Annotated in this window: 48 protein-coding genes (2 of these 48 cut by a window edge); 34 read left to right on the plus strand and 14 right to left on the minus strand. The window is 60.2% G+C overall.

The window, feature by feature from the left end; genetic code table 11:
- From HX792_RS09030 to HX792_RS09055, 6 genes are all read right to left on the minus strand, one after another.
- Positions 1 to 166, minus strand: the start of a protein-coding gene (locus tag HX792_RS09030; RefSeq protein ID WP_176995740.1) for an extracellular solute-binding protein. 1,697 nt of this gene lie to the left of the window's left edge; only the first 166 of its 1,863 coding nucleotides appear in the window; its start codon is at positions 164 to 166; its stop codon lies off the left edge, out of view.
- Between the two features lie 130 nt (positions 167 to 296).
- Positions 297 to 578: a peptidylprolyl isomerase gene (locus tag HX792_RS09035; protein ID WP_010210937.1), complete on the minus strand. Its 282-nt coding sequence runs from the start codon at positions 576 to 578 to the stop codon at positions 297 to 299.
- Between the two features lie 442 nt (positions 579 to 1,020).
- Positions 1,021 to 1,869: a response regulator transcription factor gene (locus tag HX792_RS09040; RefSeq protein ID WP_176995741.1), complete on the minus strand. Its 849-nt coding sequence runs from the start codon at positions 1,867 to 1,869 to the stop codon at positions 1,021 to 1,023.
- A 65-nt stretch (positions 1,870 to 1,934) separates the two neighbouring features.
- A complete protein-coding gene (locus tag HX792_RS09045; RefSeq protein WP_176995742.1) occupies positions 1,935 to 3,353 on the minus strand; it encodes an aminotransferase in 1,419 nt (472 codons plus the stop codon).
- A 25-nt stretch (positions 3,354 to 3,378) separates the two neighbouring features.
- The gene (locus HX792_RS09050) at positions 3,379 to 4,479 is read right to left on the minus strand and encodes a polyamine ABC transporter substrate-binding protein (RefSeq protein ID WP_176995743.1); all 1,101 of its coding nucleotides are present in this window, start codon (positions 4,477 to 4,479) and stop codon (positions 3,379 to 3,381) included.
- 104 nt (positions 4,480 to 4,583) lie between these two features.
- Complete coding sequence (locus HX792_RS09055; protein ID WP_176995744.1) at positions 4,584 to 5,078, minus strand: DUF1543 domain-containing protein; 495 nt, start codon at positions 5,076 to 5,078, stop codon at positions 4,584 to 4,586.
- 106 nt (positions 5,079 to 5,184) lie between these two features.
- On the opposite strand from HX792_RS09055, the gene HX792_RS09060 reads away from it, so the two are divergent.
- Positions 5,185 to 6,006, plus strand: a complete 822-nt coding sequence (locus tag HX792_RS09060) for an aldo/keto reductase (protein WP_176995745.1) — start codon at positions 5,185 to 5,187, stop codon at positions 6,004 to 6,006.
- 52 nt (positions 6,007 to 6,058) lie between these two features.
- Here HX792_RS09060 and HX792_RS09065 read toward each other — a convergent pair whose 3' ends face one another.
- Entirely contained in the window at positions 6,059 to 6,574 is a 516-nt protein-coding gene (locus HX792_RS09065; protein ID WP_176995746.1) for an Hcp family type VI secretion system effector, read from the minus strand.
- Between the two features lie 477 nt (positions 6,575 to 7,051).
- On the opposite strand from HX792_RS09065, the gene tssA reads away from it, so the two are divergent.
- Genes tssA through HX792_RS09145 form a run of 16 tightly spaced genes read left to right on the plus strand, consistent with a single transcriptional unit; the run spans position 7,052 to position 26,860 of the window.
- Complete coding sequence (gene tssA, locus HX792_RS09070) at positions 7,052 to 8,599, plus strand: type VI secretion system protein TssA (protein ID WP_176995747.1); 1,548 nt, start codon at positions 7,052 to 7,054, stop codon at positions 8,597 to 8,599.
- 32 nt (positions 8,600 to 8,631) lie between these two features.
- Complete coding sequence (tssB, locus tag HX792_RS09075; RefSeq protein WP_176995748.1) at positions 8,632 to 9,129, plus strand: type VI secretion system contractile sheath small subunit; 498 nt, start codon at positions 8,632 to 8,634, stop codon at positions 9,127 to 9,129.
- A 27-nt stretch (positions 9,130 to 9,156) separates the two neighbouring features.
- Positions 9,157 to 10,632 (plus strand): type VI secretion system contractile sheath large subunit, encoded by a 1,476-nt coding sequence (tssC, locus tag HX792_RS09080; RefSeq protein WP_176995749.1) that lies wholly within the window; start codon positions 9,157 to 9,159, stop codon positions 10,630 to 10,632.
- On the plus strand, positions 10,629 to 11,048 hold the full coding sequence (gene tssE, locus HX792_RS09085) for a type VI secretion system baseplate subunit TssE (RefSeq protein WP_371319337.1): 420 nt from the start codon (positions 10,629 to 10,631) through the stop codon (positions 11,046 to 11,048). Before tssC ends, tssE begins: the two co-directional genes overlap by 4 nt.
- Positions 11,038 to 12,825: a type VI secretion system baseplate subunit TssF gene (gene tssF, locus HX792_RS09090; protein WP_176995750.1), complete on the plus strand. Its 1,788-nt coding sequence runs from the start codon at positions 11,038 to 11,040 to the stop codon at positions 12,823 to 12,825. Before tssE ends, tssF begins: the two co-directional genes overlap by 11 nt.
- Positions 12,789 to 13,796, plus strand: a complete 1,008-nt coding sequence (gene tssG / locus HX792_RS09095; RefSeq protein WP_176995751.1) for a type VI secretion system baseplate subunit TssG — start codon at positions 12,789 to 12,791, stop codon at positions 13,794 to 13,796. The genes tssF and tssG overlap by 37 nt, the downstream gene beginning before the upstream one ends.
- 12 nt (positions 13,797 to 13,808) lie before the next feature.
- Positions 13,809 to 16,337: a type VI secretion system ATPase TssH gene (gene tssH, locus HX792_RS09100; protein ID WP_176995752.1), complete on the plus strand. Its 2,529-nt coding sequence runs from the start codon at positions 13,809 to 13,811 to the stop codon at positions 16,335 to 16,337.
- Positions 16,334 to 17,854, plus strand: coding sequence for a sigma-54-dependent Fis family transcriptional regulator (locus tag HX792_RS09105; RefSeq protein ID WP_176995753.1), 1,521 nt, complete (start codon positions 16,334 to 16,336; stop codon positions 17,852 to 17,854). The genes tssH and HX792_RS09105 overlap by 4 nt, the downstream gene beginning before the upstream one ends.
- 51 nt (positions 17,855 to 17,905) lie before the next feature.
- A complete protein-coding gene (locus HX792_RS09110) occupies positions 17,906 to 18,037 on the plus strand; it encodes a type VI secretion protein (RefSeq protein WP_176995754.1) in 132 nt (43 codons plus the stop codon).
- A 15-nt stretch (positions 18,038 to 18,052) separates the two neighbouring features.
- Entirely contained in the window at positions 18,053 to 19,237 is a 1,185-nt protein-coding gene (tagH, locus tag HX792_RS09115; protein ID WP_176995755.1) for a type VI secretion system-associated FHA domain protein TagH, read from the plus strand.
- Positions 19,234 to 19,728: a type VI secretion system lipoprotein TssJ gene (tssJ, locus tag HX792_RS09120; RefSeq protein WP_176995756.1), complete on the plus strand. Its 495-nt coding sequence runs from the start codon at positions 19,234 to 19,236 to the stop codon at positions 19,726 to 19,728. The genes tagH and tssJ overlap by 4 nt, the downstream gene beginning before the upstream one ends.
- A gap of 1 nt (position 19,729) precedes the next feature.
- Complete coding sequence (tssK, locus tag HX792_RS09125) at positions 19,730 to 21,058, plus strand: type VI secretion system baseplate subunit TssK (RefSeq protein ID WP_176995757.1); 1,329 nt, start codon at positions 19,730 to 19,732, stop codon at positions 21,056 to 21,058.
- Between the two features lie 5 nt (positions 21,059 to 21,063).
- A complete protein-coding gene (gene icmH / locus HX792_RS09130) occupies positions 21,064 to 21,927 on the plus strand; it encodes a type IVB secretion system protein IcmH/DotU (protein ID WP_176995758.1) in 864 nt (287 codons plus the stop codon).
- A gap of 15 nt (positions 21,928 to 21,942) precedes the next feature.
- Positions 21,943 to 25,323, plus strand: coding sequence for a type VI secretion system membrane subunit TssM (tssM, locus tag HX792_RS09135; RefSeq protein ID WP_176995759.1), 3,381 nt, complete (start codon positions 21,943 to 21,945; stop codon positions 25,321 to 25,323).
- Positions 25,320 to 26,033, plus strand: coding sequence for a PP2C family serine/threonine-protein phosphatase (locus HX792_RS09140; protein WP_176995760.1), 714 nt, complete (start codon positions 25,320 to 25,322; stop codon positions 26,031 to 26,033). Before tssM ends, HX792_RS09140 begins: the two co-directional genes overlap by 4 nt.
- A complete protein-coding gene (locus tag HX792_RS09145; RefSeq protein ID WP_176995761.1) occupies positions 26,030 to 26,860 on the plus strand; it encodes a serine/threonine-protein kinase in 831 nt (276 codons plus the stop codon). The genes HX792_RS09140 and HX792_RS09145 overlap by 4 nt, the downstream gene beginning before the upstream one ends.
- On the opposite strand, the gene HX792_RS09150 is transcribed toward HX792_RS09145, so the two are convergent.
- Complete coding sequence (locus tag HX792_RS09150) at positions 26,853 to 27,185, minus strand: DUF6388 family protein (protein ID WP_176995762.1); 333 nt, start codon at positions 27,183 to 27,185, stop codon at positions 26,853 to 26,855. The two genes, HX792_RS09145 and HX792_RS09150, sit on opposite strands and share 8 nt — an antisense overlap.
- 268 nt (positions 27,186 to 27,453) lie before the next feature.
- On the opposite strand from HX792_RS09150, the gene HX792_RS09155 reads away from it, so the two are divergent.
- Positions 27,454 to 29,526 (plus strand): PTS sugar transporter subunit IIC/EAL domain-containing protein, encoded by a 2,073-nt coding sequence (locus HX792_RS09155; RefSeq protein WP_176995763.1) that lies wholly within the window; start codon positions 27,454 to 27,456, stop codon positions 29,524 to 29,526.
- Here HX792_RS09155 and HX792_RS09160 read toward each other — a convergent pair.
- From HX792_RS09160 to HX792_RS09170, 3 genes are read right to left on the minus strand one after another with little or no spacing between them, the layout of a single operon-like run.
- Complete coding sequence (locus HX792_RS09160; protein ID WP_176995764.1) at positions 29,523 to 30,371, minus strand: metal-dependent hydrolase; 849 nt, start codon at positions 30,369 to 30,371, stop codon at positions 29,523 to 29,525. The two genes, HX792_RS09155 and HX792_RS09160, sit on opposite strands and share 4 nt — an antisense overlap.
- A 15-nt stretch (positions 30,372 to 30,386) precedes the next feature.
- Positions 30,387 to 31,277, minus strand: a complete 891-nt coding sequence (locus tag HX792_RS09165) for an SDR family oxidoreductase (protein ID WP_176995765.1) — start codon at positions 31,275 to 31,277, stop codon at positions 30,387 to 30,389.
- The gene (locus HX792_RS09170) at positions 31,274 to 32,812 is read right to left on the minus strand and encodes an NAD(P)/FAD-dependent oxidoreductase (protein WP_176995766.1); all 1,539 of its coding nucleotides are present in this window, start codon (positions 32,810 to 32,812) and stop codon (positions 31,274 to 31,276) included. The genes HX792_RS09165 and HX792_RS09170 overlap by 4 nt, the downstream gene beginning before the upstream one ends.
- A gap of 277 nt (positions 32,813 to 33,089) precedes the next feature.
- Here HX792_RS09170 and HX792_RS09175 point away from each other — a divergent pair, with 277 nt between their 5' ends.
- The 11 genes from HX792_RS09175 to HX792_RS09225 all read left to right on the plus strand — a co-directional run bounded on the left by HX792_RS09175 (position 33,090) and on the right by HX792_RS09225 (position 47,403).
- Positions 33,090 to 34,088, plus strand: a complete 999-nt coding sequence (locus HX792_RS09175) for an alpha/beta fold hydrolase (RefSeq protein WP_176995767.1) — start codon at positions 33,090 to 33,092, stop codon at positions 34,086 to 34,088.
- Positions 34,089 to 34,405: 317 nt separating this feature from the next.
- Positions 34,406 to 35,686 carry an alkane 1-monooxygenase gene (locus HX792_RS09180; RefSeq protein WP_176995768.1) on the plus strand — a complete coding sequence of 427 codons (1,281 nt, stop codon included), beginning with the start codon at positions 34,406 to 34,408 and terminating at the stop codon, positions 35,684 to 35,686.
- Positions 35,687 to 35,819: 133 nt separating this feature from the next.
- Complete coding sequence (gene praA / locus HX792_RS09185) at positions 35,820 to 36,314, plus strand: alkane oxidation protein activator PraA (protein WP_176995769.1); 495 nt, start codon at positions 35,820 to 35,822, stop codon at positions 36,312 to 36,314.
- Positions 36,315 to 36,450: 136 nt separating this feature from the next.
- Positions 36,451 to 36,975 (plus strand): alkane oxidation protein activator PraB, encoded by a 525-nt coding sequence (gene praB, locus HX792_RS09190; protein ID WP_176995770.1) that lies wholly within the window; start codon positions 36,451 to 36,453, stop codon positions 36,973 to 36,975.
- Positions 36,976 to 37,103: 128 nt separating this feature from the next.
- Entirely contained in the window at positions 37,104 to 37,619 is a 516-nt protein-coding gene (praB, locus tag HX792_RS09195; protein WP_176995771.1) for an alkane oxidation protein activator PraB, read from the plus strand.
- Between the two features lie 115 nt (positions 37,620 to 37,734).
- Entirely contained in the window at positions 37,735 to 39,177 is a 1,443-nt protein-coding gene (locus tag HX792_RS09200) for an outer membrane protein transport protein (RefSeq protein ID WP_176995772.1), read from the plus strand.
- A 259-nt stretch (positions 39,178 to 39,436) separates the two neighbouring features.
- Positions 39,437 to 41,962, plus strand: coding sequence for an acyl-CoA dehydrogenase (locus HX792_RS09205; RefSeq protein WP_176995773.1), 2,526 nt, complete (start codon positions 39,437 to 39,439; stop codon positions 41,960 to 41,962).
- 173 nt (positions 41,963 to 42,135) lie between these two features.
- The gene (locus HX792_RS09210; RefSeq protein ID WP_176995774.1) at positions 42,136 to 43,479 is read left to right on the plus strand and encodes a 3-oxoacyl-ACP reductase; all 1,344 of its coding nucleotides are present in this window, start codon (positions 42,136 to 42,138) and stop codon (positions 43,477 to 43,479) included.
- Between the two features lie 3 nt (positions 43,480 to 43,482).
- Positions 43,483 to 44,373 (plus strand): MaoC/PaaZ C-terminal domain-containing protein, encoded by an 891-nt coding sequence (locus tag HX792_RS09215; RefSeq protein WP_176995775.1) that lies wholly within the window; start codon positions 43,483 to 43,485, stop codon positions 44,371 to 44,373.
- Positions 44,370 to 45,668, plus strand: a complete 1,299-nt coding sequence (locus HX792_RS09220; protein ID WP_176995776.1) for an acetyl-CoA C-acetyltransferase — start codon at positions 44,370 to 44,372, stop codon at positions 45,666 to 45,668. Before HX792_RS09215 ends, HX792_RS09220 begins: the two co-directional genes overlap by 4 nt.
- A 31-nt stretch (positions 45,669 to 45,699) precedes the next feature.
- Positions 45,700 to 47,403 (plus strand): AMP-binding protein, encoded by a 1,704-nt coding sequence (locus tag HX792_RS09225; protein WP_176995777.1) that lies wholly within the window; start codon positions 45,700 to 45,702, stop codon positions 47,401 to 47,403.
- Positions 47,404 to 47,515: 112 nt separating this feature from the next.
- Here HX792_RS09225 and HX792_RS09230 read toward each other — a convergent pair whose 3' ends face one another.
- A complete protein-coding gene (locus HX792_RS09230; RefSeq protein ID WP_176995778.1) occupies positions 47,516 to 48,631 on the minus strand; it encodes a Gfo/Idh/MocA family protein in 1,116 nt (371 codons plus the stop codon).
- Positions 48,632 to 48,937: 306 nt separating this feature from the next.
- On the opposite strand from HX792_RS09230, the gene HX792_RS09235 reads away from it, so the two are divergent.
- The 5 genes from HX792_RS09235 (at position 48,938) to HX792_RS09255 (ending at position 54,243) form a co-directional block, all read left to right on the plus strand.
- Complete coding sequence (locus HX792_RS09235; protein WP_176996172.1) at positions 48,938 to 49,978, plus strand: YCF48-related protein; 1,041 nt, start codon at positions 48,938 to 48,940, stop codon at positions 49,976 to 49,978.
- Between the two features lie 15 nt (positions 49,979 to 49,993).
- Positions 49,994 to 52,369: an RND family transporter gene (locus HX792_RS09240; protein ID WP_176995779.1), complete on the plus strand. Its 2,376-nt coding sequence runs from the start codon at positions 49,994 to 49,996 to the stop codon at positions 52,367 to 52,369.
- A 79-nt stretch (positions 52,370 to 52,448) separates the two neighbouring features.
- Positions 52,449 to 52,745 carry a DUF5629 family protein gene (locus HX792_RS09245; protein ID WP_176995780.1) on the plus strand — a complete coding sequence of 99 codons (297 nt, stop codon included), beginning with the start codon at positions 52,449 to 52,451 and terminating at the stop codon, positions 52,743 to 52,745.
- Entirely contained in the window at positions 52,732 to 53,907 is a 1,176-nt protein-coding gene (locus HX792_RS09250) for a lactonase family protein (RefSeq protein ID WP_176995781.1), read from the plus strand. Before HX792_RS09245 ends, HX792_RS09250 begins: the two co-directional genes overlap by 14 nt.
- 156 nt (positions 53,908 to 54,063) lie before the next feature.
- Positions 54,064 to 54,243, plus strand: a complete 180-nt coding sequence (locus HX792_RS09255; protein ID WP_010210027.1) for a hypothetical protein — start codon at positions 54,064 to 54,066, stop codon at positions 54,241 to 54,243.
- Positions 54,244 to 54,369: 126 nt separating this feature from the next.
- Here HX792_RS09255 and HX792_RS09260 read toward each other — a convergent pair whose 3' ends face one another.
- Positions 54,370 to 54,963: a glutathione S-transferase gene (locus HX792_RS09260; RefSeq protein ID WP_176995782.1), complete on the minus strand. Its 594-nt coding sequence runs from the start codon at positions 54,961 to 54,963 to the stop codon at positions 54,370 to 54,372.
- A protein-coding gene (locus HX792_RS09265; protein WP_176995783.1) for an AAA family ATPase crosses the window boundary here: on the minus strand, positions 54,960 to 57,671 show its 3' portion. Its footprint extends 927 nt past the window's final position; the window shows 2,712 of its 3,639 coding nt (coding positions 928-3,639); the start codon falls outside the window, past its right edge — the gene reads right to left on this strand; it ends in the stop codon at positions 54,960 to 54,962. The genes HX792_RS09260 and HX792_RS09265 overlap by 4 nt, the downstream gene beginning before the upstream one ends.

The following is a 57,671-nucleotide window of genomic DNA, read 5'->3' on the forward strand; positions in this document are numbered from 1 at the left end:
TGGGGGCGTTGGGGTTGGCATAGTCGAAATGGGTGAAACCGGCGGGGTACTTGGCCGGTTCGCCGTATACCGTGAGGTAAGTCTGCGGGGCCGCGATCACGGCCGAACTGGCCAACAGCAGGGCCAGGGCAGAGCTGAGCAGGGGGATGGAAAAAGCCAATCGCATTATCAGCCTTGAGCGCCGGGTGAACAGGAATAAGGATTTGTACGCTAACGGCGTGAGCGTCGCCAGTCATCACATGCACAACGGCCCACCAGAGGGCGGGCCGTTGTTTATAGCATCAATGCAGACAGGATCAGTCCTGGCGGCTGGTGACTTCCAGCAGGTGGTAACCGAACTGGGTTTTCACCGGGCCTTGCACGGTGTTGACCGGGGCGCTGAACACGACGGTGTCGAATTCCTTGACCATCTGGCCTGGACCGAACGAACCCAGGTTGCCGCCGTCGCGGCTGGAAGGGCAGCTGGAGTTGGCTTTGGCGATCTCTGCGAAATCGGCGCCGCCTTCGATTTGGGCCTTGAGTTCGTTGCACTTGTCTTCAGTGGAAACGAGGATGTGACGGGCGGTGGCTTTGGCCATGGGGAGTAACTCCTTGAGTAAAAAGGGTGAGCCTACCGGATTCAGGCGGTTATTTCCTGGCAAAGTTCCCATGGATTGTTTGAGCGGCCTTTGGCTTGCCTACAACGTTGGAGGGTGTACCGAACCTGTGGGAGGGGGCTTGCTCCCGAAGGCGATAGCATTGCCTCATCAGGATCTGGCTGGTAGGAGCCGGCTTGCCGGCGATGGCTATGTGTAGGGCGCTGGAGCTTTTTGGTCGGAGTACATATCCGTTTCTTCGGTAATGACAGCTTATGGTTCCGCCCTTACGGCGGCTCACTTTGGAAAAGCCGGAATGCCGGCCCAGCCCAAAGTAAGCAAAGGGCTCTTGCCCCAACACTCGGNNCTCGGTGTGCCCGTAATCCGACCAGCGTGTTTGACGGGGCGCTTGAGATCAAAAGCAAAGCAGAGCCGCTTTAGCGGCTCACGCCCGGGCCATGGCGCCGCTGCGGGTCAGCCATTCGATGAACAGCGCGAACAGCTCGGCCTGGGAATTGATTGCCAGCTTGGTGTACAGGTTCTTACGGTGCATGCGCACGGTTTCTGGGGAAATGCCGAGCACTTGGGCGGTGGATTTTACCGAGTGCCCGCGCAGGATCAGGTGGGCGATTTCACGCTCGCGTACGGTGAGCACACCGCTGCCAAAGCCCATGAACGCCGCTTCGATCTGCTGGTGCGCCTGGGTCTGGGTGTACGCCTCGTCACTGATCACCTTGGCCAGCCCGCCGGTGGTGCCAAACCGCCGCAGCAACTCCCGGACGATAGCCTGGGTCGATTGCTGCACCGCCAGTTGTTCCTCGGTGAACTGCCCGGCACTCAGGCCCTGGAACATGCACAGCGAAATCTTGCTCTGGGGGCACAGGTCGACGATGTAGTAACTTTCCTGGGCGCCGCCGCTGCGCAGGTAGTAGGTCTTGTAGTACTCGCTGTTGAAAAAGTCATCCGGGGCAATTTGGGCCAGGTGGTAAAAACCTTCCGCCAAACCCTTGTCTACCGCCAGGCAAAACGGGTCCAGCAGGTAGCCGCGGGAAAAATAGCGGTGGATGATTTCATCCTGATACGCCCGAGGGATGCCTTGCTGATACAGCAGGTGCGGTGGCTGGCCCTGGCGTTCCAGGCTGATCATCATCGATTCGATGGGGGTGAGGGTGCACAGCGCGGCGGCCAGGTGTTCGAGGAATGAGGCTTCATCCACATGGATCAACGCCTGGGCCAGGGCGTGGTGCCAGGTTTGCAGTTGCTGCAGGGTCGGGGCAGGGCTGGCTGTGGTCATGGCAGCCAGTCTACCCGGCTGCCAACGCCCAGGCAAAAACGCCGAGACAGGCTCGGCGTTATGACTCATCGGCCTTGATACTCGCCGCTTTCGCGCAGTTCAGCGGCCGTATCGAGGATGCACTGGCGCAAGGTCTCCACGATTTCGTCGACTTGGGCGCGAGTGATGATCAGCGGCGGCGACATCACGTTCAGGTGGCCGATGGGGCGTACCAGCAAGCCTTTGGCCTGGGCGCGCAGGTGGATTTTTTCACCGATGTTGACCGCATCCGGCAGCAAGGCCTTGGTGCGCTTGTCCGCGACGAACTCGATGCACGCCATCAGGCGCTGGCAGCGTATATCCCCCACCAGCGGCAAGTCGGCCAAGGTCTGCAGGCGCTGCTCCAGGTACACGCCAACGTCTTCCACATGGGCCAGCAGTTGTTCGCGCTCGATGATCTCGATGTTTTTCAACGCAGCCACACAACTGACCGGGTGCCCGCTGTAGGTGAACCCGTGGGTAAAGCAGCGGCCTTTGCCCGGCTCGCCAATGACCTGCCAGATGCGCTCGGAGAAAATACACGCACCCAGCGGCAGGTAGCCGGAGGTGAGGCCTTTGGCGGTGGTGATGATATCGGGCTGCATGCCGAACACGTCTTCGGAAGCAAAGAACGCCCCGAGGCGCCCGAACGAAGTGACCACCTCATCGGCGACGTACAGCAAGTCGTAGCGCTGGCAGATTTCCCACATGCGTCGGTGGTAGCCCTTGGGCGGGATGATCACGCCACCGGAACCCATGATCGGTTCGGCGAAAAACGCCGCCACATTGTCCGCACCAAGGGTCAGGATCTTGTCTTCGAATTCATTCACCAGGAAGTCAAGGAACTCCGCCTCGCTCATCCCCTCCGGCGCCCGGTAGTAGTTGGGGCAGGAGATGTGGTGGAACAGGTCGCTCATGAAGTCGAACTCGGGCGCGCGGTCGGCGGCCTTGTTGCCGATGGACATGGTCAGGAACGTGGAGCCGTGATACGCACTGAAGCGCGAGATGATGTGCTTCTTGGCCGTTTTGCCACGGCTGTTCTGGTAGAACTGCACCAACCGGTAGGCGGTGTCCACGGCGGTGGAACCTCCGGTAGTGAGGAACACGTGGTCCAAGTCACCGGGTGCCAGGCTGGCGAGCTTGGCGCACAGTTCGATGGCCGTGGTGTTGGCCATGTCGCAGAACGGATTGGAGTAGGCCAGTTGGCGCACCTGGTTGGCGATGGCCTCGGCCATTTCCTCGCGGCCCAGGCCGATATTCGTACACCACATGCCGCCCACTGCGTCCAGGTAGCGGTTGCCATGGATGTCGTAGATGTAGGCGCCGTTACCCACTGCGATATTCAGCGAGCCTTGCTCACGGTGTTCGTCGAACATGTGGAAGCCGTGCATGTAGTGGGCTTTGTCGGCGGCGTCCAGCTTGTTATGGTCAAACTGGGCGAAAAAAGCAGGATTTGGCAGAGTCATGGCATTTACCTTTAAAGGCTGGGGTTCACTTGCCGGTCTTCACGGCATTCCAGGTACGGGTGATCAGGCGCACGGCGGCTTGGGGTTGGCTTTTTTGCGTGAACAAACGCTGCATCGTCGCCGGATCGGGGTAGATGGCCGGGTTATCGCGGATATCGGCGTTGACCAGCGGCTTGGACGCCAGGTTGCTGTTGGCGTAATGGATGGTGTTGCTGACGCCGGCCATGGTGCTCGGTTGCAACAGAAACTCGATGAACTTATGGGCATTGGCCACATGGGGCGCGTCGGCCGGGATGTAGAAGTTATCGAACCAGATCAGCGAACCTTCCTTGGGTATGAAGTAGTCCAGCTTGACCTTGGCCCCGGCTTCGGTAGCGCGAGCCTGGGAGGTGGCGTAATCGCCCGACCAGGTGGTTGCCAGGCACAGGTCGCCGTTAGCCAGGCCGTTGATGAAACCGCTGGAATCAAATTTGCGAATGTAGGGGCGCACCGCCATCAGTACGTCCTGGGCGGCCTTCAGGTCTTTGGGCGCGACACTGTTGGGGTCCAGGCCTAGGTAAGTGAGGGCCAATGGAATCATGTCGGTGGGTGAATCCATGAAGGTAATGCCGCAGTCGGCAAACCGGGCGATGACCTTGGGGTCGAAGATCATCGCCAGGGACCCGATGGGGGCGTCCGGCATGCGCGCCTTGATCATGTCGACGTTATACGTCACGCCGTTGCTGCCCCAGGTGTAGGGCGCCGAGTAGGTGACGCCCGGGTCGTGTGCCTCCAGGCTCTTGAGCACCACGGGGTCGAGGTTTTTCCAGTCGGGCAGTTGGGTTTTGTCCAAAGGCTGGAACACCTTGCCCTTGATCAGCAGCGGCACCAGGGAGGCGTTGAGCAGCGCGAGGTCATAGCCAGAGCGCCCGGAGAGCAATTTGCCCTGCACGGTTTCGTAGGAATCGTAGGTGTCGTAGATCACCTTGATGCCCGTGGCCTTTTCGAAGTCGGCCAGGGTGGTGTCGCCGATGTAGTCCGCCCAGTTGTAGATGCGCAAGGTGTTGCCCGGGTCATCCGCGGCGTGGCTCAGGGTTGAAGTGGCCAACAGTGCGGCGCTGAACAGGGCGATAAAGGCTTTATGCATGGGGACCCACCTTGTGTTGTGCTTGTTATCAGGCTGAGGGACTGATTGCACTGTCAGGCAGGTGGGGGGTGTGCGCCATACCCCGTTCGGGTAGGGGAGGCGGTTCAGGGCAGGACGATGTAGTCGTTCTGCTGGATGATCGGCCGGTGCGGGCCTTGCACCAGGTGCAGGTAACGGCCGTCCACCAGGTCGATGGGCAGGCAGTCATCGATATCCATGACGGCGTCAGTGTGCGCCTGGGACCAATGGCGCAGCATTTGTTGCTTGCCCTTGCTCGTTGCCTCCTGTTTGTTGCGAGCCACCACCAGCAGGTAGTGATGAGCCTCGCCAAAGCTGTTCGTCTCGTAGCCTCCAAGGTTGATGAAATACAGGTGATGCGCGCCGGCCTGCGGCGCAAGGTGGCTGAGTTCGACTTTCCAGCCGTCGACGCCATCAACGGCCATCCACGAATCGATATGCACGCCCTTGGGGCTGCCGAACCAGCCATCGCGCAGTTGCGAGTAAGTGCCCTCCAGCGTATCCGCTACGGCGAATACCACATCATGGACTTCGATTCTGGCCCGTGGGTGCTTGCCCCCGAGCATCACGACAAACAGCATGGCAGATTCTTCCTGGCGACTTGGCAGGGGGCAACCATACTGCGATTGAACCCTTTTGTCCGGCCAATGCCACAGTGTTAATCCGCGAACGCATCAGGAGGTTGTCATGCGAACCATTGATCTGGCGGGCTCGCCCGTCCCTGTCATCGGCCAGGGCACCTGGCGCATGGGCGAAAACCCCAGCCAGCAGCGTGCTGAAGTCGCTGCGTTGCAACTGGGCATCGACGAGGGCATGACCCTGATTGATACCGCTGAAATGTATGGTGAAGGCGGTGCTGAAACGGTGGTCGGTGAAGCCATTCGCGGTCGCCGCGACCAGGTGTTCCTGGTCAGTAAAATCTACCCGCACAATGCCAGCCACAAGGGCGTGCCCCGTGCCTGCGAGGCGAGTCTCCATCGTTTGGGCACCGATTATATTGATCTCTATCTGTTGCATTGGCGGGGTCAATACCCGCTGGAAGAAACGGTCGACGCGTTCGAGCGCTTGCGTGAGGCCGGCAAGATTGGCCGCTGGGGTGTTTCCAATTTTGATGTGGCCGACCTGCAGGAACTCGCCTCCCCAGCCTGCGCGACCAACCAGGTGCTCTACAACATCGAAGAGCGCGGGATCGAATATGACTTGCTGCCTTGGTGGCAACAACATCACTTGCCATTGATGGCGTACTGCCCGATTGCCCAAGGCGGTGAGTTACTGTCCAGTCCAACACTCAAGCAAATTGCCCGTCGCCATGAAGTGACACCCGCCCAGGTTTCCCTGGCCTGGGTATTGCGTCAGGACGGGGTGATCGCCATCCCCAAGGCCGTAACCCCAGAGCATGTGCGGCTTAACGCAGCTGCCGCCAAGTTAGTGCTTGATGAACACGATCTCGACGCCATTGATCGCGTGTTTGGTGCGCCCAAGCGCAAACACCCACTGGCAATGGTGTAGCCGATAGGCAGGAACGGTGCCGTCCGTGGCGCCGTCCCTGCGTTGTTGCAGCTTAGCCGGCTACAGGGTTACGCCAATCGTCCGAGCCGGAAGTACCGGAGACTTCGTGGGTCCACACGATCTTGCGGTAGGTGAAATACACATCCTCCAGATGGGTGAAATGAGCGTTCTCCGGGTCCTGGCAGTTGGGCATGCGAGACTGGATATCCACGATGGTCGCGCCTTCCAGCTCGATCGTGAAGTAGTGCTCCTGGGTACCCGCCGATGAAGTGCGCAGCCACTCCAGTCGGCATTTGACCTCTTCGCCACTGGTCAGCGCGCTGAACAGCAGTGGCGATGATTTATCAAACACCTTACTGATCATCAGCGGCTTGTGGACCCGCTGACCGGTTGGCTGTCCCGATTGCGGGTCGCGGGGGATGATCACCTGGTGGGAATACGCCTGGACCAGGATCTGGTCCTCATGACCCTCCTGGTAAATATTGCCTACCGAGTCCTGGGTGAATGTGCCTGCCGTAATCAAACCCTGTTTTACACCGGTGATTGAAAGGTACGCGGGTGTTGGCATGAGTGGTTTCCTTGCCTGATTGATGAGGTAGTCCCGAACGACGATTGTGCCGGTCGGGTAGTTGGCTATAACAAGAAGCGTGCCTGAAAGTGTGTTGGTCAATAAAATAAGGGGTGTGGCGTTAAAATGTTTTTTATTTGTATGGGTGTTATGTTGATTTTGGGGTTTTAGAGGTTTTTATTTGCGCATGAGTGTGCATTTAGTTGCTCGGTAGTCTATTTGGCCTGGTGTTGAGTGTGTGTCGGTGAATAAAGTGTGTTTTGATTTTTAAGGTGCGCAAAATGCTGCGCATGCCTTGATTTTGTTGATTTGTAGGAAATTACTTAAGTGCGCTTCCGTCGCTTGATGAATGCCGAGTGCGTGGCTAAAGTTTGCGAACTTCGTTATGGGTTTGCGAGGTTTAGAGGGTGAGCTGATTTGCACTATGGGTGCGGTTAGTTGGCCTTGACTGCCTCGAATGGTTATGTGTGATCTTAAATGGTCTATTCAAGTAAGCTTTGTGATTATTATGTTGAGCTCGCACGTCTTCCGTGCTCGCAAATAAGTTTTGTGGGCAGTGATATGCGTTTTTCAACTGAATACGAAGTGCTGGAATTCGAGTTGGATAAAACCCAGTCGATTCATGGTGCCTCTCTGCCCGATTGGATCAAGGTGCTGGAAGTCTGCGAGTGCCTGTTGCGTCAGCACTCCAAAGACCTTCGGGTAGCGGCGTGGCTGACATGGGCATTGCACCAGCGTGAATCCTTTCCAGGCCTGCTGGCTGGTCTGGGGTTGATGCGCTACCTCTGCGAGCATCACTGGGCGCAGGTTTTTCCGAAAAAGCCGCGTACCCGCGGCGCTGTTCTCGGCTGGTTGGTATTGCGCCTGGAACCATTGTTTGCGCAAAGCCTGCCACTTCAGGATCAGCAACCGCTGTTTCAAAGCGTGTTGGAGCATCTCGCGTGCCTTGATGATCTCTGGACCCGGCAGTTGGGGGATGAAGCCCCATCATTGCTGCCCATGCGCCGACAGTTGGCGCAGAAACTGGAGCATGCAGAGCGGCAGGGCGACACCCCGTCGACCGTTCCTGTTGCCCCGGCCAAGCAGGCTGTGACTCAGCCGTTCAGTATCGAACCTGTGATAGATAACGAAAAAGATGCTCACAAATGGCTGCGCGCATTGCAGGAGCAGGCGCGGCCGCTGAGCGCGTGGTGGCAGCGTCAAAATGCGGGTGACCTGCGTGCACAGCGCCTCAATCGAACATTGGTCTGGCTGGCGCTTACGCGTTGCCCGGACGCTGACAGCGAGCGGATTACCGCGCTCCGAGGTCCGGCACCCGACAAGCTTACGCATTACCAGGAGCGCTTTGTCCAAGGGCATTACGCGGATCTGTTGATTGAACTGGAGACGAGCCTGGCCGGGTCCATGTTCTGGTTCGATGGCGTGCGAATCGCCTGGGAGTGCCTGCAAGCCTTGCACGCCGATCTGGCGATGACCGAACTGGAGGTCAGCTTCGCCTTGTTGCTGCAGCGGTTGCCAACCCTGCCTGAGTTTCGGTTTCACGACGGCACGCCGTTTGCGGATGCCGCCACTCGCGACTGGATCTCGCTCCAGGTCAATCGACATCTTCAAGCTCCCGAGCTTCCGGGCGTGCAGGTTGAAGCGAGGGCCGAACCCTGGGAGTCGGCCCTGCAGGCAGTCATGCCCAGGCTACGCAAGGACGGGCTTAAAGTCGCCGTGAGTGAACTCAAGCAAGGCTTGCATGCAGCTCGTAGCGAGCGTGCGCGATTTCATTGGCGGCTGGCCATGGCACGCCTGTGTGTGTTGGCCGGCAAACAGGAGCTGGCGAAGGTCCAGCTGGAACAGCTGGATGATGAATTGCAGCAAGCGGGTATAGACCGCTGGGAGCCCGAACTGGCCCTCCAGGTGGCGCAACTCTTGTATCGCTGTTGTGAACAGTTGCCACAAAGCCACGCTGTGCGTGAACGCAAGGAAGACACTCATCGAAAACTATGCCGCTTCGATCTCGAAGCGGTACTTGAATAGGTTTTCGACTCACTCGAAAAAGGAGAACGACCGTGGCCAAAGAAGGTTCGGTAGCACCCAAGGAACGTATCAATATTACTTTCAAACCCGCAGTGGGAGGTGCGCAGGAAGAAGTCGAACTGCCACTGAAACTGTTGGTGCTGGGTGACTTCACCCAGCGTGAGGACCTGCGCAAGCTCGAAGACCGCAAGCCCATCGGCATCGACAAGAACACCCTCGACGACGTACTGGCCAAGCAGGCGTTGGCACTGACCCTGAGCGTACCCAATCGGCTCCAGGAGTCGGCTGAGGTTGAGGAGCTGGCCATTCAGGTGCGGATCAATTCCATGAAGGACTTCAACCCCGCAAGCCTGGTGGAGCAGATCCCCGAATTGCAAAAGCTGATGGCGCTACGCGATGCGTTGATGGCGTTGAAAGGGCCCCTGGGTAATACACCGAGTTTCCGTAGAGCCATTGAGCAGGCGCTGGCCAATGACGAATCCCGCGCCCGGGTACTGGCAGAACTGGGCTTGAACAACCCCACCGCCTGACATTTTCAGTAAAAGGACACTGATGCCATGACTACCCAGCAAGCCCCATTACCGACTCAAACCGCAGGCGAGCACAGCATTCTCGATAACATCATCGCCCAGACCCTGCTGAGTGCCGACGACGAGGCGTATAGCATCGCCAAACGAGGTATCTCGGCCTTTATCGAGGAGTTGGTCAAGCCACAGAACAAGGACGAACCGGTCAAGAAGCGCCTGGTTGACCGCATGATCGCCGAGATCGACACCAAGCTCAGCCTGCAAATGGATGAAATTCTTCACCACCCAGATTTCCAGGCCCTCGAAGCATCATGGCGGGGGCTGCAATTGCTGGTCGACCGCACCGACTTTCGTGAAAACATCAAGATCGAGCTCCTGAATGTCTCGCGCCAAGACCTTCTTGACGACTTCGAAGACTCGCCAGAAGTCAGTCAATCCGGGCTCTACAAACATATCTACAGCGCAGAATACGGTCAGTTTGGTGGCCAGCCCGTCGGAGCCATTATTTCTAACTACTTCCTCTCGCCGAGTGCGCCGGATGTGAAGCTGATGCAGTACGCCGCCAGTGTTGCCTGTATGGCTCACGCGCCTTTCATCGCTTCGGCCGGGCCTGGCTTCTTCGGCTTGGAAAGCTTCAACGGACTGCCTGATCTGAAGGATCTCAAGGATCACTTCGAAGGCCCGCAATTTGCCAAATGGCAAAGTTTTCGCCAAAGCGAGGATTCCCGCTACATAGGGCTGACTGTGCCCCGGTTCTTGCTGAGGACGCCTTACGATCCGCTGGAGTGTCCGGTCAAGACCTTCACCTATCAGGAAAACGTGGTCAACAGCCACGAACATTACCTGTGGGGAAATACTGCCTACGCGTTTGCCACCCGACTCACTGACAGCTTCGCCAAATTCCGCTGGTGTCCAAATATCATCGGCCCGCAAAGCGGTGGAACGGTGGAGGACCTGCCGCTGCATCACTTCCATAGCATGGGTGAAATCGAAACCAAGATACCGACGGAAGTGCTGGTCTCTGATCGCCGAGAATATGAGCTGGCTCAAGAGGGGTTTATCGCCCTGACCATGCGCAAGGGCAGTGACAACGCCGCCTTTTTTTCTGCCAGTTCCGTACAGAAACCGAAGAATTTCGGCATCAGTGCCGAGGGCAAGGCGGCTGAGCTGAACTACCGCCTGGGCACGCAGTTGCCCTACATGATGGTGGTTAATCGCCTGGCGCATTACCTAAAGGTCTTGCAGCGCGAGCAGCTAGGTTCATGGAAAGAGCGCACCGACCTGGAGCTGGAACTCAACAAGTGGATCCGTCAATACGTTGCGGATCAAGAGAACCCCAGCGCCGAAGTTCGTGGGCGACGCCCGTTGAGGGCTGCGCGGATTGTCGTGAGTGATGTCGAGGGCGAGCCGGGTTGGTACCGCGTCAACCTCAGTGTGCGCCCGCACTTCAAGTACATGGGGGCTGACTTCACGCTGTCCCTGGTCGGCAAGCTCGACAAAGAATGAGCAGGGGTCAGGGACTGTCCGAGCATCGCAGCCTCTTCGAGCGGCTTGAAGGGCAAACGTCAAGTCGGACCAGCAGCGCGGCGTCTGTTGCCGCCCATTTGGGGAAGATGCTCAGTACCCGCGCGGGCAGCGTTCTTACGTTGCCCGATTATGGGCTGCCCGACCTCAACGACATGCGCTTGAGCCTGCATGAATCGTTGACCCAGTCGCGCCTGTCGATCGAGCGATTTATCCAGGCGTATGAACCGCGCCTGGTGAATGTGCGTGTCAGGGGATTGCCCGGTGAAAGTGATCCTTTGTCCCTGGCATTTTGTATTGATGCCGCGTTGCTTGTTGCGGGTGTCATGCAGCCGGTTGCATTCAGTGCGCGCTTGATGGGTGCAGGACAGGTCGAGGTATTGCCTGATGTCCTTTAATCGTTTTTACCAAAGTGAGCTGAGCGCCTTACGGCAGCTCGGGCGGCGTTTTTCGGAGCGCAATCCCGCCTTGGCGCCGTTTCTCGCCGAGGCGGGCCAAGACCCCGATGTCGAGCGGCTGCTGGAAGGCTTTGCGTTCCTGACCGGGCGCTTGCGGCAGAAGCTTGCCGACGAGCTTCCCGAGTTGACCCACTCGATGATGCATCTGTTGTGGCCCAACTACATGCGGCCATTACCGTCTTTCAGCATCCTGCAGTTTGCACCGTTGCAGCACGCGAGCACTCCTGTGCTTGTTGAGCGGGACACATCGGTGGAAAGCGTGGCAATCAATGGTGAACGTTGCCGCTTTCGCACGTGCTATGCAACCCAGGTCCTGCCACTGCAACTGAGCGACCTGGAATATCGCGCCATGGAAGGCCGGGCATTGCTGAACCTGCGCCTGGAAATGAGCGCCGAGGGCAATTTCAGCGAATGGACCTTCAGCCAGTTGCGCTTGCACCTGGCGGGCGATCGGTATGTCGGCCAAGGGTTATACCTGAGTTTGTTGCGCTATCTGGAGGGTATCGAGGTGTTGCTTTTCGATCAGGAAGGACGCCCGGTTAACGGGCCTGACGGGCAGTTGCCATCGTTGCGGCTGGGCGCTAGCCAGGTTCAGCCGGCAGGGTTTGATGACGATCAAGCGTTGATTCCGTACCCGATGAATACCTTCAAAGGGTATCGCCATTTGCAGGAGTACTTTGCGTTTCCGGAGAAGTACCTGTTTGTCGATGTGTGTGGGCTTGATGTATTGCAGACACTGCCCAGCACTGTGCTCAAACAAGCGCGCCACATGGAGCTGCGTTTCGAACTCCGCACGCGGGAGCATGAGCCATCCCCCCCGAACCTGGACAACGTGAAGCTGTATTGCACACCCATCGTCAACCTGTTCAAACATGATGCGGTGCCGATTCGGCTGGACGGCAAAAGGGACGAATACCTGCTGGTGCCGGCAGAGTTCGAAAGGGGCAATGCGGCGGTATTTTCCATCGACAGCGTCACCGGCTGGTGCCCTGGCGGGCTGGGTCATCGGACCTACGTCCCGTTTGAAACCTTTGAACATGACGGGGATGGCGGTGCCAACTCAAAAGCGCCCAGCTACAGCATTCGTCAACGCTCATCGGTACAGCACGGCGGGTTGGACACCTGGCTGAGTTTCGGCGCTGGACTGGCCCAGGACCAGGAGACGCTTTCGGTTGAATTGACGTGCACGAACAACAATCTGCCGCGGCAATTGCAGGTAGGGGATATCAACCAGCCGTGCGAAGAGACGCCGGAGTTTCTGTCGTTTCGCAATATCTGTGTGCCAACACCCAGTTTCAGCCCCCCTCTGGACCAGGACTTTCTCTGGAAACTGATTAGCAACCTGTCGCTCAACTACCTGTCGTTGACCGATATCAGTGCCTTGAAAGTCACCCTGGAAAACTACGACATACCCCGATACCACGACAGACAAGCGCAGGTCATCAGCCAACGAAGGCTGGGGGCGTTGCGATCCATTCGTCATGAAACGGTCGACCGGTTGTACCGCGGGTTGCCAGTGCGTGGTTTGCGGATCGACTTGAGCATTGACCCCCAGGGCTTCACTGGTCAAGGCGATCTGTTTGTATTCGCCTCTGCGCTCAATGAGTTTTTTGCCCTCTATTCTAGCCTGAATTCGTACCACGAAATGCGGGTCATCAGCACACAAGGAGACGTGTACCTATGGCCACCCCGGAAGGGCCAGCAGCCCCTGCTTTAAACGAGTTATCCCGCGTCATCCGTGAGCACTCGCTATTTCAAGCAGTTCTGCAGGTGATTGAGCACCTGCGCCATGCTCATCCGCAGCTGGATGACGACGCACTGTATGACCTTGTTGAGTTTCAGGCGAACCCGGGTTTTGGGTTTCCGGGGCATGACATCGACCGAGCGGAGTTTTTTGTAGAGCGCGGTCAATTGCGAGCGCGCCTTCGCCTCAATGTACTCGGCTTGCACGGCGCCGGTTCGCCATTACCGGCGTTTTATGCCGAGCAGGCTGCAACTGAACATGTAGGAGGAAACACTGCCCGGGACTTCCTGGATGTTTTTCACCATCGCCTGCAGCGGTTGATGTTGCTGATCTGGCGCAAGTACCGCTATCACATGTGCTTTCGCGCCGGGGCCAGCGATGCCTTTTCCGAGCAGATGTTTTCACTTGTCGGTCTGGGAGGGCGGCAGGTTCGCGAAGCCGCGCGGCTGGATTGCACTCGGCTGCTGCCTTATCTGGGGCTGCTGAGTTTGCGGGCGCATTCAGCCTCACTGGTCGAGACCGTGCTTCGGTACTACTTCAAGTACCGCCTTGTGTTTATCGAGCAATGGGTAGAGCGCTCGGTGGTCATCACCCATCAGCAACGTAATCGGCTGGGTGCAGACAACAGCAGGCTGGGGGAGGACCTCGTACTGGGGCATCGAGTCATCGATCGCAGCGGCAAGTTCAGGGTGCATCTGCAGGCGCTGTCCTGGCAGCGTTTTCATGACTTCTTGACGACGGGCAGCAGTTATCAGCCGCTGTGCGCACTGGTTCGCCTCAGCGTTCGAGCCCCCCTGGAATATGACCTGCGCCTGGAATTGGCAGCAGGGGAAGCAAAGCCACTGCACATCGGTGAACGCAATGTCTGTGGCCTGGGCTGGACCAGTTGGCTGGGACATGAACGCGCTGATGGCGTGCTCACGCTTGGCAGCAACTCTCATTAGGGACTGATGATTATGATGAATGTAGATCTACAGCAATTGATCCAAACGCTGACCACCGACACTCGCCGCGACCTTGAACGTGCTGCCGAGCGCTGCGTGGCGCGGGGCGGCAAAGAAGTATTGGTAGAAGATGTATTGATGACGCTGCTGGAATATCCCGACGGTTTGTTGGCAAAGGCGCTGAAGGATGCGGATATCGAAGTCGGCACGCTGCAGGCAACGTTGCAACTCAAGGCAGAGCACAGCGCGGCGCACAACCCCGTGTTCGCCCAGGCGCTCGTCCATTGGTTGCAGCAAGCGTTGATGGTCGCGCACCTTGAACTGGGGCAGGTCGAGGTGGATCACGCGGCACTGATACTGGCTCTCCTGCATCACCCGCTGCAGCATGCGGGCAGTGGGTATCAACAGATTTTGAGTCGACTGGATGCTCACCGTGTGCGCGAGTTTGTGCAAAGCCAGGCAGCACAACGTATTCCTCGACGCTCCGAGGCGTCGTTGCTGGAACGCTTTACCCATGACCTCACACGCCAGGCCCGCGAAGGGCGCATTGACCCTGTGCTGTGCCGGGACAGTGAAATCCGCCAGTTGATCGACATCCTCGTGCGTCGTCGCAAGAACAACCCGATCCTCGTAGGTGAGGCCGGGGTTGGCAAGACGGCCGTTGTCGAAGGCCTGGCCCTGCAAGTGGTTGCCTCACAAGTCCCCGAGCCGCTCAAGGATGTGCGCATCCTGACGCTGGACATGGGCCTGCTGCAGGCCGGTGCCAGCATCAGGGGCGAGTTCGAACGTCGACTCAAAGGCGTGCTCGACGAGGTGAGTGCCAGCGCTCAACCCGTGATCCTGTTTATCGATGAGGCACATACCCTGGTGGGGGCAGGGGCCCAAGTGGGGGGGAGCGATGCGGCCAACCTGCTCAAGCCGGCGCTGGCCCGCGGGCAACTGCGCACCATCGCGGCGACCACTTGGTCAGAGTACAAGAAGTACATAGAAAAAGACCCGGCGCTGGCGCGGCGTTTCCAACCGGTGGTGGTGGGGGAGCCGAGTGTGGAAGCCGCTGTGTCGATCTTGCGTGGGCTGGTTCCGGTTTATGAGGCCAGCCATGGGGTGTATGTGCGTGATGACGCGGTCGTGGCGGCGGCGCAGCTGAGTGCTCGCTACCTCGCTGGGCGGCAGTTGCCGGACAAAGCCGTCGATGTGCTGGACACCGCGTGTGCCCGGGTGCGTGTCAGCCTGGCAGCGGCCCCCGAGGCGTTGCAACGTCTGCGATCCGAGCTGGCGGAAGGCATGCGTCAGCGCGTTGCGCTCTCGCGGGATCTTGACGCGGGCCTGGCCATTGACGAGCCGGCGTTGCAAGCCTTGAACGTGCGACTGAACGCCTTGGAACTTGAGTGCCAGCGACTGGAAGGTTGTTGGGTCGAACAAAAGAATCTGGCAGAGCAGGCCATTTCCGAACGCCGACAGCGTCTTGAGGGCGAGTGTGTCGAGGGCGCCCGGCAAGTGCCTGCTTGCAATGAACCACGGTTGGTCAGCCACGAGGTATGCCCTCGACTGGTGGCACAGGTTATTAGCGCCTGGACCGGTATTCCGATCGAGCAGCTGGCGTTTGACAGCAGTGAACGGATTCTCGGTTTCGCCGATGCGCTGCGCAAACGCATCCTCGGGCAAGAGCAGGCAGTGATCGCGCTTGATCGAAACTTGCGTGCCGTTGCTGCGGGGCTCAACGCACCGGGTGCGCCTGTGGGGGTGTTTTTGCTGGTGGGCCCTAGTGGTGTGGGCAAGACCGAAACAGCCCTGGCACTGGCGGACCTGCTGTATGGCGGTGAGCGGTTTGTGACCACGTTGAACATGTCGGAATACCAGGAGAAGCACTCCCTGTCCCGGTTGATCGGCGCCCCGGCGGGTTATGTCGGTTTTGGTGAGGGCGGGGTACTGACGGAAGCTGTGCGCCGACGGCCTTACTCGGTGCTCTTGCTGGACGAAGTGGAGAAGGCCGACCCGGAAGTGCTCAACCTGTTTTACCAGGTCTTTGACAGAGGCTTGGCCAACGATGGCGAAGGCCGGGAAATCGATTTTCGCAATACACTGATCCTGATGACGTCCAACCTGGGGAGTGACGCCATCACCGCACTCTGCGCGAATGGCCAGCGCCCTGATCCGCAGGTTCTTCAAGACGCCATTCATCCTGTGCTGCGTGCTCACTTCAAGCCAGCGTTGCTCGCTCGGATGCGGGTTGTACCCTATTACCCCCTTGCCAGTGAAAGGCTGGAGGACGTGGTGCGACTCAAGCTGGAACGGCTTGGGCACCGCTTGCAGCAACGCAGGCTGACACTGAGCTTCACCTGCGAGTTGGTCGCGCACATGACCGATCGTTGCCTGCACAGCGACAGTGGCGCCAGGCATATTGACCAATGGATCGAGCTGAACCTGCTGCCTCAGGTGGTCGACAGGCTGCTCGACGCAATGGCGGTTGGCGAACCCTTCTCACGGGTTCACGCAACGCTGAACGACGCCGGCCAGCCAGTCTGCGAGTTCAGCCAATGACGAACAATCTGTTGGATCAGCTACCTCAGCCGCTGGTGTATGCCGAGCGTTTGTTGGGTTGGTATACCCGTTTGGGGGCTGACGAGGATGCGTCGTCGTTGCTCGAACTGTGTGTGGCCGCCGTCGCACAGCTAAGCGATTGCGAACTCTGCCAGCTCTATGAACGAGATGAAACGACGGGGCGGCTCGGGCTGATCGCCCAGCATATCCCTGGCTCATCGCCCACGCAGGCGGGTGAGGATTTTCAGAATGAGCAACTCCTGCACTACGTGGTGAATCAGCGTTGTGCCCTGAACCTTGATGAGCTGTGCGGCAGTGTCTATGACAGCGGTTTTCTGCCGGCCGCGAGCACACCGTGGCGCTCACTGGCCTGCCTGCCACTGTTCAATCGGAATAAGGCGATCTGTGGTGTGTTGCTGTACGCAAGCCAACGCGCGATGCCGTTGCAAGGCTTCGCAGCGTCGCTGGGGCAACTGGGCAGTTTCGTTCTCAACCAATGGGGCTCGCGTATTGCTCGGCCAGGGCAAGCCGCAATGGTGCACAAACGCGACACGTCCCTCAGGGGGGCTTATGGCTTGATCGGCAACAGCACGGCGATGGACGAAACCTGTCGATTGATGGGCAAGGTATTACTGACGCCTTATACCGTGTTGTTGCGCGGTGAAACGGGCACCGGCAAGGAGGTCGTGGCACGCGCCATCCACCGTGCCGGCCCGCGTGGGGCTCAACCGTTTGTGGTGCAGAACTGCGCGGCGTTTCCCGAAGGTTTGCTCGAGAGTGAGCTTTTCGGTTATCGCAAAGGCGCGTTTACCGGCGCCGAGCGTAACTATGCAGGCCTGTTTGATGCCGCCCACGGGGGCACGCTACTGCTGGATGAGATTGGCGATATGCCGCTCTCCCTTCAGGCCAAGTTGCTGAGAGTTTTGCAGGAGGGCGAAATTCGCCCGCTGGGTGCCAGCACCGCCCACAAGGTTGACGTGCGCATCATCGCAGCCACCCACCGTGACCTCGCAGCGATGGTGGCCGAGGGCAGTTTTCGTGAGGACCTCTATTATCGCCTCGCGCAATTTCCCATCGAGCTACCGGCATTGCGCGACAGGGACGGGGATGTCCTCCTGCTGGCGCGCCACTTCGCTGAGCAGGCCTGCTCCTCCCTGGAAAAGCCCCCCGTGAGCTGGTCCAGCGCGGCGCTTGATCAACTCTCCAGCCATGGGTTCCCCGGCAATGTGCGCGAGCTCAAATGCCTGGTGGAGCGTGCGGTGTTGCTGTGCGATGACGGAGTGATCCTGCCGGAGCATCTCTCGCTGTCGCCCGCACCTGCTATTGCAGCGGTTGAGTCAACGTTGCGCCAACGCCTGGAACGGGTCGAGCGGGTATTCCTGATTGATTGCCTGCACAAGAACCGTGGCAATCGCACGCGCACCGCACGCGAGCTTGGTGTTGCCCGACGTACGCTGCTCTATCGCCTTGCACGCCTGAACATCCCTTTCGGCGACGCACGGGGGAATGCTGAATGAACCCCCTACGTTCACTGCACGTTGCCGACTTACCTTTCTGGAAGAGACCCGATGCCTGATCGTCCATGGCAGGCCTTGATGCTTGCACTGTGCTTGCTGAGCGGCTGTAACGCCAATTACGTGTTTGATGATGCCGACTATCGTCCTTTGGGTGACCCCCATGCGACGCGTCGCGGCCAATGAGAGGGGAGACCTGCCATGCAACTCGTCTTTGAACTGTGCGTTGCCGATGCCGGCCAGACGCCCGAACGCAAGGTGTTTGACAGCACGGGTGGTGTGATCGGGCGCGGGGCTACTTGCGACTGGGTTATCCCGGACGCCAGTCGCTTGCTGTCCAGCCATCATGGCTTGGTCAGCTACCGTGACGGGCAGTATTTCCTGACCGATATCAGTAGCAATGGAATCCGTTCGACAGGCAACGACACACCACTGCCCAAGGGCCAGGCCCATCTGATCGGGGAGGGCGAAGTGTTCCAGCTGGGCGCGCTGTCGATACGTGCCCGGCTGGTCGCGAAGGCTGCACCTCATAGCAAGGCATCCTCCGCTTTCGCAGGGATCATCCCTGACGATGCCTACTTGAATTCAGTCGATCGTTTGGTACTCGCACCGCTGCACGACGCAATGTCGGAGGAACTGAATGGGATGAACGAGGCTGTCGAAGCCCATGTGCCGTGGACGGGACATAACGCCGTGGAGCGAGATCACCTGGTTGTGCCTACCCGGGCTGCGCCCCGTGCAGAAGCGCCTCCATTGGAGCTTTGCACAGCTAACGCATCCATAAATCAGGATCAGGCGTTCTGGACGCAATTCGCCGAGGCGCTGGGGGTGAGCCTGGATACGCTTGATGCACCAGCCCGCGAAGCGCTGGCGATCAAGGCAGCGAACCTGCTGAGGCAGTCTGTGGACGGGTTGCAGCAAAGCCTGCGCACTCACGAAGAGTTGAAAAGCGAATTCAACCTGGGGCAGGCCGGTCGCTGGGTCAAAAGCCAGAACCCGCTGAGAGACAGCATGGGGGCCCATGACGCGCTCCGCGCATTGCTGGGCACCGGAGAGTTGGGCCAGTTGTCCGCCGAATTGGCCATTGCTCAGGTATGCCGGGATATCCAGGTGCATCAGGTCGCCGTACTGGTGGCCTGCCGAACCGCGATGCGTAACGCACTGGCGGCATTCTCGCCGGGGCACCTGCAGCTGTGTTTCGAGCGTGAGGGCAAGCCGCCCAGGTTTGCTGTGGATGGGGCGTATTGGCGTGCCTATCGACGCCACTACCAGCAACGGATCGAAGAAGACGGCTCTGGCGAGCGCCAGTTGCAAGCGGACTTCGCCAGGGCCTACGACGATCAGGTACGCCTGGTCTCCACTCTGTACGCGGGACATTCAGGATGACGTTCACGAAGCGAGTCGCGGTTGTTTCTATACCGGCCGTGCTGGGCCTGATGGTGGGGTGCAGCAGCCTTTCGCCCTTTTCGACGGTGACCAAACTGGACCTGACACTGACTGCCAGTGAGCAGGTCAACCCGGATCTTCACGGGCGTCCCTCCCCAGTGGTGGTGCAACTGCTTGAGCTGACCCATCCGGTGGCGTTCGAGCATGCGGATTTTTTCGGCCTTTACGGGCGTGGGGAAAAGGCGCTGCCCAAGGATTGGGTGAGCAGCGAGGAGCTGGAATTGCGCCCAGGGGAACACCAGGTATTAAAACTCAGCGTCGAGCCGCAGAGCCGCTACATCGGGGTGTTGGCGGCTTATCGTGACCTGCCTCATGTGCAATGGCGGTTTGTGGTGCCCTTGGCCCAACGGCAACACACTCATAGCCACTTGCTGCTCGACCAGGCAGGGATACGCGCCGTGAGCCCGAACATTGGCCAGGGGGAGAATTAACATGCAGGCTCATAAAGTTATCTGGCGCGAGGGCATGCTGTTGCGGCCCCAGCACCTGCAACACAACGATCGTTACTACGACCAGCAACTCAACCGCACACGCTTGCTCGATAGCGATGCCTGGGGCTTTCTGACCCTGGGTATCGACCTGCAGTACCTCAATCTGGGCAAGGTGGTGGTCCATCAGGCCAGCGGAGTGTTGCCGGACGGCAGCCTGTTTGAGCTGGGTACGACGATGGAACCGTTGGTACTGGACATTCCAGCCAACTGCGCAAGCCAGAGCATTTATCTGGCCTTGACGCTGGCAACCGGCAACAGGGTTGAGACCCGTACACGGAATCAGTCCGATGTGGTCGCTCGTTACATCGCCTGCGAAACAGAGGTCAGTGATTCAAATGACGGCCCCGATTCGCGCTGCCGGATAGATTGCGCGCACCCGGACCTGCGCCTGTTGCTTGGTGAGCAGCACAGCGATCACACCTTCGTGAAACTCAAGATTGCCCAGGTGTTGGATTCCAGCACAGGTGGCAGTGTCAACCTGGATGCCGATTTTTCCCCGACGTTCCTCTACCTCCAGGGTTCGCAGTATGTGTTGTCCTGCCTCAAGGAAGTGATCAGCCTGCTGGCCAGCCGAGGTGATGCGATTGCCGAGCGGATCTGTGGCAGCGGCGTCGCAGCCAGCACGCAGGTGGGTGATTTCCTGATGTTGCAGCTGATCAACCGCACAGAGCCCGTATTGCGCCACTTCCTTGCCCAGGCGCAAGTGCGCCCGGAACTGCTTTACCGTTACCTGCTGTCGATCCTGGGTGAGTTGTCCACCTATGCGGGTGAAAACAAACGTGCACCTTTGGACATGTACTACCAGCACGATGACCAAGGCGCGAGTTTTCGCGCGCTGATGGGCGGGATGCGGGCCGCACTGTCGGTTGTGCTGGAACAGCACGCTATCGAGCTGATCCTGCAGAGACGCCAATACGGGGTAATGGTATGCCCGATCAGTGATATCAAGCTGTTGGGTACGGCAACGTTCATCTTGGCTGCAGAGGCCCAGTGCGATGGGGACGGGCTTCGGTATCGATTGCCGGCCCATCTGAAGATTGGTCCCGTGGAGCGCATACGTGAGTTGGTCAACCTGCAATTGACGGGCATCAAGGTCAGGCCACTGCCCGTTGCGCCACGGCAGATTCCGTTTCACGCAGGCAAGACCTATTTCATGCTCGAACTCACTGCAACGGATGTCTCGCAGTTGGAGCAGTCGGGCGGCTTTGCCTTCCATGTGAGCGGCGAATTTTCCGAGTTGGAGCTCAACTTCTGGGCCATCAGGAACTGATTACGATGAACAAGGACAGTGAATACCCGCAGGACGAGAAAACCGTACTGCTGGACCGGGAAGGGCATGGCCCGGCACAGGGCCCCCTGACGGACTTCGTTTCGACGCCCCGGTTCGAGCAGTTGGAAGACCGGATGATCTATGCCGCGGCATTGCATGACGCACACCCTTTCAACGTGGGGCCCAGCACGCTGGTATCTGCCAGCTGGGAAGTTCTGTCGGAAGTGGTTCAGCTCAAGCTCGGTATCGGCCGTGAAAATACGCAGCCCCTCAATGATCGCCTGGGTGCCTGCATCGCCCGTTTTGAAACGCGCGCCGCTCATGAAGGCGTGGAGAGCAGCCAGGTGAAGTACGCACGCTATGTGTTATGCAGCGTCCTGGATGAAGCCGTGGTCACCACGACCTGGGGCAATCACAGCGATTGGTCGAAGGTCAGTTTGCTGAGTCGGTTTCACAACGAGACCTTTGGTGGCGAAAAGTTTTTCCAGGTTCTGGATCGCCTTTCACGCGATCCGGTCAAGCATCTCGCCATGTTGGAGCTCATGTACCTGTGCCTGGCGCTCGGGTTCGAGGGCAAATACAGAGTGATGACCCGAGGCACAGAGCAGCTTGAGGCCGTGCGAGATGCCTTGTATCGCCAGATCAAGCACGTGCGCGGTGACCCGCCTCTTCTGAGGTTACCGCCTTCGGCGGGGAAGGCGCGGCGCAGGCGATGGCCTCTCGTCTCGGCCACCGGGTTCGCCGTGTTGGGTGTGTTCATGGTGTTGGCACTGTATTCGGTACTCACCTGGGTACTGGGACAACAGCGGGCCGATGTGCTGCAACGCTATCAATCTTCAGCGCCGGTTTTGACTCGGGCGACTATGTAACGCAGGGAGCATTCAATGAACGCATTCTTCAAGAGCGCGGGCACCGTGCTGCGCAAAATTTGGGTATGGAGCCTGTTACTGGTGCTGTCGCTGGCCTGTGTGGTCTGGTTCTTCGGGCCATTGCTGGCGGTGGATGACCACAGGTTCTGGGAAAGCCCGACGGCACGACTCTTGACCATCAGCGTGTTGTTTCTGCTGTGGGGTTTGACGATGGTCATCGTCAGTGCACGTCACACCGTACGGCTTGGCAAACCCGAACACCTGGCGCGCAGTCAGCATCAGGGGCTTATCGACAACGAGCGCAGGCACATGCGCGGGCGTTTCAAGGACGCGCTGCATACCCTGAAAACGACCGGGCATTATGCGGGGCGCAGCATACGCTGGCGTAACGACTTGCCTTGGTACCTGCTGATCGGCCAGCAGGGCAGTGGCAAGTCCAGCGTGCTGGCGGCCAGCGGGGTGCAACGGCTACTCGATCAGGCCGAGGGCACGCGCAAGCAGGGGACGGCCTACTGTGACTGGTATTTCGCTGAGCAGGGCGTGCTGGTCGAGACGGCAGGGCGTTACCTCGACCAACCGGACAGCGCGGTCGATGCTGCGGGTTGGGAGACACTGCTGGGCCTGTGCAAGGTTCGGCGCCGGACACGGCCGCTCAATGGTGTGATCGTGACCTTGTCGATTGAAACACTGCTGGGCAGCAACGAACATGACCTGAACCTGCATGCCCGGCAGGTCCATTCCCGGCTGCAGGAAATCCAGCAGGCCTTGCAGGTGGATATGCCGATCTATCTGGTGCTGACCCACGCTGACCACCTGCCGGGGTTCTCCGAATTCTTTGATACGCCCTTGGGCGAGGGGGGGGACTGTGTTTGGGGGGAGCCGATCTCGCTCGACAAAGCCAGCGCCGACGCCGCCAAGGTCCGTCAGGCATTCGAGGCACTGCTGCGGCGCCTGAGCAGCGAACTGGTCACGCGTTTGCACCAGGAGCGCAGCGTGGAGCGACGTGCGCGGATGGTCGATTTTCCACAGCAGGTGGCGCAAATCGGTGAACGTTTGTGCCAATTCATCGAACTGGCGTTCTGCGCTCATCGTTTTCAGCGCATCAACGGCTTGCGCGGCTTCTACGTAACGAGCACCGCTGAGCGCCGCAGCTACTTTGTGCGTGGGCTCTTCAGCCGTGTGATTTTTGCCGAAGCGGATCTCGCGGGGCTGCAGGCTCCCGAACGTCGCCGTCAGCAAAGGCGCCAGGGCATGTTGGCGTTGGCGGTTGCCCTGGTGGTGGGTATCGCCGCAGGACTTTGGGGGCAGAGCTATTCAGTCAATCATCAACGACTTGCACAGTTGACCTTGCTGGCAGAGCCCGTCTCGGCAGCACCCGGTTCGGATGAAACGCTTGCGCTGCTCCCCTTGCTGGACAATCGCCTGGCATCAACGCGGGTTTTCCCTCTAGCAGCAGACGCACGGCTGATAGAACGGGCCGGCTTGTATCAAGGCGAGGTCGTGCGCGAGCCGCTGGTCAAGGCCTATGAAGCGGTGTTGCTGCAGCCTCTGTTGTCGCAAGTGACCAGCCTTCTTGAGGAGCAGGTGCGTGCGAGCCTGGGCGAGCGTGAACAGTTGCTGGACAACTTGCGTGCGTACCTGATGCTGAGCCTGCCTGCGCGCCGTGACACGGAGTGGCTTGCGCAGCGTGTCGCCAACCAGTGGTCTTTGCGCTATGCCGGTGAAACGGCGGTACAGGGGCGCTTGAATGAACACCTCGGGCATTTGCTCGCGCAACCCTTTGTGGCACCGCTGGACGAAGATCTGGTCGCCCGTGCGCGACAGGCCCTTCGCGGCGAGTCACTGGCAGGTGTGGTCTATCGTGTCCTGCGCGAGCAGGCACGCGATCTGGAACCGTACCGCCTCACGGACGGCACCGTGTTTGCGGCGCTCGAACCGCCCATTCCGGGGTTCTATGGCAAACGGTACCTGCAGTATTTCGACAAACAAGGACCGCGGCTGGTCAATGCCATTGCCCAGGACAATTGGGTGTTGGGGGAGGCCACCGACCTCAGTGCAATGGACTTGCGTCGTTTAATGATGGAGTTGGAACAGCGCTATTTCAACGAGTACGCCGACGCCTGGGCCAGTGCGCTGGGCCGTATCCGGCTGCGCAGCACCGATGATCTCAAGCAGGGCAGCGAGCAGTTGTCGAACTTGACCTCGGCGCAGTCCCCGTTGCTGCTGATACTGCAGCAGATTCGTGAAAATACGCGCTTGCTGCCTGGCAACGATCGGTTGGAGGCTTTTGCCCAGGAGGCGAGTGGTGACCTCGGCGCCGTCATACAGTCGGCGAAAAGCAATGCACGGGTCAGCCAGTTGTTCGCGAAGGGGGGCGATGACACTGCGCGGCGTGCCGTACAGCGTCGATTCGAACCTTTGCATCAACTGCTCGACGAGCAACAGAGCCCCGGCAACGAATTGACCCAGGCGCTGCGCCAGCTCGACGCACTGCATTTGCAGCTGACAGCCCTGGACCGCGAGGGGGCACCCGAGCAAGCCGCGTTCCAACTAGCCAAGCGTCGCATGGAGGGGCAGCCGGATGCGTTGAGCCAGGTGCGCAATGTTGCGGCGCGCTTGCCGGTGCCACTCAAGGGGTGGTTCGAAGGTCTTGCCGACGACAACTGGCGCCATTTGCTTGATGACGCCTATGTGCATGTGAACCAGCGTTATCAGGGAGAGGTGTATGGCCTGTATGCCAAGGCGATTCGGCAGCGCTACCCCTTCAACGCCCATGCGGCCAGCGACGTGGCATTGAGTGATTTTCAGGATTTTTTCAAACCCCGGGGTGTTCTGGCGCGGTTCCACGACACTTACTTGAAGCCATTTGTCACTGCCGACTCTAGCCGTTACCACTTACGTAGGCTGGAAGGCCGCAGCCTGCCGATGTCTCGCTCGTTGTTGGATCAATTGAGCAAGGCACACACTGTGCGCCGCAGCTTCTTCAGCGAGGATCTGGGAGAGTGGTCGGTTCGTTTCACTCTGGCGTCCTATAGCCTGGACCAGGCGGTCAGTCGCTCGATCCTGCGTATCGGTGACCAGCAACTGGAGTACCGTCATGGTCCCATCGTGCCCTTGGCGTTTATTTGGCCGATCGAGGCTGAAAATGGCCGAAGCAGCCTGGTTCTAGAACGGGGGGCCGAGCAACCGCTGGGTATCGAGAAAAACAGCGGAGCCTGGTCGTTGTTTCGCTTCTTCGATTTGATGCAACGCGAACCTGCTCACGGGCGTGACACGCAGATACTCAAGGCCGACCTTGCCGGCTTGCGTGCCAACTACCTGTTGGTCAGCCAGCGTACGCCCAGCCCGTTCCAAATGGACACGTGGCGCACTTTCCGCTTGCCGGAGCAGTTATGAGCCTGCTCAAACGTGCCTGGCGCAGTGCTGCACGCAGCGAACAAGGTCAGGGACGGCTGCGCAATGAGGATGCGTTCCTTGAGAGCCCGCAAACCGGTTGTTGGGCTGTGGCGGATGGAATGGGCGGCCATCGGGCCGGGCATGTCGCCAGCCGGTCGGTGGTCGAGTGCCTTGCTGCACTGCCGGGCCAGGACAGTTTTGATCAGCGGATCGACGCCGTTCGCCAGTGTTTGCAGCAACTCAGCCGGCGCCTGGGCGCCCAAGGCGCGCATGAAACCATTGGCAGTACGGTGATTGTCTTGCTGCTGGATGACCACCGTGCTGCGTGCCTTTGGGCGGGGGACAGTCGCTGTTACCTGTGGCGGGGAAAGCGCCTGTATCAGCTGTCGCGGGACCACTCACGGCTTCGGCAGTTAATGGATGAGCAACACTTGAGCTTAGAGCAGGCCCAGGCCTATCCCGGTGCCAGGGCGTTGACCCGCGCTGTCGGTGCGCGGCACCTGCTTAATCTGGAAGTGTTGGAGCTCAGCGCCCGACCGGGTGATGTGTTTCTGTTATGCAGCGATGGGATTTACGAGGGCCTGAGCCATGCCGAACTCGGCAGCGCGTTAGGGCAAGGCACGCCGCAGCAGGTGGTGGACCAGTTGTTCTCAGCCGCTTCTCGCGGGACCTGTCGCGATGACCTGACTGCCGTGGTGGTACGCTCATGAAACGGCCGGAGCTGCTGGCGGGGCGTTATCGTCTGGAACGCTTATTGGGTTCCGGCGGAATGGGGGTGGTGTACCGTGCGCGCGATCTGTTGCATGAACAGTTTGGCGAGCCGGATTCAACGTTGGCGCTCAAGGTGTTGGGCGAGCACCTTTCCCAGGCGCCTGATGCATCTGCGTTGCTCTACAGTGAGTTTGCCCTGACGCGCAGGTTGCTGCACCCCCATGTCGTACGGGTGTTGTCGTTTGACGTCGACACCCACAATCACACGGCGTTTTTTACTATGGAGTTGATGCACGGGATCACCCTTGAGCAACTGCTGAAGGAATGCTCAAGCGGCCTGCCCTGGCAAGCCTTGCAACCGATCGCGGTGCAATTGCTTGAGGCGCTGGCCTATGTACATCGACAAGGTGTGCTCCATGGCGATGTGAAACCGGTGAATATCATGATGGGCGAACAAGGCGTGCGCTTGTTCGACTTTGGCCTCGGCCATTGCCAGGCTCAGATTGAGGCGGGGTTGCCGTGCTTGAGCCGCGAGCGCATCAACGCCTGTACCCCGGCCTACGCCGCCCCGGAGTTGCTGGCCGGCAATGCCTTGACGGCCAGCGCCGACCTGTATGGCGTCGCCTGTGTACTGTTCGAGCTGGCCCATGGCAAACGTCTGGGTGGGCGCCGCCCGACCGAGCGACTGCCGAGGCCCTGGCAATTACCCAGGCATTGTTGGACCGCGTTGCGTTCGGCGTTGGCCCTGGACCCCGAGCGGCGAACCCTCAGTGTGGCGGAACTGGGGGAGGCCATGGCGGGGTCGGGGCGACGCTGGTTCAGGTAGCGGGCAGGTCATGCAATTGGCAGTACTCGGCCCAACTCAAACCGGCCATCTGGGCGACTTCCTTGTGCACTTCAAGGCGCTGGGATTCGAAGGCGTGCGGCGATTCTGCGGTGAGCTTGAGGGTCAGTTCCCAAGCGAACAACCCCTGGCTCTCGGCTTCAGCTTCAAAGGCTTCATGCAAGCGTTCGGCACGGTACTGCGCCAGGGTTTCGCCTTTGGCCTGGGCGGCCAAGGGGTTCAGTGAATCCAGTTCGTTGGCAACGTCTGGGTGCTCTATCAAGAATCTGTCGAGGGCCAGTTGGTGATTATCGCCGGGTTGGGACAAGGGCATGCTCCAGGTTGTGTGAAGGGCATCATTCAATGGCTGGATGATGCCGATTAAGGCTAGCCCACGGATAGCCCCGAATCACGAAATACAAAGAGTGGCAGTGCTTCGGCTGCCTCGTGTGCAAGCAAAAGAAGCACTGAATACTGAAAAAATGCCTGCAGTGCGGCAAAAGCCTTTCGCTCCCGGTGCCAGGACGTGTAGCGTTACCCAGGATTTACGGGGGGATGCCTCAAGAGGCACAGAGCGATGGGCAGAGGGATGGGTCATGGCGAAAACGCTGTTCAAACTGTTCCTGACTCAGCGCCTGGCGGCCTTGGCCAGCACGGAGTCGCTGCGCGCTATCCGTGAAGGGCTGCTGTGGATCTTGCCTTGCCTGTTGGTATCGGCGGGTTTTCTGATCCTGTCCGAGTGCGCCAAGGTGCTGGGGTTTGACCCGCAGGTGGTGGGGTTCCTGGCTGGGTTGCACAACCAGATCAGCTCGGTGATTCCGCTGCTGGTAGCGGCTTCGATTGGCTACATGCTCGCGATTCAATACCGCTTGCCGCAGTTACCGGTCGCCTTTCTGTGCCTGGCCCATGTGGTGGTCGCCACCTTTGTATTGCGTGAATACCCCCGGGCCTCGGCCACCTTTGTATTGTTTATTGCGATTGCCTCGCCGCTGATCAACGTGCCAGCGGTTGCCTGGTTGCACCGCTTTCGCTGGACCCGCCTGGTCAACGAGGACCTGGTGGGGCACAACTTGCGAGGCACCATCAACATGGTGGTGCCGGGTGCGATCACCGCGCTGTGCCTGGTGATGGTGTTGTCGTTGCTGCTGCAGATTCCGTATGTGGCACAACTGCAGGGGCCACAGGTACTCGATGCGCTGCAAGCGCCCTATGGCAGTGGTTTGTTCGTGACCCTGATGAACTCGCTGCTGTGGTTTTTCGGCATCCACGGCGTGTATGCCATGCAGCCGTTGTTCGATGTGCTGGACCAGGCCGTGGTGCTTAATGGTGCCTCGTTGGCGGCGGGTGAGCCGATCAAATACCTGCTCAACAGTGGCTTGCTCGGGTGTTTCGCGTTTATCGGCGGCTCGGGCGGTGCGTTGTGCCTGTTGCTGGCGATCCTGCTGTTTTCAAAGAGCCAGTCCATGCGACTGATGGCGATGGCCAGTCTGCCGCTATCGTTATTCAACGTCAGCGAGGTGCTGCTGTTTGGCTTGCCGATCATCCTCAACCCGCGGTTATTCATCCCGTTTCTGCTGGTGCCGGCGATCAACGCCATGCTGGCGCTGACGGTGGTTCAGCTGGGCTGGGTATCGCCTGCGGTGGCGAGTGTGCCGTTCACCGCGCCGGTGCTGCTCAACGCGTATTTGAGTACCCATGGCGACCTGGCTGCCGTGGTGTTGCAAGTGGCGCTTTTGGGGGTGGGCACCTTGGTCTACGCACCTTACGTCAGGGCGATTCACCGCCAATCCACTGAAGGCGGCACGGTGTACCTCAAGTCCCTGGACATGACCTTTCGCGGTCTCGAAGAGAAAGGTCGCCTGCTGGAAATGGACCCGGTGCTGGCGTCCCACAAGACCCTGGCCCGTCAAGCGATGGAACTGAGCCGCATCCAGCAGATCAGCGACTACGAGTTCTATCTCGAATTCCAACCCCAGGTCTCCACGCGCACGGGCTTGTGCACCGGCTGCGAAGCCTTGATGCGCGCCCGTGACAGCCAGGGCACGGTGCATTCGCCCTGGGAGTTCCTGCAATGGTTGGCTCAGGCACGGTTGATGCCCGACGTGGATGTGTGGGTAGCGTCCCAGGCCGTGCGCCAATATCAGAAGTGGCAGAAAATCGGCTTCGCCCTGCCGATGACCATCAATATTTCCAGCGCCACCCTGACGGACGCCGCCTATGGGGATCGCCTGGTGGAAATCCTCACCCAGGCCCATGGTCAGGTGTCGGTGGAAATCACCGAAGACGCGCTGGTCAGTGACATCCAGGTCACGCGCCGGACCATCCAGAAGCTGCAGGCGATTGGCGCCAAGGTGTATATCGACGACTTTGGTACGGGGTTCTCCGCCTTGAGCTATTTGCACCAGTTTCCGGTGGACTTCATCAAGATCGACCGCAGCTTTGTGGTGGCCCAGCACGACCCCAAGGGCGCCCAGGTACTCACCGGCATGCTGCGTTTCTGTGAGGCGCTGAACCTGGGGGTGGTGGTCGAGGGGGTGGAGACAGCCGAGCAGTTGGCGTTCCTCAATACCGGCACCGAACTGTTTATCCAGGGCTGGTATTTCAGCAAGGCACTGCCCGGCGATCAGTTGCAGGGTTTCGTGCGCGCGCGTGCGGCGGCGCAGGTCTAGGCCTGGGCCGCCGCGTAGTCACGCTGGGTTTGTTCGATCTCTTCGACCAACCCGTCGATGCGTGCCAGGCGTGCGCGGTTGTCGTGGTCCCAGGGGTGAAAGCCCGGTTTGAAGTAGTGCAGCCACGGCCGCAGCATGCGCGGGAACACGCCTTTGGGGCCATACAGGAACTTGAGCATGCGCCAGAAGCCCTTCAGAAACCCGACCGATTTGCGGTCGGCAATCAGCAGGCGCACGTGAAAGTCGAACACCACCAGCCAGAAGAACACCGTGGTGGTCAGCATGGTGCCGGTGCGCAGCAGATAGCGCTTTGGCCCGGGCGCAATCACCGTGTTCCACACATCGAAGGCCACGGCTTTGTGTTCGGTTTCTTCGAGGGCATGCCAGTACCACATCTGCTGGTAACCCTTGAGTGAATCGCCGAAGCGCGACGGGTCGCTGAGCAGGATTTCCGCGAGCATCGCTGTGTAGTGCTCAAGGGCGATGGTCACCGCCAGGTTGAACGACGGCGGCAAGTGTTTTTTCTGCAGGTCGAGGATGAACTTGAGGCGCCGGTCCAGGGTGTGCGCCGGCAGGCCTGCCGCTTGCAGCAGGTCGTTGTAGGCCACGTGTTCGCGGCTGTGCATGGCCTCCTGGCCGATGAAACCCTGAATCTCTTTTTTCAATTGCGGCTCGTCAATGCGCTGGCGGTAGTGGCGCACGCTGTCCATGAAAAACAGCTCGCCCTGGGGAAACAGCAGTGACAAGGCGTTGAAGAAGTGCGTGATGAACGGGCCCTGTTCGTGCCAGTTCTTGATGCGCTCGGCGGGCAAGGCAAAACGAATATCGCGACGGATCGGCAGCATGGTGCGTGCTCCTGTTCAGAGACGGGTTTCGTCGTTGGTTTCAAACACCGGCGTGCGTTGTTTGGGGGCCATGCGCTTGCTGGCGAACACCACCAGGGCTTGATACGCAGCGGGCAGGCAACGGGCGAGCAAGTCGAGGAAATAGGCATCGCGGCCGATCAACACGCGGCGCTTGTTTTTGCGCACGCCTTGCAGGATGACCTTGGCAGCCTGGTCAGCATCGGTGATGAATAGCTTTTCGAAGTCGGCGCGGGCCTGTTGCTCGCTGTGGATCAGAAAGCCGGTCATGTTTGCGTCGATGCGGCTGCTGCGGCAGATGTCGGTACGGATGCCGCCCGGGTGTACACAGGTGGCCGAGACGCCGCTGCGTAGCAGGTCGAGTTCCTGGCGCAGGGATTCGGTGAACCCGCGCACGGCAAACTTGGTGGCGTTGTAGCCGCTCATGCCTGGTTGGGCAAACAGCCCGAATACGCTGGAGGTGTTGACCACATGGCCATCGCCGCTGGCTTTAAGGTAGGGCAGGAACGCCTTGGTGCCATGCACCACGCCCCAGAAGTTGATGCCGACGATCCATTCGAGGTCGGCGTAATCCACACCCTCCACGGTACTCGACAGCGCCACGCCGGCATTGTTGAAGATCAGGTTGACGCGGCCGTGGTCGGCCACGCAGCGGGCGGCCCACGCTTCCATGGCCTGGCGGTCGGATACATCCAGCACCTGGGTGGTGATGGTGACGGGCGACAGCGTCGAGGTCTTGATCAAGTCGAGCGTCTGCTCCAGCCCCTGGCTGTTCTTGTCGGCCAGGGCCAGGTGGCAACCTTCGCGCGCCAGGGCCAATGCCAGGGCGCGGCCCATGCCGGACGCCGCACCGGTAATCGCCGCCACGCGGCCGTTGAATGACTTCATGACAGGCTGCCTTCTGTGGTGGAGTGGGGCGCCGGGGCAGGGCGTGGGGCTGGGCTGGTGGGCAGCAGGTCTGCCACATAGTCCTTGAGCGCGAACTGCCGGGTGACCTGTTTGAAGCGCCAGGTGGAGCCGGGCCACAAGGTGGTGTTCTTGCCGGTGCGCGGGTCGAGGTACCAGCTCTGGCAGCCACCGGTGTTCCAGATGGTGCGCTTGAGTTTGTCTTGCAGTTGCTGGTTGTAAGCCAGCTCAACGGCCGGTTTTACATCCACGGTGGCGATGCGGTGCCGCTGCATCTGCTGCAGTGCATCCAGGATGTAGGTGACCTGGGCTTCGATCATCAGGATCATCGAGTTGTGCCCAAGGCCCGTGTTGGGGCCGACGATCAGGAACAGGTTCGGGTACCCCGGCACCGTGGTGCCTTTATAGGCATGGGCACCGTCGTGCCAGGTGTCCATCAGGTCGATGCCGTCGCGCCCGATGATGCAGTCCCGGGGCAGTGGGTCAGTGGCCTGGAAGCCGGTGCCGAAGATCAGGCAATCGGCCGGGTGCTTGATGCCATCGGCGGTAATCACGCCATCGGCTTCGATGCGCAGCACCTTGTCGGTCACCACCTCCACATTGCTGCGCGAGAGGGCCGGGTAATAGTCGTTGGAGATCAGCACGCGCTTGCAACCGATGGTGTAGTCCGGCGTCAGGGTCTTGCGCAGGGAAGGGCGGGCCACCTGTTTATGCAGATGACGTTGGGCAATCTTCTGCACCATTTTCATCAGGCGCGGGTGCAGGGCAAAGCCCACCACACGGCCTTCCAACGCCCAATAGAAAGCGCCGCGTACCAGGCGCTGGGTGAAGGGCAGGTGCTTGAAGGCCCAGCGTTCAAAGGGCGAAATCGGCCGGTCGGGCTTGGGCATGATCCACGGCGGCGTGCGCTGGAACAGGTCCAGGTGGGCCACCTGCGGTGCAATCTGCGGCACGAATTGAATGGCGCTGGCGCCGGTGCCGATCACCGCCACGCGTTTGCCTTTCAATGAATAGTCATGGTCCCACTGTTGGGAGTGGAAGCGCTTGCCTTTGAAGCTGTCGAGCCCCGGGATGTCCGGCAGTGCCGGGCGCGACAGCCCGCCCATGCCCGACACCAGCACCCGCGCACTCACCTGGCGACCATTGCTGAAGGTCAGTTGCCAGCGCTGTTGCACCTCATCGAACACCGCACGCTGCAAGCCCATGCCGAAGCGCAGGAAGGGCGCCAGCTCAAAACGCGTCGCGCATTGCTCAAGGTAGGTGCGGATCTCCGCCTGCGGCGCGAATTGCCGCGTCCAGTTTGGGTTGGGCGCAAACGAAAATGAATACACGTGGGATTGCACGTCGCAGGCACAGCCCGGGTAGTGGTTGTCCCGCCAGGTGCCGCCGAGGCTGTCCGCCTGCTCGGCAATGAAGAAGTCGGTGAGGCCGGCTTCCTTGAGCTTGATCGCCATGCACAGGCCGGCAAAGCCTGAGCCGATGATGGCGATGTCGATTGAATCACTGTGGGCATTCATAGGCTGTCCTTCGTGGGCATCAGATGTGCTCCTGTTTTTTGTTTTGTCTTTTAGATAGAACACCATTGCAAAGGAAAATTGAATTATTTATTTTAAAAAAGATTTTAAATAATCTACCTGAAAATATCGCCTACGCTAGGACCTTGTTCCGCATGTGCGACTTGTCCGACGGACGAGCACGGTATGCATGAAGTTTAGGTCCAGGGTGTGGACGATGGCTGAGGCCTTGATCAATACCGGTCAGGTCGCCAGCAGCAGGGAAGCAGAGGACCGAGCTATGGCTGTTGAATGGGTTATTGCTGCGGCTGTGTTGATAGGCGCGAGCGCCGTGTTGTGGGGCTTCAGTGCCTGGATGACACGGCGTATCGAAGCGGCTGTTGCAATCAACGGGCGTTTCGTCGAGGTCGATGGCGAGCGCTTTCATTATGTAGAAGAGGGCAAGGGCCCGCCGCTGGTGATGATTCACGGGCTGATGGGCAGCAGTCGCAACCTGACGTATGCCTTGTCAGGTCAATTGCGTGAGCACTTTCGGGTGATCACGCTGGATCGTCCGGGCTCCGGCTATTCCACCCGGCACGCCAGCACGGCGGCAGACCTGCCCGCCCAGGCCCGGCAAATTGCGGCGTTTATCAAGACCCTGGACCTGGATAAGCCGCTGGTACTCGGGCATTCCCTCGGCGGCGCGATTTCCCTGGCGCTGGCCCTTGATCATCCGCATGCCGTGTCCGGGTTGATTTTGGTGGCACCGCTGACTCACCCCCAACGCATGCTGCCGCTGGTGTTCCTGTCGCTGGCGATACGCCCGGCCTGGTTGCGGCGCTGGATGTCCCACACCTTGACCATGCCCATCGGGCTGCTGACCAAAGGATCAGTGGTTAAAGGCGTGTTCGCTCCCGATGCTGCACCTCCCGACTTTGCCACCCGTGGCGGTGGGCTGCTCGGTATGCGTCCCGACAACTTTTATGCCGCCTCCACCGAGATCAACCAGGTCAACGACCACCTGCCCGACATGGTCAAGCGCTACCCGCAACTGACCCTGCCGATCGGGCTGATCTATGGCGCCAAAGACCGCGTGCTGGACTTCCAGAAGCACGGCCAAGCCCTGGCCAGCAAGGTGCCGGGGTTGAAGCTGCAGGTGGTGGAAGGGCGCGGGCACATGCTGCCGATCACCGCCACAGAGCGCGTAGCCGCGCTGGTGGAGCAGGTGGCCAAGCGTGTTCGACCGCCTGAAAGCGCCACGGTGTTGCACCCGCCATTTGCCTTGGCGAGTAAATAATTTTGTTGTCCGGTTCGCGGTTCAACGGCGTCGATGCCTGCTTTAGACACCTGACCAAACGGCTGAAAAAGAGACTGCTCGGTCACGTAAAAAAGGCTCCGAAAAACTAGTTGACGACCTAACGATTCCGCGCTATTTATTTAAAAAATTATTTCAATGTCTTATTTGAAACAATTTTTGAAATGCCTAAGAGCGAATAAAATAATGAAAAAAACGTCTTTTATCGCATGGTTGATTTCTCGGGGCAGTCAGCGCTCCGTGTACCTGTTTACCGCTCACATTCGTTCCCTGCCAGCCCGCTGCGTACGGTGGCTGCCATGAACCAGACCCTGGCTGCACCGCACGTCTGGACCGACGGCAAACGTCACCTCTGGTGGCTTGGCATCATGCCCCTGGCAACTCCATTACTTTCCGGCTCCCTGGCGATTACCACGGGTGTACAGCAATTGTGGTGGGTCGGCGTATTGGTGATCTTCGGCTTGATCCCCTTGATCGACGGCCTGCTGGGCGAAGACGTCAGCAACCCGCCCGAGTCCGCCGTCAGCAACCTCGAATCCCAACGCTACTACCGCTGGATCGTCTACACCGGTGTGCTGTTCGTTATCTCTTCGGTGGTGATTACCGGTTGGTTGGCGGCAGGGGGCATCGACTGGATCATCAACGGCGGCCTGCTGCACGCCACGGCTGCGCTTGATCCTTCCAGCTGGCTGGCGAAAACCGCCGCGTTCATCACCGCCCGCACCGAATTGCACGGCGAAATCAGCTGGTTTACCTACCTGGGCATGGCGATGTCCACCGGAGCAGCCACCGGGATTGCCATCAACACCGCCCATGAGCTGGGGCACAAGCCCAACCCCTTGGAGGTATTCCTGGCCAAGGTCACCCTGGCGCCTACGTTCTACGGGCACTTCTACACCGAACATAACCGCGGTCACCATGTACGCGTCGCCACGCCGGAAGACCCTGCCAGCTCGCGCCTGGGTGAAAGCTTCTGGGCCTTCCTGCCACGCTCGGTATGGTTCAGCGCACGCTCGGCCTGGAACCTGGAGCGCGAACGCCTGCGCAAACTCGGCCTGCCGGCCCTGCACTGGAAAAACGCCGTACTCAGCGCCTGGATGTACAGCGTGGTGTTGTGGGGCGCGATGATCATGTGGCTAGGGGCGGCGGTGATTCCGTTCCTGATCATCCAGGGCATCTACGGTTTCTCGCTGCTGGAAGTGGTCAACTATGTCGAGCACTACGGTCTCAAACGCCAGAAGTTGCCCAACGGTCGTTATGAACGTTGCTCGCCACGGCACTCCTGGAACAGCAACCGTATTGTCACCAATATCTTCCTGTTCCAACTGCAGCGGCACTCTGATCACCATGCCAACCCGACACGTAGTTATCAGTCGCTGCGCCACTTTGATGAGTCGCCGCAACTGCCGTATGGCTATGCGAGCATGATTGTCTGGGCCTATGTGCCGTACTTGTGGCGGCGTCGCATGGACCATCGGGTACTGAATCACTATGCCGGGGATATCACCCTGACCAATCTTCAGCCGTCACAACGTCTGAAGTACCTGGAGAAATACGGCAACAGCGCCAGGCCGTTCTGATGTGAATTGAAAAGTTATGGGCGTACTCGGGGTCTGTGTATCGCGCAGGTCTCTTACGCCCAAGGTTTACCGGTTTCGTGGCAAGCAAGTTGTTTGACCCTACAACAATAATTTCAAGGGAAGGACGTACACCATGCAAAACCCTGCCAAGTTCACCACGCACATTGTATTGGCCGCCCTGGGCCTGATCGTTTACCACCAGGCCCAGGCTGCCCGTATCGAACCGGCCGGCAGTGCCTTCACGGCCCAAGGGCCGATCAGCTTTTCCAAGGGCGCCCTGATCAGCGCCGACTGCACCATCAAGGTGGCCGGCAAAGTGGCGGCCGATGGCTCATCGGTCAATGTCGACAAAGTTGAATTCGACGGTGGCCTCAAGTGCAGCCGGGTCGAAGCCACCAACTTGCCGTGGATATTAGTTGCCAAAGATACCAAGAGCGGTTCCATGTCGAAGATCAGCGTAGATGTTCACGCCTTCGGCCTGGGCGGCAAGTGCGGTCCTTCTACCGCTGACGGTACGTGGGATAACGCCACCGGAAAGTTGGAAGCCGCCAATGTACCGATTGGCGAAGACTGCAAGATCAAGACGGTGTCGATCAAGATGCCGCCTAACTTCAAAGTTGTCGAATAAGACTGTCCGACTGTTGTAAGCGGTAATTGAATTGAGATTTGGCTGGAAAGGGAAGTTCTGCAGTTTCACCGTGACCTCTCGATCATGGCCATTACCCCTGGCGAAATGAATTCGCCATAATATGTGAGGAAAAACAATGAAAAGCTTCAAGACCCTCGTTTGTGTAACCTCTTTTGCTCTGTGCTTTGGCGCAGCATCGATGGCCAGTGCGGCGTCTTTCAGCCCTATTGGTGCAGCTATCAGCGCTAACGGCAGCATCACCGTGAAGTCGCCGTCATCGTTCCAGCAGCCCGTGACTTGCAACATCCTCTTCCAAGGTGTTGTTAACTCCGATGGCACCGCCAACATCAACAGCGCGACCGTTTCGGGCTCCAACAGCCTGTGCGCACTGCCTAAGATGACTAACCTGCCTTGGAAACTGAGCGCCACTTCCACCACCACCGGTACCGTGACTAACGTCGGCTACACCATTGCTGGTGCACCGCCGATCATCCCGGCCACCAACTGCGGCCCGACCACCATCACTGTGGGCCTGGCTTCCGTAGCCGGTACTCCAGCGCCAGGCACTACCACGATATCTGCCACTAACCAGACGCTGGCCGGCAGCTGCACCGTGGTTTCGCTGAGCGTTGCTGCTCCAGGCGCTGTTGTTATTCCGTAATAGTCGTACTCCGTAACAAGGGTTGATCACCCCGTTGTAAGGCAGGCGCCTCGCGAGAGGCGCCTGTTCAGGGATGACGAGCCAAAGGAGTTGGCCGACAACGCTTCACCAGGCAGGTGAGGAATACGATGAAAAGTTTGAAAACTCTTTTGATGGCAGGGGCATTAACGTTGTGCGCAAGTGCAACTTCAATCGCCAGTGCTGGTACGTTCTCTCCGTATAACATGCCATTCACCACCGTCGGTGGCACGATTACACTGAAGTCGCCCTCAACGTTCGGAGCCGCATTAACGTGCGCTATCCAGCTTACGGGGCATATTGCCCATGATGGCCTCGTGGCTTATTACAGCAGTGCGACAATAACTGGCACCAATGCACTCTGCAGTTTGTACAAAATGAATGATATGCCCATGGTATTGACGTCTATCACTGGCAGCGCCGGGACACTTTCTAATGTAAGTTTTACGGTGGTTGGGGCGCCTCCGATTATACCGGCGACGCACTGTAGCGCCGCGACTATTTCTGTCTCCGTGTTTAATGACGCCGGTGGTTTAACCAGTGTGGCGAACAATCAAGTATTGCCGGGTAGTTGCACAGTGCTCTCAATGCGCGTTGCCGCGCCAGGGGTTGGAGTGACGCCCTGAGTAACGTCTTTTAATTCGTTGAATCCTGTATTACACGCGCCTTTTGATAGGCGCACGAGGCAGCAAGACGAGCCCGCCAGAGCGGGCTCAGTTTGATAACAATAAGGAGTGCCGTGTGAATAATAAAAAACAACAAGTACAGGCTGTATTGGGGCTGGCAATACTGGGGGGGCTGATGATCGCAGCGCCGGTATACGCCGGTGGCTTCGCTACGCCAACCTACGGCGCGCAAGGTTGGGGCCGAGCGTTTGGCGGCGGCTCGCTGTTCAAGGATGACCCTTCGGCTGCGTACAACAACCCGGCGGCCATGGCGTTTATCGACCACACCGTGGTGGAACAAACCGTCGACTACGCTCGCGTCAAGATTAAGTACAAAGGCGATGCCTATGACTACAAGGGCGATCCGACGTCTTCCTCGGTGATCGATCCCAATACAGGTATTCCCACGTCTACCCCACGCACCGGCAATGGTGGCCAGGCAGGGTTCACCGCGTGGCTGCCAACCGGTTTTGCGGTCATTCCCCTCAATGAACGTTTCGTCCTTGGCTTGAGTGCTGTCGTACCCCAAGGCATGAAAAGTACCTGGGATCCTGAATGGAAGGGCCGCGACTTTGCAGTCGACACCAAGATTGAGACGGTCGGCGTGACGGGGTCGTTGTCGTTCAAGGTCAACGATGAGTTCTCTATCGGTGGTGGCGCCATTGTTCAGCACAGTAGTGGCTTCGTTAGCCAGAACGTCGACTTGCTGGCGGCTGCCGCGCTATCACCGGGCCTGGGAGGCGCGGCGTTCCCCTCTGGTGTCGGGCACGCACTGATGCGGGTCAAGGTCGATAACACGTCGGTCGGCTGGTTTGCGGGCGTGGTCTGGAAACCGACGCTGAAAGACACAGTTGGCCTGAACTATCACGCCAAGATCAAGAACAAGATGGATGGCAAATACAATATCTACGCGGATGAAGGCTCCAGAAGCCTGATGACCGATATCAACCCGATTTTCGGCAAAACCCTGGTCGCGCAAGCCTATCCTGGCCTCAACCTGTACCCGGACGGCGCCAACGCATCCACGCAACTGGACATTCCGGCCAATGCGGCGATTGACTGGGTACACGTGTTCGATGATCGCTTGACGTTGGGCGCCAGCGCGATGTGGACGCAGTGGTCTTCCTTCAAAGACCTTACGCTGAAGTCCGACGGCAGCACCATCGTTTCCATTCCGTACAAATATCGCAACGTCTGGATGCTCTCGTTGGGCGGTGATTACAAGCTGACCAACGACTGGACGGTGCGAGCAGGGGTGGCCAACGACCAGACGCCGACCCGTAACTCGACACGTGACCCGCGCATCCCGGACGGCGACCGCTGGTTCGCCTCCCTGGGCTTGAGTTATGCCGTGCGAGCGGTGCCTGGGTTGACGCTGGATGGCGCCTACTCAAGGCAGTTCGTGCAGGAGGTCAAGCTGAAGACACAAAACGTCGATCGCCTCGGGGGGGCTCGGCTGGACGGCAAAGTCGACAGCAAGGGTGAGGTCGTCAGCCTGTCAGCCTCTTATGCGTTCTGATGGCTGCGTAACGGTTCGTTAAACCGCCAGCATGGGAGAGTGGCAAGCGCATCTTGCTGCTCTCCTGGCACTTTCCTGCTTCAGTTCACGGTGTTCGCTGACCCTGGTCGGCGCATTATTTTTTTGTTTTTTGATTAAATAAAAATTTCAAAACAAAATTTGAATTTAGCTTTCCAAGTTTGTAGTGTGGCTTTACGTCGCAGCGCATTTCGATCTGCCTGCGCATTGGCCGTACCCTGAATCGAGTAGAGGTATCCCCATGGTTATCTGGTTATTGGTGGGTTTCGCAGCCGCGATTGCCCTGGCGTATCGACAAGCTGCCGCCACCCTGTGGCTGGGCGCTGGCCTGATCTGGCTGGCGGTGGGCTATCTGTTCAATGTGATTGCCACCCTCGGCATCACTGTTACTGCGGTGCTGGTCATCGCACCGGCCTTGTTGATGGCCATCAAGCCCTTGCGCCGTGCGTTGTTGACGAGCAGGGCGCTCGGCCTGTTTCGCACCATCATGCCGGCGATGTCCGACACTGAACGCGCGGCCATCGAATCCGGCACCGTGTGGTGGGACGCCGAGCTGTTCAGCGGCAAGCCCGACTGGCAGCGTTTGCTCCAGGCCGCACCGGCCAGCCTCAGCGCCGAAGAGCAAGCCTTCCTCGACAATGAAGTGGAAACCCTGTGCGACATCGCCAACGACTGGGAAACCACCCAAGTCTGGCAGGACATGTCGCCCGAAGGCTGGCAATACACCAAGGACGCCGGCTTCCTCGGCATGATCATTCCCAAGCAATACGGCGGCAAAGGCTTCTCCCACTACGCACATTCGCAAGTGGTGATGAAGCTGTCGACGCGCTGCTCGGCGGCGGCGATTTCGGTGATGGTGCCCAACTCCCTGGGCCCGGCCGAGTTGCTGTTGCATTACGGCACCGATGCCCAGCGTAACTACTACTTGCCGCGCCTGGCCCGGGGTGAAGACATCCCATGCTTTGCGTTGACCAGCCCGTATGCCGGCTCCGATGCGGGCGCGATCCCGGACCTGGGCATCGTCTGCAAAGGCACCCATGAGGGCGAAGAAGTGCTGGGCTTCAAGGTGACCTGGGACAAGCGCTACATCACCCTCGGCCCGATTGCCACCGTGCTCGGTCTGGCCTTCCGTGCCGAAGACCCGGACGGTTTGCTTGGCGCACCCGGTTCGCTTGGCATCACCTGCGCGCTGATTCCAACGTCCCATCCGGGCGTCAACAGCGGCCGTCGCCATTGGCCACTCAACGCGGTGTTCCAGAACGGCCCGACCACCGGCAAGGATGTGTTCATTCCGTTGGAATGGGTGATCGGCGGCCGCGAACAGGTGGGGAATGGCTGGCGCATGCTGATGGAATGCCTGGCGGCAGGCCGTGCGATTTCCCTGCCATCGGCCAACGTCGGCCTGGGCAAGGTGGCGGTACGCGGGACCACGGCCTACGCAGCGATGCGCAAGCAGTTCGGCCTGCCCATCGGCAAGTTCGAAGGGGTACAGGCGCCGCTGGCGCGCATGGCCGGGCACTTGTATGCCTGCGATGCGGTGCGCAAGGTGTCGGTGGCGTCCCTCGATGCCGGTGAAAAACCGTCGGTGATCTCGGCGATCGCCAAGTACCACGTCACGGAACGCGCGCGCATCATCGTCAATGACGGCATGGACATCGTTGCCGGCAAAGGCATTTGCATGGGGCCCAACAACTTCCTGGCCCGTGCCTATCAGCAAAGCCCCATCGCGATCACGGTGGAGGGCGCAAACATCATGACCCGCTGCCTGATCATCTTTGGCCAGGGCCTGATTCGCTGCCATCCCTATGTGTTCCGCGAAATGGAAGCGGCGCGTAACCCGGATCGGCGCAAGGCGCTGGAAGCCTTCGACAGCGCGATGTTCGGCCACGTGAGCTTTGTGCTGGCCAATACCGTCCGCGCTGCGGTGCATTCGCTGACCGGTGGGCGGCTGATTTCGGCGCCGGCCAAGACCGACCCGGCGCTGGCGTCCTACTACCGTCAGGCCAATCGGCTGTCGGTGGTACTGGCGTTGATCTCGGACGTGTCCATGGGCGTGCTGGGTGGTGCCCTCAAGCGCAAGGAAAGTATCACCGGGCGGCTGGGGGATATTCTGTCGCAGCTGTACATAGTGTCCTGCGTGCTCAAGCGCTTTGAAGATGACGGCCGGCCCCAGGCCGACCTGCCGCTGGTGCACTGGTCGGCCCAGGATGCGCTGTTGCGTGCCCATGAAGCCTTGGCCGAAGTGCTCGACAACTACCCTTCGAAAGCCGCAGCAGCGGTGGTGCGCGGCTTGAGCTTCCCACTGGGCATTCCACTGCGCAAACCGTCGGACCGCTTGCTGGCCCAGGTGGCGGACGTGGTGCAGACCCCGGGCGAGACCCGCGACCGCCTGCTGGCCAATTCCTACATCCCGCGTCCGGAAATCGACAAGCTGGCTTACGGCGAACTGGGTTTCCGCCTGTTGCCGCAGGTGGAGCTGATCGACGCGCGCCTCAAGCCTGCCGTGAAGCAGGGCTTGATCGAGCCTATGCCGATTTCCGCCACCGCGTTTACCACCTGGCGCGTCAAGGCGCGGGCGCTGGACTTGATCAGCGACGACGAAGACGCCTTGCTGGGGCGCTACGTGGAGTACGCCGACCATGGCATCCAGGTCGATGACTTCCCGCAGGATTTCGGTTTGCTGGAAGCGTTGCAGCAACGCAAGCAAGCCTTGGAACCGGCGGTGAAACGTCGCAACAGCCAGAGCGAAAATGCCTCGGTCAATTGAGTGGTACTGAATGAACACGGTCACTGTGGGAGCTGGCTTGTCGGATCGCCGCACCGCTGCGATGCAGACAACTCGGTGTGTCAGTCACACCCAGGTGATGCTTTCGCAGGCAAGCCAGCTCCCACAGGGGACCGGGTTTACATGGTCAGCATGCGTTGTGAGTGAATGTCTTTATGAGTGACAGCTACCTTTCCTTCGTCAATTCCCCCTGGGGCCGACGCCTGGCCCAGGCCGTCGGCCTGCCGCAACCGCTGCCGCTGCAGCGCCATCGCGGCGGCCAGCAAGGGTTGGTCAACCCGGTGATCATCGCCGGGGCAGGGCGCCTGGTGGATCAGGTGCAACAGGTGTTCAAGGCCACCGATACCGTGGCCGCTACCCCGGCGACTTTGAAGGCGCCGTCCACGGTCAAGGTGCAGGGCGCCGTGTTCGATGCCAGTGGCGTCACCGATTTGCAGCAACTCGACGAGCTCTACGTGTTCTTCCACGCCAACGCCAAGCGCATTGGTCACCATGGCCGTGTGGTGGTGCTCGGCACGGCGCCGGAGCAGTGCAAGGATTTGCCCCAAGCCATCGCACAGCGCGCCCTGGAAGGCTTGGTGCGGTCGCTGGCCAAGGAGCTGCGCCGGGCGATCACCGTGCAATTGATCTACGCGGCGCCGGGCGCCGAAGCGGCGCTGGACAGCAGCCTGCGCTTCTTCCTGTCGCGCCGCTCGGCCTACGTGTCCGGGCAAGTGGTGCGCCTGGAAAAAGCCGTTGACGGCAACAGCGCGATCAACTGGGATAAACCCTTTGTCGGTCGCCGTGCCTTGGTCACCGGCGCGTCCCGTGGCATCGGTCTGGCCATCGCCCAGGTGCTGGCGCGTGATGGCGCCCACGTCGTGTGCGTGGACGTGCCCCAAGCCCAAGAGGCCTTGCAGCAGGCGGCCAGCAGTGTCGGCGGTTCGGCGTTGCCGCTGGACATCACCGCCGCCGACGCGGCTTCGCTGCTGCAAGCCCATGTAAGCCAATACGGCGCGTTTGACGTGGTGGTGCACAACGCGGGCATCACCCGTGACAAGACCATCGCCAAAATGACCGAAGCGGCCTGGCGCAGCGTGCTGGCGGTGAACCTGGAAGCGCCGCTGCAGTTGAGCAACGCCTTGCTGGACAGCCAGGGGCTGAACCCGGGTGGGCGCATCGTGTGCGTGTCGTCGATTTCCGGTATCGCCGGCAACCTGGGGCAAAGCAACTACGCCACCTCCAAGGCCGGCGTGATTGGCCTGGTGCAAGGCCTGGCGCCAAAGGCGGCCGCGCAGCAGGTGACGGTCAACGCGGTGGCGCCCGGGTTCATCGAGACCCAGATGACCGCGAAGATCCCGCTGATGATCCGCGAAGCGGGGCGGCGCATGAACTCGCTGTCCCAAGGCGGCCAGCCGATCGACGTGGCCGAGACCATCGCCTGGTTGGCGCACCCGGCGTCCGGCGGGGTCAATGGTCAAGTCGTACGCGTGTGCGGCCAAAGCCTGCTGGGAGCCTGAGCCATGGACTACGTGACCCAGATCATCGACCCACCGCCGTCGCGCACACGCCTGCTGCTCGATGGCGTACGCGCCCTGCGCAAGCCCAAGCTCGACGGCGCACCGGTGTTGCCCAGGGAACGCCTGGTGCGTTCGGCGGTGGAGCTGTCGGCCAGCGGGATAGCGGCCTATGGCCGCGCCTGCGGGTTTCGCCGCGAGCAGGGCGTGCCGTTGTCCTATCCCCATGTGCTGGCGTTCCCGCTGCACCTGATGTTGCTCACTCGCCCGAGCTTCCCGTACCCGGCCAGCGGCATGGTGCACCTGGCCAATCGTATCCGGCAGCATCAGCGTTTGCACGAAGGCCAGGCGCTGCGCCTGGAGGTGTATTGCGAGCGTTGGATTGCCCATCCGAAGGGCCAGGCATTAAGCATCGCCACCCGTGCCTACGGCGCCGACGCCCTGGTGTGGGAAAGCGACAGCCTGTACCTGCGCCGAGACGTCAAGGCGCCGGTCGGCGAGCCGTGGGACGACGTGTTGCCGTTGCAGGAGGAGGGCTTGTTGCGCACCCAGCGTTGGGTGCTGCCCGCCGACCTGGGCCGGCGCTTTGCCAAGGTGTCGGGGGATTTCAACCCGATCCATACCTCGGTGATCGGCGCGAAAATCTTCGGTTTTCGCCGCGCCATTGCTCATGGCATGTGGACCCTGGGCCGCGCACTCGCCGCCCAGCAACCCCCCGGAGGGCTGGAGCAGGCCGAGGCCCATTGTGACTTCAAGCTGCCGATCTTCCTGCCCGGCCAGGTCGCGCTCTGGAGCCGCCCTGTGACGAGCCCGCGCCGTGAGTTCGAAGTGCGCAATTTTGCCGGCGACAAACCCCATATGCGCGGCCTCTTTATCTGGAATGAGACCTGTCGATGAGTGACTACAGCTTCAACCCGGCCCCGGTGCGTCGCGTTGCGATTATCGGCGGCAACCGTATTCCCTTTGCCCGCTCCAACACGGTGTATGCCCACGACAGCAACCAGGACCTGCTGGTGGCGGCCTTGCAAGGCCTGGTCGACCGCTACAACCTGCACGGCCAACGCCTGGGGGAGTTTGCCGCCGGTGCGGTGATCAAGCACTCGCGGGATTTCAACCTGGCGCGTGAATCGCTGCTGTCGACCACCTTATCCCCCGACACGCCCGCCTACGATGTGCAGCAAGCTTGCGGCACGGGCCTGGAAGCCGCGTTGCTGGTGGCCAATAAAATCGCCCTGGGCCAGATCGACGTGGGTATCGCCGGCGGTTCCGACACCACCTCCGATGCACCCATCGGCATCAATGAATCCCTGCGCCATACGCTGCTGTCGGCCAACCGTGCCAAGGGCATGGGCGACAAGCTGAAGGCACTGTTGAAGGTGCGTCCGGGGATGTTTTTCAAACCCTTGCTGCCGCGCAACGGTGAGCCGCGTACCGGCCTGTCCATGGGCGAGCACTGCGAAGAAATGGCCAAGCGCTGGCAGATCAAGCGGCTGGCCCAGGACGAACTGACCCTCACCAGCCACCAACGCCTGGCAGCGGCCTACGCCCGGGGCTTCTTTGATGACCTGATCAGCCCCCATCGCGGCCTGGCCCGTGACAACAACTTGCGTGCCGACGCCAGCCTGGAAAAGCTCGCGGGCTTGTCCCCGGCCTATGACCGGCAGAACGGCACGCTCACCGCGGGCAACTCCACGCCGCTGACCGATGGCGCGTCGGTGGTGCTGCTGGCCAGCGAAGAATGGGCGGCCGAGAACGGCTGGCCGGTGCTGGCCTACCTGCGCACGGGCGAAACGGCGGCAGTGAACTTCGTCGACGGCACCGAAGGCCTGTTGATGGCCCCGGCCTACGCGGTGCCGCGCATGCTCAAGCGCGAAGGCCTGAGCTTTGCGGACTTTGATTTCTTCGAGATCCACGAAGCGTTTGCCGCGCAGGTGCTGTGCACGCTCAAGGCCTGGGAAGACGCCGATTATTGCCGGGAGCGTCTAGGCTTGGACGCACCCCTGGGCGCTATCGAGCGCAGCAAGATGAACGTCAACGGTGGCTCGCTCGGTTGCGGCCATCCCTTTGCTGCCACCGGTGGCCGGCAATTGGCCGCCTTGGCCAAGACCATCCACGAGAACGGCGGTGGACGCGGCCTGATTTCGATTTGCGCGGCAGGCGGATTGGGCATTACTGCCATCGTCGAAAAGTAGCTCTATCAAAAACAACAACAAGGAGACTGCCATGAACGCTGTAAGCCTGGAACAAACCGAACGGATCTGGTTGAACGCTTACTTGCCGGGCGTTCCGGCCGACATTGATGCCGGTATCGAGGACTACCCGTCGTTGCGCGAGGTGTTCCTGGAGCACCTGGAAAAGTTTCGCGAGCGGGTGGCCTACGTCAGCATCGGCACCGAAATGACCTACGCCGACTGGAAAGTGCAGGGCGTTGCCTTTGCTGCCTGGCTGCAGGGCCAGGGGGTGAAGAAGGGCGACCGCGTGGCACTGATGATGCCTAACTGCTTGCAGTACCCGATCTGCTTGTTGGGCACGATCATGGCGGGTGCGGTGGTGGTCAACGTCAACCCGTTGTACACCGCCCATGAGCTCAAGCATTTGCTCAAGGACAGCGGCGCCGAAACGGTGGTGATTTTCGAGAACTTCGCGCACACCTTGGAAAAAGTCGTGGCCGGCAGCAGCGTCAAACGCGTGGTGGTGGCGGCCATCGGCGACCTGCTGGGCACTTTCAAAGGGGCGGCGATGAACTTCATCCTGCGCCGGGTGCAAAAGCAGGTGCCGGCCTTCAACCTGCGTGGTTCGGTGCGCTTCAATCAGGTGCTGAAAGAAGGGCGGGCGCTCAACCATTTTCCGGTGGCCATGGCCCTGGATGACCTGGCTTTCCTGCAATACACCGGCGGCACCACCGGCGATGCCAAGGGGGTGATGCTCAGCCACCGCAACATCATCGCCAACCTGCTGCAAGCCAAGGCCTGGGTCGGTGACCAGTTGGACCAGGACCAGCAGGAAACCAACGTCACCTTGCTGCCGCTGTACCACATCTTTTCCCTGACGGTGAACTGCCTGATGTTCATGTGCCTGGGTGGGCGCAACATCCTCATCGCCAACCCGCGGGATGTGAAGCGCGTGCAGATGATCCTGCGCAAGGAACGTTTCAACGGCATTGCCGGGGTCAACACGCTGTTTAACGGTTTGCTGGAAAACAAAGAGTTTTGTGCGCGGGACTTTTCGGCGCTGCGCATGGTGATCGCGGGCGGCATGGCCACCCATACGGCGGTGGCCAAGCGTTGGAAGGAAGTCACCGGGTTGCCGATCATCGAAGGCTACGGCCTCACCGAGTGCTCGCCGGTGGTGAGTATCAGCCCGATCAACATTGCGCGCATGCGCGAGATGGAATTCACCGGAAGCATTGGCGTGCCCTTGCCGTCGACCTGGGTGCGCTTTGTGCGCGAAGACGGCGAACTGGCCGAGATTGGCGAGCAGGGCGAGCTGCAAGTGCGTGGCCCACAGGTCATGCAGGGCTACTGGAAACGCCCGGAAGCCACTGCCGAGGTGCTGGATGCCGAGGGCTGGTTGTCCACGGGTGATATCGGGGTGATGGACGAGCGCGGTTTTATCCGCCTGGTCGACCGCAAGAAGGACATGATCCTGGTCTCGGGTTTCAACGTGTACCCCAACGAGATCGAAGACGTGGTCGCGATGCACCCGGGGGTGGGTGAAGTGGCGGCGATTGGCGTGGAAGATGCGGTGACCGGCGAGAAGGTCAAGATCATCGTGGTGCGCAAGGACCCGAACCTGACCCAGGAACAAATCCTCGCCCACTGCCGGGAATACCTGACGGGGTACAAGATGCCCAAATACGTTGAGTTCCGCACCACCGAACTGCCCAAGACCACCGTGGGCAAAGTCCTGCGCCGCGCGTTGCGCTGATTTTAAAATGTAGGTGATCCAACTGTGGGAGCTGGCTTGCCTGCGATAGCGGTGTATCAGTTATACCGCCATCGCAGGCAAGCCAGCTCCCACAGAGGTTTTGTGGTGAGTTTTAGAGTGAGTTCACGTTGACCCAGCGCTCTTCTTTGGCGGCGACACGAATCGCCGTCGCCAGCCGCTCCACTGCCCACGCCGCTTCAAAATCAGTGCCATCCGCGCCTTGCCCCGCCAGCGCCATGATCAACTCCTGCACCTCCAGCGTCTTCAACTCGTTGTAGCCCAACTGATGGCCCGCCGCCGGGCTGAACGCCGCGTAGCCGGGTAGGGCCGGGCCGGCGAGCAGGCGCTGGAAACCGTCTTGGCCGACGCGGCACAGGCGCAGTTCATTCAAGCGTTCCTGGTCGAACGCCAAGGTACCCAGGGTGCCGCTGATCTCGAAACTCAGGTGGTTCTTGTAGCCGTGCTTGAGCCAACTGCTGCTCACCGTGCCACGTGCGCCATTGGCGAAGCGCAGCAGCGCGTGCACGTGATCGTCCACGGCGATGGCTTTGTGTTCGCTGCTGCCTTTGGTAGCCGGGCGGCGGGCATGCACGGTCTGGGTATCGGCACACACGCTCACCACATCCCCGACCAAATAACGGGCCATCGACAGCAAATGGCTGCCCAGGTCCGCGAGGGCGCCACCGGCATGCTCCACTTCACAGCGCCACGACCAAGGGGACGCGGGGTCGGCCATGAAGTCTTCGCTGAACTCGCCCTGGAAGCTGATGATCTCACCCAGTTCGCCTCGGGCAATCATCTGCTTGGCCAGCAGGATCATCGGGTTGTGCTGATAGTTGTAGCCCACCCGCGTCACCACCCCGGCCGCACTGGCGGCGCGGCGCATGGCATCGGCCTGTTCCAGGCTGACGGCCAGGGGTTTTTCGCAATACACCGCCTTGCCCGCCGCAATCGCGGCCATGGCCATGGGGTAGTGCAAGTGGTTGGGCGTGGTGATGGCGACGACGTCGACGTTGGGGTCGTTGACCAGGGCTTGCCAGTCGCCATGGGCCTGGGCAAACCCCCAGGCCGTGGCGCAGCGCTGGGCACGCTCGGTGTCGGCATCGGCCAGGGCGGCCAGCTTGAGGGTTACCGGCAGTTCGAACACCGCCCGGGCGTTGTTGAACGCCAACGCATGGGCGCGGCCCATGAAGCCTGTACCGATCAGGCCGATTCCGAGTTCACGCATAGCCGAGGTCCTTTGAATTATTGTTTTCAAGAGTGCTATTAATGGAATAAAAATTCCCGTAATTCAATAGATGGAATAAAAATTCATTTGTGTGCACTGATCAGCCTGACGAATGCCGCTATATTCAGCTGCGGAGGAAACGCCATCAGTTAACAAAAGATAACGTAGCGCCGATTGTCAGACGATTCCAAAGCCCGATAGGATGGCCGCAGCTTCCTCCAGGCGCTCTAGGTTGCAGGTTTCACGGCCCAGGAAGGCAGGCAATAACAATAATAAATGGGAGAAAGGTCTATGAGTGAGCCTGTCATGGGTTGGGTTGTTTGCCGCCCACGCGCCGCACGCAGGGTTGCGTTGCTGGCCACAGCGCTCTCGCTGTTTGGAGCCGTCGCGTTGCCGACCGCCGTCCAGGCCGCCAGCGATACCCCCGCCGCAACTGTGTTTGCGATTGAATCCCCCAAGGCCGCCAAGGGCCTGATGATCGACGTGGTCCACGCAGGCAAGCGCCTGGTGGCGGTCGGTGATCGCGGGCATATCCTCTATTCCGATGACCAGGGCGCTACCTGGACTCAAGCCAAGGTGCCCACCCGCCAACTGCTCACCGCCGTGTTCTTTGTCGATGACAAACAAGGCTGGGCTGTGGGCCATGATGCGCAAATCCTTGCCAGCACCGACGGCGGCGCCACCTGGACCCAGCAATACCAAGACCTCAAGCGCGAAGCCCCCTTACTCGATATCTGGTTCAACGACGCCAGCCACGGCCTGGCGGTCGGTGCCTACGGCGCGTTGATCGAAACCACCGACGGCGGCAAAACCTGGGAAGACGTCAGCGACCGCCTCGACAACGAAGACCAGTTCCACCTCAACGCCATCGCTCACATCAAGGACGCCGGCCTGTTCATCGTGGGCGAGCAGGGCAGCATGTTCCGCTCCCGCGACGACGGCCAGACCTGGGAAAAACTCGAAGGCCCCTACGAGGGCTCGTTGTTTGGCGTGATCGGCACGGCGCAAGCGCAAACCCTGTTGGCTTATGGCTTGCGCGGCAACTTGTACCGTTCCACGGATTTCGGCAGCACCTGGGAGCAGGTTGAACTGAACGCGGCGCGGGGAGCGCTGGAGTTTGGCTTGTCGGGCGCCACGTTGTTGGATGACGGCGCCATTGTTGTCGTCGGCAACGGTGGCAGTGTGGTGGTCAGCCATGACGACGGGGTGACGTTCAGCGTGTTCAACCGGCCGGACCGCATTTCGCTGTCGTCCGTCACGGCGGCAGGCAATGGCAACCTGATTCTGGCCGGGCAGGGTGGCGTTCGCGTGGCCACGCCGACCGGCGCCGAACCGACAAAACAATAAGAAGGCGGGGAAAGAATGAGCAGTCATCACAACGATAAAGCGACCTTTCTTGAGCGCCTGATCTTCAACAACCGCCCGGCAGTGATCGTGATCTGCCTGCTGGTGAGTATTTTTCTGTTCTGGCAGGCGACGTTGATTCGCCCGTCCACCAGCTTTGAAAAGATGATCCCCCTCAAGCACCCCTTCATCGAGAAGATGATGGAGCACCGCAATGACCTGGCGAACCTGGGCAACACGGTGCGCATCTCGGTGGAGGCCAAGGACGGTGACATCTTCACCAAGGAATACATGGAGACCCTGCGTCAGATCAACGACGAGGTGTTCTACATCAACGGCGTCGACCGCTCGGGCCTCAAGTCGCTGTGGAGCCCCAGCGTGCGCTGGACCGAAGTGACCGAAGAAGGCTTTGCGGGCGGTGAAGTGATCCCGCAAAGCTACAACGGCTCGCCGGAAAGCCTCGACCAGCTGCGCAACAACGTGCTCAAGTCCGGCCAGGTCGGACGCCTGGTGTCCAACGACTTCAAGTCGAGCATCGTCGATATCCCGCTGCTGGAGTCCTACCCGGACCCACAGGACCAGGGCAAGTTGCTCGCCCTGGACTACCGCAAGTTCTCCCACGAACTGGAAGACAAGATCCGCGACAAGTTCGAAGCGCAGAACCCCAACGTCAAGATCCACATCGTCGGTTTCGCCAAGAAGGTCGGCGACCTGATCGATGGCCTGGTGATGGTGGTGATGTTCTTCGGCGTCGCGTTTGTCATCACCCTGATCCTGCTGCTGTGGTTCACCAACTGCCTGCGCAGCACCGTCGCGGTGTTGAGCACCACGCTGGTGGCGGTGATCTGGCAACTGGGGTTGATGCACTTCTTCGGTTTCGGCCTTGATCCGTATTCGATGCTGGTGCCGTTCCTGATCTTCGCCATTGGTATTTCCCACGGCGTGCAGAAGATCAACGGCATTGCTTTGCAATCCAGTGAAGCCGACAACGCGCTGACAGCGGCGCGACGCACATTCCGCCAGCTGTTCCTGCCCGGCATGATCGCGATTCTCGCCGACGCGGTGGGCTTCATCACGCTGCTGATCATCGATATCGGCGTGATCCGTGAACTGGCCATCGGCGCCTCCATCGGTGTGGCGGTGATTGTGTTCACCAACCTGATCCTGCTGCCGGTGGCGATTTCCTACGTGGGCATCAGCAAGCGCGCCATCGCCAAGAGCAAAAAGGACGCCAACCGCGAACACTCGTTCTGGCGCCTGCTGTCGAACTTTGCCAGCCCCAAAGTCGCGCCGATCTCCATTGCCCTGGCCGTGGTCGCCTTTGGCGGCGGCCTCTGGTACAGCCAGAACCTCAAGATCGGCGACCTCGACCAAGGCGCGCCGGAACTGCGCCCGGACTCGCGCTACAACAAGGACAACAACTTCATCATCAGCAACTACTCCACCAGCTCCGACGTGCTGGTGGTGATGGTCAAGACCAAGGCTGAAGGCTGCTCACGCTATGAGGCCATGGCGCCCATCGACCAGTTGATGTGGAAGATGCAGAACACCGAGGGCGTGCAGTCGGCCATCTCGCTGGTCACCGTGTCCAAGCAGATGATCAAGGGCATGAACGAGGGCAACCTGAAATGGGAGACCCTGTCGCGTAACCCGGATGTATTGAACAACTCCATCGCCCGGGCTGACGGCCTGTACAACAACAATTGTTCGCTGGCGCCGGTGCTGGTGTTCCTCAACGACCACAAGGCCGAAACCCTCGACCGCGCGGTGCATGCGGTGCAGGACTTCGCCAAGGAAAACAACAAGGATGGCCTGGAATTCATCCTGGCGGCGGGCAATGCCGGGATCGAAGCCGCCACCAACGAGGTGATCAAGGAGTCGGAACTGACCATCCTGATCCTGGTGTACCTGTGCGTGGCCACCATGTGCATGATCACCTTCCGTTCCTGGGCGGCCACCCTGTGCATCGTGTTGCCGCTGGTGCTGACCTCGGTGCTGGGCAACGCGCTGATGGCGTTCATGGGCATCGGCGTCAAGGTCGCAACCTTGCCGGTGGTGGCCCTGGGCGTGGGGATTGGCGTGGACTACGGCATCTACATCTACAGCCGCCTGGAAAGCTTCCTGCGTGCCGGTCTGCCACTGCAAGAGGCGTACTACCAGACGCTCAAGTCCACCGGTAAAGCCGTGCTGTTCACCGGCCTGTGCCTGGCGATCGGCGTGTGCACCTGGATCTTCTCGGCCATCAAGTTCCAGGCCGACATGGGCCTGATGCTGACCTTCATGTTGCTGTGGAACATGTTCGGTGCGCTGTGGCTGCTGCCGGCGCTGGCGCGGTTCCTGATCAAGCCGGAGAAGTTGGCGGGGCAGAAGGGCAATTCACTCTTCGCGCACTGATCGATTTAGACCATTGCCGCAAGGCACGGCGGGGGAATTGACCTATCATGTGTCTTTTCCCCCGCAGTGATTTCACATCATGACCGACGCAACACCAGACCTGAGCAAAGCCCTCAACGACAGCGACATGCTGATCATCAACGGGCTGCACGCCTTCGACTTCACGTTTGACCAGCATCTGCTGATCGAAAGCATGGATGGCCGGGAACTCAAGCGTTGGAAGTTCAGTCCAGAACAACTCAATGCCGCCACCTTTGACGACAGCTTGCAGAGCTGGCTTTTGAACAACGAAGACGGTGAACACCGTCTAGTCTGTTTGAGCGCGATCAAGGGCGACAATAACAACGACGAGGACGAAGCGGATGATGATGCGTAAATTCTGGCCCCTGCTGATGGCGGGCAGTGTCGGTGCCATGTCGGTGCAAGCCGCCCCGGCGGATACCTACGAATTGCTGGTAGGCAGCTACACCGCCGGTACCAGCGAAGGGATCTACCGCCTGCAATTCGACAGCCGTACCGGGCAGTTCAGCGGCAAGCCGGTACTGGCGGCCAAGGCGGCCAACCCGTCGTGGCTGACGATCTCCAAAGACCAGAAGCACCTGTATGTGGTCAACGAGAACGGCCCGGGCCAGAAAGACCCGGTGGGACGTGTCAGCAGCTACAGCATCGACCCGCAGAACCATCAGCTCACCCTGATCAACCAGGTGCAGAGCCTGGGCAATGAGCCCACGCACTCCAGCGTAGCCGCCGATGGCCGCTACCTGTTCGTCGCCAACTATTCGGTACTGGAAGACCCGGGCGGCAGCCTGGCGATCCTGCCGCTGGACGCCAATGGCAAGCTGTCGGCGCCGGTGCAGTTGAGCGGGCACCCGGCCAGCCGCGTGAACCCTGAGCGCCAGGCGTCCAACCATGTGCACTCGGTGGTGTCTTCGCCAGACGGCAAGTACGTGTTTGTGCAGGACCTGGGTGCAGACAAGGTGTTTGCCTACCGTTACGACCCCAAGGCCAACCATGAACTGCCGCTGACCCCGGCCAACCCGGCCGCGGTGCAACTGCCCCCGGGCAGCGGCCCTCGGCACCTGTTGTTCAGCGCCGACGGCAAGCATGCCTGGCTGACCACCGAGATGAGCGCGCAAGTCGCAGTGTTCGATTACAACGACGGCAAGCTCAGCCAGACCCAACTGGTGGACTTCGCCGCTGACCAACCAGTGTCCGACAAGGCCGGCGCCGCGTTGCATGCGTCCAGTGACGGCAAGTTCCTCTACGTGAGCAACCGTGGCACCGCCAACCAGATGCTGGTGTTCAGCATCGATCCGGCCACCGCGCACCTCAAGGAGCTGCAGCGCCGCTCCGTGGAAGGCGACCACCCGCGCGAATTCAGCCTGGACCCGAGCGGCAAGTTTTTGCTGATCGCCAACCAGAAAAGTAACGAAATCGTGGTGGTCGAACGCGATCCCAAGACCGGTCTGCTCGGCAAAACCGTGCAAAAACTGGCCATCGATGCGCCCAGCGACCTCAAGTTCCTGGTGCGTCAGTAAGCCGCAGGCCCCGTATTGCGGGGCCTGACCCTTTCTATTAATTCCATTAATAGCGGCTACTGTTTCAAAGCATTTCTAAGGTTTAACCCTCGGGCGTAAGTTTGGTTCCAAGGCCTTCACCGGCCACTCAACCAGACGAACACAAGGGTTACCGACATGAATTTGAATCTCTTCTCGATCATCGCCGCTTCCGCCGTTTCCGCCACTGTGGCCCTGCCTGCCGCCGCCAGCGTGGAAGTCACCGGCAAAAAATCCAGCACCAGCGCCTACACCCAGAAATACCTGCAACAGAGCGCCAACTTCTACGCGGCCCTGGATCACAAGACCCAGCAGTGAGCTGATGTGCCTGCTGAGGGCGATGGTTGTCTTTGAGGCCCTATCGCCGGCAAGCCGGCTCCTACAGTGTTGTGCGCATCGCCTAATGTAGGAGCCCGCTTGCGGGCGATGAAGACGACGCGGTATTCAAGGTTTCGCCATTACCGCCATGAACAATGGCGACGCCAGAAAGCGCTCAAGCCAAACCTGTAACCGCTTATACGAAGTTCCGGCAAACCACACTCGATCCACATGGGCATACTGACGCACGAAGGGCGCCAGTGCAGCATCCGCCAGGGTCAGGTGGTTGGCCACCAGGTAATCCCGCTCAGCCAGCAAACTCTCCAGCTTCTGCAGGAACACCTCGCCCCCGGCCCGATAATGTTCCATCGGCTGCTCGGGGTAGCGCTCGGCGTACTTGTATCGATTCAAGTAATACTTGAAGTCCTGGTCGTTTTCGGCGATCAACGCCAATATCGCCGGGTCGCCTTGCAACAACCAGTTATCCGGGTCGTTCTGGGCCAAGGCCCACTGCATGATCTCCAAGCTTTCTTCGATCACTCGCCCGTCAACGCTCAACACCGGCACCGTGCCCTTGGGCGACAACGCCAGCATCTCGGCGGGCTTGGCCTTGAGGCTCACCTCGACAATACGCACTGGCACGCCCGAGTAACGCAACGCCAGCCGCGCGCGCATCGCATAGGGGCAGCGCCGGAACGAATACAGCAGCGCTTCGCTCACTTGACCTCCAGGGTGCTCAAGCCATTGCCTTGGCGCTTGACCTGGATCTGCACCGGGATGCGCTCGTGCATTTCCTGCACGTGGGAAATCACTGCGACCTTGCGGCCCTGGGCCTGCAAGCCGTCCAGCGCATCCATCGCCAGTTGCAGCGATTCCGGATCCAGGCTGCCAAAACCTTCATCGATAAACAGCGACTCGATCTTCAACGTGCTCGACGCCATCGACGCCAGGCCCAGGGCCAGCGCCAGGGACACCAGGAAGGTTTCACCGCCGGACAACGAGTGCACCGAGCGCAGTTCATCGCCCATCTCTGTGTCCATCACCAACAAACCGAGCATGCTGCCGCCGCGCTTGAGGCGGTAGCGCCGCACCAGCTGGCGCAGTTGTACGTTGGCGTGGTGCACCAGCAGGTCGAGGTTGTAGGCCTGGGCGATCTTGCGGAACGTATCGCCGGTGGCAGAACCGATCAACGCGTTCAGGCGTGCCCAGCGCTGCCACTCGTCGTAGGCCTGGGTGATCTGTTCGGCGAAGGCCTGGTTGGCATCCTGGCGGCGCTGGTCTTCGGATTGGCGCGCGCGCAACTCGGCGCAGTGTTTTTCGCTGTCGGCCAACTGCTGGTTGAGGCTGGCCAGGGCGCTGTCCAATGCCTCGGCGTCGAGGTTGCCATTGTGCTGGGCCTGATGCTGAGCCAGCAGATGCTCGCGCTCTTGCAGCAGGACCTTGGCCTGCTCGACGGCTTTTTCGCTGTGTTGCAGTTGCTGGCGCAACTGGCTGACTTGGGTGTCGTCGTAGGCCAGCAAGCGGTCCAGGCCGGCGTCGTCGAGTTCCGGGTGTAGGGCACGCCACTCGCCGAGGCGACTGGAGAGGGTCTGTTGTTCGGCTTGCAAAGCCTGCTCACGCTCCTGCTGGGCCTTGAGGTCGGCCGCCAGTTGGATCAGTGCGTTGTGGATCTCTTGCAGCTGTTTACTGGCATCGGTTTCGCTCTGGCGTGAGCCGGTGACGGCCTCATCCAACAGGTGTTGCCACTGTTCGGCGCTGGTATGTTCGCCGAGCAATGCGCCGAGCGTGGCCTGGGCTGCCTGATGCTGGGCCGCCAGGTCATTGACCTGTTGAACCAGCACATCGCGTTGTTGCTGGCGATGCTGTTGGTGGGTCTGTTCTTTCTCGATGACCTGCTGGCGTTCTTGCCGCTCGGCCAGCTCGTCGCGTTGGTGGCCCAGCTGTTCAAGGCGCTGGCTGACCTGCTGATCCAGCTGCATGAAGGTGGCGGCCGGCTCGGTGCGCAAGCCTTCCAGGGTGTGCGCAGGCAGCAGGCTGGCGAAGGCGCTCAGTTCCTCGTCGAGACGTTCGCGGTCGTTGGCCAACTCGCGTTGCTGATCCACCAGCAATTGGCGCGCCTGTTGGCTGGCTTCCTGGGCGGCTTGCACTTGTTGCTGCAGGCGCCCGGCGTTTTGTTGCAGGTTGAGCAGGGCGCCTTGGCGCTGTTCGTCCTGGGTGATGCTCTGGGTCAGTTGGCCCAGTTGCTGGTCCAGCCAGGCGCTGCGTTTGGCCGCGCCCTGGTCGAACAAGGCCGCAGACAACGGGTGCGCCTCCAGGCTTGGCTTGAGGGCTTGCTGTTGCGTCGCCAGCTGTTCCTGTTGTTGCAGGTATTCCTTTTGCTGGGCGATCAGGCCGCCCACTTCACCGCGCAGCTCGGTGAGTTTTTCCTTGAGGGTGTCGACGGCTTTCTGTGCCGAGGCCTCTTCGTTTTCGTCATGCCGACCGAGGCTTTGCAACAGGGCTTCGGGCTGGTGGTACGGGTGCTCGTGGCTGCCACACACCGGGCACGGCTGGTCGTCCTGCAGCTGCTCGCGCAACTCTTCGACGCTGGCGCTGCGCGCCAGGCGCTGGCGTTCCAGCAGCTGTTTGGTCACGCTCAGTGTTTGTTCGGCAACGGTCAATTCGGCTTTGGTTTGCAGGCCGGTCTGGTTCAGTTGCTCGCGCTGCTGTTGGGCATCGGTGAGTTTTTGCGTCAGCGTGGCGCCTTGCTGGTCCAGCTGTTGCTGGCTGTCCCACAGGCGCGTCAGGTCTTCGAAGGCGCGTTGCTGCTTGCGATTGTCCTGCAACAGGCTGGCGAGCAATTGGATCTGCTCGGCCACCGCATGGGGTTCAGCGCCAGCTTCCTGATACAGCAGGTCCAGGGCTTCGCGTTGCGCGGTGAACTGCTCGGCGGCGCGGGTGGCGCGTTCTTCCAGTTGCGGCAGTTCGGCGTGGCCTTTGTTCAGGCGATTGCCGATCAACATCAGCTGTTGCAGGCGGTCGCGGTAAGCCGTCCAGGCATCGCTCAAGGGCGCGAATTCGGCACTGCGCTCTAGCTCAGTCGCCAGGCGTTGCAGGCGTTCTGCGACCTGGTTCTGTTTGTCCAGCAGGCCATTGAGCTGTGTCAGGCCTTCGGTGCAGGCGTTTTCCTGCTGCTGTTTTTCTTCGGAGCGCTTGGCTAATTCGGTGGTTAAGCGGGTGAGGGTGCTTTGCTCTTCAAATGCCTGGCGCAGCAAAGGCCCTGCATCGGTCTGGCTTTGCAGGGCTGCGGCCAAGGCAGTTTGCGCGTTGGCTTGTTGTTGCTGGGCCTGTTCCTGTGCGGTATGCAGTTCAGCTTGTTGCTGGATGTGCGATTGAATCTGCACAGCCAACGGGGCGAGTAAGCCGCCGAGTTCGGCTTGGCGCGCAAA

This window comes from Pseudomonas sp. B6002, assembly GCF_013385985.1.
Lineage (GTDB): Bacteria > Pseudomonadota > Gammaproteobacteria > Pseudomonadales > Pseudomonadaceae > Aquipseudomonas.

What these genes read in the sequence shown, in the direction of transcription:
- HX792_RS09035 (WP_010210937.1), bottom strand. Translation starts at nt 578, where the DNA reads ATGGCCAAAGCCACCGCCCGTCACATCCTCGTTTCCACTGAAGACAAG.
- HX792_RS09040 (WP_176995741.1), bottom strand. Translation starts at nt 1,869, where the DNA reads ATGACCACAGCCAGCCCTGCCCCGACCCTGCAGCAACTGCAAACCTGG.
- HX792_RS09045 (WP_176995742.1), bottom strand. Translation starts at nt 3,353, where the DNA reads ATGACTCTGCCAAATCCTGCTTTTTTCGCCCAGTTTGACCATAACAAG.
- HX792_RS09050 (WP_176995743.1), bottom strand. Translation starts at nt 4,479, where the DNA reads ATGCATAAAGCCTTTATCGCCCTGTTCAGCGCCGCACTGTTGGCCACT.
- HX792_RS09055 (WP_176995744.1), bottom strand. Translation starts at nt 5,078, where the DNA reads ATGCTGTTTGTCGTGATGCTCGGGGGCAAGCACCCACGGGCCAGAATC.
- HX792_RS09060 (WP_176995745.1), top strand. Translation starts at nt 5,185, where the DNA reads ATGCGAACCATTGATCTGGCGGGCTCGCCCGTCCCTGTCATCGGCCAG.
- HX792_RS09065 (WP_176995746.1), bottom strand. Translation starts at nt 6,574, where the DNA reads ATGCCAACACCCGCGTACCTTTCAATCACCGGTGTAAAACAGGGTTTG.
- tssA (WP_176995747.1), top strand. Translation starts at nt 7,052, where the DNA reads ATGGTCTATTCAAGTAAGCTTTGTGATTATTATGTTGAGCTCGCACGT.
- tssC (WP_176995749.1), top strand. Translation starts at nt 9,157, where the DNA reads ATGACTACCCAGCAAGCCCCATTACCGACTCAAACCGCAGGCGAGCAC.
- tssE (WP_371319337.1), top strand. Translation starts at nt 10,629, where the DNA reads ATGAGCAGGGGTCAGGGACTGTCCGAGCATCGCAGCCTCTTCGAGCGG.
- tssF (WP_176995750.1), top strand. Translation starts at nt 11,038, where the DNA reads ATGTCCTTTAATCGTTTTTACCAAAGTGAGCTGAGCGCCTTACGGCAG.
- tssG (WP_176995751.1), top strand. Translation starts at nt 12,789, where the DNA reads ATGGCCACCCCGGAAGGGCCAGCAGCCCCTGCTTTAAACGAGTTATCC.
- tssH (WP_176995752.1), top strand. Translation starts at nt 13,809, where the DNA reads ATGATGAATGTAGATCTACAGCAATTGATCCAAACGCTGACCACCGAC.
- HX792_RS09105 (WP_176995753.1), top strand. Translation starts at nt 16,334, where the DNA reads ATGACGAACAATCTGTTGGATCAGCTACCTCAGCCGCTGGTGTATGCC.
- HX792_RS09110 (WP_176995754.1), top strand. Translation starts at nt 17,906, where the DNA reads ATGCCTGATCGTCCATGGCAGGCCTTGATGCTTGCACTGTGCTTGCTG.
- tagH (WP_176995755.1), top strand. Translation starts at nt 18,053, where the DNA reads ATGCAACTCGTCTTTGAACTGTGCGTTGCCGATGCCGGCCAGACGCCC.
- tssJ (WP_176995756.1), top strand. Translation starts at nt 19,234, where the DNA reads ATGACGTTCACGAAGCGAGTCGCGGTTGTTTCTATACCGGCCGTGCTG.
- tssK (WP_176995757.1), top strand. Translation starts at nt 19,730, where the DNA reads ATGCAGGCTCATAAAGTTATCTGGCGCGAGGGCATGCTGTTGCGGCCC.
- icmH (WP_176995758.1), top strand. Translation starts at nt 21,064, where the DNA reads ATGAACAAGGACAGTGAATACCCGCAGGACGAGAAAACCGTACTGCTG.
- tssM (WP_176995759.1), top strand. Translation starts at nt 21,943, where the DNA reads ATGAACGCATTCTTCAAGAGCGCGGGCACCGTGCTGCGCAAAATTTGG.
- HX792_RS09140 (WP_176995760.1), top strand. Translation starts at nt 25,320, where the DNA reads ATGAGCCTGCTCAAACGTGCCTGGCGCAGTGCTGCACGCAGCGAACAA.
- HX792_RS09145 (WP_176995761.1), top strand. Translation starts at nt 26,030, where the DNA reads ATGAAACGGCCGGAGCTGCTGGCGGGGCGTTATCGTCTGGAACGCTTA.
- HX792_RS09155 (WP_176995763.1), top strand. Translation starts at nt 27,454, where the DNA reads ATGGCGAAAACGCTGTTCAAACTGTTCCTGACTCAGCGCCTGGCGGCC.
- HX792_RS09160 (WP_176995764.1), bottom strand. Translation starts at nt 30,371, where the DNA reads ATGCTGCCGATCCGTCGCGATATTCGTTTTGCCTTGCCCGCCGAGCGC.
- HX792_RS09165 (WP_176995765.1), bottom strand. Translation starts at nt 31,277, where the DNA reads ATGAAGTCATTCAACGGCCGCGTGGCGGCGATTACCGGTGCGGCGTCC.
- HX792_RS09170 (WP_176995766.1), bottom strand. Translation starts at nt 32,812, where the DNA reads ATGAATGCCCACAGTGATTCAATCGACATCGCCATCATCGGCTCAGGC.
- HX792_RS09175 (WP_176995767.1), top strand. Translation starts at nt 33,090, where the DNA reads ATGGCTGTTGAATGGGTTATTGCTGCGGCTGTGTTGATAGGCGCGAGC.
- HX792_RS09180 (WP_176995768.1), top strand. Translation starts at nt 34,406, where the DNA reads ATGAACCAGACCCTGGCTGCACCGCACGTCTGGACCGACGGCAAACGT.
- praA (WP_176995769.1), top strand. Translation starts at nt 35,820, where the DNA reads ATGCAAAACCCTGCCAAGTTCACCACGCACATTGTATTGGCCGCCCTG.
- praB (WP_176995770.1), top strand. Translation starts at nt 36,451, where the DNA reads ATGAAAAGCTTCAAGACCCTCGTTTGTGTAACCTCTTTTGCTCTGTGC.
- praB (WP_176995771.1), top strand. Translation starts at nt 37,104, where the DNA reads ATGAAAAGTTTGAAAACTCTTTTGATGGCAGGGGCATTAACGTTGTGC.
- HX792_RS09205 (WP_176995773.1), top strand. Translation starts at nt 39,437, where the DNA reads ATGGTTATCTGGTTATTGGTGGGTTTCGCAGCCGCGATTGCCCTGGCG.
- HX792_RS09210 (WP_176995774.1), top strand. Translation starts at nt 42,136, where the DNA reads ATGAGTGACAGCTACCTTTCCTTCGTCAATTCCCCCTGGGGCCGACGC.
- HX792_RS09215 (WP_176995775.1), top strand. Translation starts at nt 43,483, where the DNA reads ATGGACTACGTGACCCAGATCATCGACCCACCGCCGTCGCGCACACGC.
- HX792_RS09220 (WP_176995776.1), top strand. Translation starts at nt 44,370, where the DNA reads ATGAGTGACTACAGCTTCAACCCGGCCCCGGTGCGTCGCGTTGCGATT.
- HX792_RS09225 (WP_176995777.1), top strand. Translation starts at nt 45,700, where the DNA reads ATGAACGCTGTAAGCCTGGAACAAACCGAACGGATCTGGTTGAACGCT.
- HX792_RS09230 (WP_176995778.1), bottom strand. Translation starts at nt 48,631, where the DNA reads ATGCGTGAACTCGGAATCGGCCTGATCGGTACAGGCTTCATGGGCCGC.
- HX792_RS09235 (WP_176996172.1), top strand. Translation starts at nt 48,938, where the DNA reads ATGGGTTGGGTTGTTTGCCGCCCACGCGCCGCACGCAGGGTTGCGTTG.
- HX792_RS09240 (WP_176995779.1), top strand. Translation starts at nt 49,994, where the DNA reads ATGAGCAGTCATCACAACGATAAAGCGACCTTTCTTGAGCGCCTGATC.
- HX792_RS09245 (WP_176995780.1), top strand. Translation starts at nt 52,449, where the DNA reads ATGACCGACGCAACACCAGACCTGAGCAAAGCCCTCAACGACAGCGAC.
- HX792_RS09250 (WP_176995781.1), top strand. Translation starts at nt 52,732, where the DNA reads ATGATGATGCGTAAATTCTGGCCCCTGCTGATGGCGGGCAGTGTCGGT.
- HX792_RS09255 (WP_010210027.1), top strand. Translation starts at nt 54,064, where the DNA reads ATGAATTTGAATCTCTTCTCGATCATCGCCGCTTCCGCCGTTTCCGCC.